We start from the raw sequence: 55,722 nt of genomic DNA on the forward strand, positions 1-55,722 counted from the left end.
GTAATCTTTGACATGACCGCCTCCCATTAAGGATTGTTGCGATCCCACCTTGGCACAGCGATGCCGTCGGGGGGCGGTTACAGCATCAAAGCCGCGACGGGTGACCGGTTTGGAAAGCCCAGCCGTGGCCTTGCCGCAGGAGATCGGGTTTAGGTCGCTCGTCGCGGCCCGACAATCACTGCCCGCCGGAAGGATGTCCCGAAGGGACTGACCTAAACGATCAGGAGCCTCGGGCAACTGCTGATCAGACACTTGTCATGCTTAGTGAAGCCCTTGCAGTTCCGCGGATACGAGGGTGTACAGAAGATCCCGCAGCCAGGTATTGGGCGCGTCGCTTCGGTTGTGCGGATGCCAGGCGACCTCTGTCGGGAAGGTCCCCAGGTCCAGCGGGACCGGCATGTCAAGAAGCCCATAGGGTTCGGCAACCATGGCGGCGATGCGCGCCGGGACCGTGGCAATGCCTCCGATGCGGGCGACTGTCGGCGCGGCCATCAGGAAGTGCGAGACGATGATCGAGGTGTTGCGGCGCAGGCCCGTGTCGGCCGTCAGCTTGTGCAGCCCGGTGCGCCAGTTGCCGGGCGGCGCCACAACCACATGCGGCAGCCGCTCGTAGAGGCTGCGGTCCAGTGTGGCGTCGCCTCCCAAGGCCCCGGGCGCGACGATGCAGCGGAACCCATCGCTGAACAGCTCCGAGACAACGAGGTCTTCCGGGGGCGGGTGGAACCGTCCGAGGGCGAGATCGAAGCTCTGCCCGGCAAGGGACCGCGGGTCCAGGTCCGGGCCGATCGGCGCGATCTCGAGCTTCGCCCCGGGGGCGTCACGCGCGAAGGCCGCGGCCAGAGGCGGGGCCAGCACCACCTCTGCGTAGGGCCCCAGCAAGAGCCGGAAGCGTCGCGTGCTTCGGGCCGGATCGAAAGGCTCCGCGGCACGGAAGGCCTGCTCGAGGCGGGCCAGCCCCGCCGCGACGTCCGGCGCGATCTGCAGGGCCTTCTCGGTCGGCTCGACGCCGTACCTCGCGCGCAGGAAAAGCTCATCCCCCAGGGCATGGCGCAACCGCGCCAGGGCCGCGCTGACGGTGCTTTGGGATTGGCCGAGGCGTCGCGCCGCAGCGGTGACATTGCGTTCCTCCATCACGGCGTGGAAGACCCGCAGAAGGGATATATCGGCGCTCATTTGTCCAGCTTATCGATTTCTGGGATAGGGCACATCAATTTCTCGATTGGCTGTGCCTGCCCCATATCAGTCCGGAGACGTTCCGGAGGCGAGCCTCGCGGGACGTCGCGAACATCCAAGGAGCCCCTGAAAATGGCACGTATTCTGATCCTCTCCACCGCGGCCGACGTCCTGGGCGATACCGGCAACCCCACCGGCGTCTGGTACGAAGAGCTGGCGAGCCCTTACTACGCCTTCCTCGACGCGGGCCACGACGTCACGCTCGTGACGTTGGGCGGAAAGCCCATCCCCATCGACCCGAATTCCGACGCGAGGGGTGAGGATGCCCCGGCCTCGGTCACGAGGTTCCGCGCAGATGGGGAGGCAACGGCGCTTCTGGAGAAGCCCGGCCGCCTCGAGGACGAGGACGTCACCGCCTACGATGCGCTCTACATCCCCGGGGGCCATGGCGCGATGTTCGACCTTGCCGAAAGCGCGTACGCGGCCGAGGTCATCGGCAAGGCCTGGGACAGCGGCAAGATCGTCGCCTCGGTCTGCCACGGCCCGGCTGCCTTTGCGAAGGTCGTGGACGCGAATGGCGTGTCCATCGTGAAGGGGCGCAAGGTCTCTGCCTTCACCAACAGCGAGGAAGAAGCCGTGGGGCTGACGAAGGCGGTGCCCTTCCTCCTTGAAACGAAGCTGCGCGAGCTCGGCGCAATCTTCGAGGGCGTCGACGATTGGCAGCCTCATGCCGTGGCCGATGGCCGCCTGGTGACAGGGCAGAACCCCGCCTCCTCCGAGGATGCGGCGAAGAAGGTCCTCGCCCTGCTGTAACGTCTCGGAGCGCCGCCCGGCCTCGGGCGGCGCTGGCCTGCGGGCCGGGGCAATGGTGCAACGAGATGCTGTCCGCAGCGCGCCCCCCAAGGCTCCATGAGCGGATCTCGCCGCCGTTCAAAATGCCGCTCCGCTCGCGAAGGTCTGCTTTCGGGACAAACGTCCAGGTGTCGAAGATTCACTTCTGGTCAGAGCATCGCCGGGCAAACCTCCGACCATCACCTCTTCGATCTGGTCATGGTCGAGCCTCCTACCCCAACCATCTTGGTGACTGACCGAGGTTATGACGCTGACAGCATTCGGAAGAGCATAGAGAGGCGCGGTGCGCTTCCGGTGATCCCGATGCGGAAAGCTTGCATGATGCGCGTGGGGTGAACCGCTCCCTCTACAAGCAACGCAATCTGGACGAACGCTGCTTCAAAAAGCCCCGCAGCGTCGCGACCCGCTACGAGAAGGCCCCGCGGGACTTCTCGGACTTCACCTAATCTGCCAGTGGGTGCGGGCGTCTATCGACCTTCCCCAGCATCATTCGCAGGGCCTCAGAATTCAAGCCGAGGCGCGCAGCTTCAGTTCGGCATGCAGCAGGGTGCAAGAAGGGGCGCTGACAGGCTCCTCGTCTAGCCGACCGAGGAGTTCCGTCATAGCGCGACGGGCCATCTCGCCATAGTTCTGAGCCACGGTGGTCAAGGGCGGGCAAGCGTAGCGCGCCTGCGGGTGGTCGTCGTGTCCGGCGATGCGCAGATCGTCCTCGGGCCCGCGACCGACCTTCAGCCCCGCCTCCCAGGCGGCGAGCTGCGCGCCAAGCGCGACCCGGTCGTTGGCGCAGAGCAGCGTGTCGCTCGGCAGGCCCGAACGGATCAGCGCCGTCGCCGCCTCGTGGCCGAAGCGCTCGAAATCCCAAGTCTTCTGGTCCGGGATCGGCAGAAGCACCGGATCCTGCCCGGCGCGGTGCATCGCGGAAGCATAGGCCTCGCGGCGGTCCAGGGCGTTGCGGTTGACCTCGGGCATGCCGAGATAGCAGGGCGGCTCGCCCGAGCGGCAGAGGTAGTCGACCATCAGACCCATGCTCTGCGCGTTGTCGGTGCCGACAAATATGCAATCATGGTCCGGCGGGCTGTCGACGTAGACCAATGGCAGCTCGCGTTCGAGTTCGGAGAGCCTGTCGTTCGAGGCCTCGGCGCCGGTCGGCACCACGATCAGCCCGGCCACGTTCATCGACTGCAACCGGTCGACCGCCGCGCTTTCCAGCTCGTGGCTTCCATTGCTCGAGAGCATGAAGGCGAAGAACCCGGCCTCGAGCGCCAGCTGTTCGACCGAGCGCGTCAGTTCCATGTAGAACGGGTCGGTCGAGTTCGGGATGAGGATCCCGAGGATATTGCTGCGCCGCCGCTTGAGGTTGACCGCGAAGAGATTGGGCCGAAAGCCGCTCTCGGCCAGCGCCGCCTCGATCTTGGCCCGCGTGCTGCCGCGCACGGAGCTGGGATCATTGAAGAACTTCGAGACGGTCGGGCGCGAAAGCCCGACATAGGCCGAGAAATCCTCCATCGTCCGGATCTGTCGCGGGTGTCGCTGTGTCACCATGCGGGGCGGGGCCTCCTCTGTGGTCGGGAATGCTTCGCTCAGCCGCCGCAGGCCGAGATGTAATCCTGCATGACAGCCTCGACCGAAGCAAGCGCAAGGGCCCGCGCCCGCGGCGCCAGCCGGCTGCCGCGCACAGCATCATAGCGTGCGCCAAGATACTGGCCGATCAGCGTTTCCGGGATCGCTTCGTCGCCCAGCACATCGAAGAGGGCGTCAAGCGCGGCGCGTGCCTCGGGCTGGGGCCAGTAGTAGCGAATCCGGTCCGAATAGCTGAAGTGACGCTGCAGCGCGCGCTCGGCGTCACTGCCCTCGTAGTAGCGGTCCCAGTTGGCGGGCGCGGAGAGCATCACCGCCTCCATGCTCTCGCGCAGCCTCTGCGGGCGGGCGCCCGGGTGCAGTTCAGCGGCGATGGCATCGAGGCCATAGAGCGCCTCGCGCAGGGCGAAGGTGAGGCCCGGGCCGACCTTGAGGATGGCGAACCCGTCCCGCACCAGCGCCGCGAGGTTGCGCTGACGCTGGTAGTCGGTGGAATGCGCCTCGAAGACCAGACCGGGCAAGTCGTCCAGCACGCCCGAAAGAGGCTGCGCCTTGGCACTATCGTAGTCGATGACGTTGTGGTTCCCGAACTCGACGCCGGGCTGGACCACGGCGGCGATGACCCGACCGAAGGCCTCGGCCTGACCGGCGGCCGCAAAGGCCTCGCGATGCACTTCGACGGTCGTGCGCGCGGCAAGGGGATCGGTGAGTTCCAGTTCTCCCAGCTCTTCCATCGCGCCGCCGGGGATCGGCACCTCGGTGCCGATGATGTAGACCGGAGCGGGAATGTCGCCGCCGGGTCTTGCCGCCTCCGCGGCTCCGGCCAGTCGCGCTGCCCGTGCAGCGGTGGTGGCATCGTCCAGCGCCACCGGCTCACCGGCGCAGCCCATCGAACAGTCGAGATGCAGCTTCGTGAAGCCGGCGGCAGAATAGGCGCGGATCATCTCCTCGGCCTTGTCCATGGCCTCGGCCGCGGGCAGCGACTTCCACGGATTCGGCCCGAGGTGGTCGCCGCCAAGGATCAAACGGTCGAGCGGAAACGACTGGCTCGCGGCGATCTGCTCTACGAAAACTCGGAAATCGGCGGGGGTCATGCCGGTATAGCCGCCGTCCTGGTTCACCTGATTGCAGGTCGCTTCGATCAGCAGCGGAAGCGCGGTCGGCCTCGTCGCGGACATCGCCGCCTCCAGCACCATGGCGTTGGCCGAACAGACGGAAGGGATGCCCGAAGGCCCCGCGCGGTCGCGCCAGGCGGCAATGTCGTGCAGCGGGTTGGTCATGTCTTCATCCTTCAACGTGAGAGGCCAGCATGGCGTCGAGCTCTGCCCGGTTTGAGGTCCCTTCCATCGGCCCGAGCCGGGTCACGGCGCGGGCGCCGGCGGCATTGGCGTAAGCCAGCGCAGTGGCCGGCGGCGCACCGGCCAGCCAGAAGCTGACAAAGGCGCCGCCGAAGCTGTCGCCGGCGCCGGTGGGATCGATCTCTTCAACCGGGATCGAATCCACATCGGTGCGCCCTTCGGCGCTGAAATGGCTTGCGCCACCCGAGCCGCGTTTGATGACGATCTCACCGATGCCACGGGCCAGCAGCTCGGCCACCGCCCCGGCCTCGTCCTGGGCCTTCGTGAAGAGAAAGATCTCCTCGCCCGAGGGCAGGAAAAGGTCGGTCTGCCCGAGCACCCGCTCGAGCGCCTCGCGCAGCCCGGGCGCACCGAGCATCTCGGGGCGCAGGTTGGGATCGAAGCTCAGCGTGCCGCCGCGCGCCTTGATCCGCTCGATCGCCTCGCCCGCACGACGGGCCAGACCGGGCGCCGAGAGCGCCGTACCCATGAGATGCATGTGGTCGCAGGTTTCGATCAGCGCGTCGCCGCCCGGCGTGGTGTTGATCCGTCCGCAGGCGGCGTGCGTGATGTTGTAGACAAAGGCGCGCGAGCCGTCCTCGCGGTAGCGCACGAAGGCCGAGCCGGTGCTCTCGCCGGGCGCGATCTCGATACCCGAGACGTCGACCCCGTCCGCGACAAGCCGGTCAAGGTTGACCCGCCCGAAGTCGTCATCCCCGACGCGCGAGAGGATCGCGCAGGGGGTGCCCAGCTTGCCGACCTGGTCGATGAAGATCGCAGGGGCGCCTGAGGGAAAGGGGCCGATCAGCGGCTGCGCCTCGCGGAAGCCGTCGCCGCGCGTGGTCGCGACGATCTCGACAAGGACCTCGCCCACGGTCAGTACCTTGCTCATCGCTTCAGCCCTGCCGCTGCTTGGAGCGCACGTCGAGGTAGACGGCGATCAGGATCACCAGCCCCTTGACGATCAGCTGATAGAAATAGGGCACCGAAAGCATGTTCATGCCGTTGTTCAGCACCCCGATGATCAGCGCGCCAATCAGCGTGCCGACCATGGTGCCCACGCCTCCGGACAGCGAGGTCCCGCCCAGAACGGCCGCCGCGATGGCGTCCAGCTCATAGCTCATCCCGGCGTTGGTCTGGGCCGAGTATAGCCGCGAGGACAGCAGGATCCCCGATATCGCCGCCATCAGGCCCGAGATCATGAAGATGCGGATCTTCATCGCGTCGACATTGATCCCCGAATACAGCGCCGCTTCGCGGTTGCCGCCGGTCAGATAGGTCTTGCGTCCAAAGGTGGTGTGCGCCAGCGCCACGTGGTTGACCACGAACAGCACCAGCACCACCCAGATGATGATCGGCACGCCCAGAAAACTGTTCGCACCGATGGCGATCCACGTGGGATCCATGTTCATCGCGGGCGCCCCGCCGGTCGGCAGGCTCACGAGGCCACGGAAGATGCTCATGGTGGCCACGGTCACGATGAAGGACGGCAGCAGGAGCTTGGCGGTCATCACGCCGTTGAAAAGCCCCATGGCCGCACCTGCCGCCAGCGTCAGCACTAGCGCCGGGCCAAAGCCCCAGCCCAACCCGATGATCTGCGCGCCAACCATGCCCGCCACGGCGATGATCGAACCGACCGACAGGTCGATCTCACCCAGAAGGATGACCCATGTCATTCCGAACGCGGTGATGGCGATCACCGCGACCTGCTGGAAGATATTGGTTAAGTTGGCCACCGACAGGAACCTGTCGTTGGTGAGCGAGAAGAAGACGCACAGCGCCACCAGTGACAGCACGATGCCGGCGTATTGGCGCAACACCGCGCGCAGGTAGGCCTGTCGGTCAGAGGTCATGTTCGCGGTTTCGGTCATTGGACGTGTCCCGTTGCAAAGGTCATTACCCTCTCGGGTGTCAGTGTGTCGCGCGGCGCGGTCTGGGTGACCCGGCCTTCGGACATGATCAGCACGCGGTCGGACAGCCCGAGCACTTCGGGCAGTTCCGAGGACACCATGAGGATGGCAGTCCCCTCGGATGCGAGCTGGCGGATGATGCGGTAGATTTCGAACTTGGCGCCCACGTCGACGCCGCGCGTGGGCTCATCGAGGATCAGGATGCGCGGCCGGGTGGCCAGCCACTTGGCCAGAACGACCTTTTGCTGGTTGCCGCCCGACAGGGTGCCGGTGACCGTCTCGATGGAGTTGGTGCGGATGCCCAGCCGGTCGACCTCGGAGAGCGCTTCGCGCCGCTCGGCCCGGCTCCGCACGAAGCCGCGCGAAGAAAAGCGCGGCAGCGCGGCCATGGACACGTTGGGCCGGAGCGCGTGCGACAGCACCAGCCCCTGTTCCTTGCGGTTCTCGGTGACAAAGCCGATGCCATGCTCGATGGCCTCGGCGGCCGAGCGGATGGTGACAGGCGCGCCGTCGATCTCGACGGTGCCGCGCGCCACGCCGGTGCCGAACAGGGCATTCATGACCTCGGACCGTCCCGAGCCGATGAGCCCGAAGAACCCGAGGATCTCGCCGTGGCGCACCTCGAAGGAAACGCCCTCGAAAGCGCCGGTCTGGGCCAGCCCCGTCACGCGCAGCGCAGGCGCTGCCTGTGGATCGGGGGCCTCCCCGATGCGCGGCGGGTAGATCTCGGTCATTTCACGGCCCACCATCATGGCGATCAGCGCGTCGATGGTGGTGTCCTCGCGCGCCACGGTGTCGACGTATTTTCCGTCGCGCACCACCGTGATGTCGTCGGACAGGCGCATGATCTCTTCCATGCGGTGCGAGATGTAGATGACTGCCTTGCCCTGTGCCTTGAGCCGCCCGATGATACCGAAAAGGATCTCGGCCTCGCTGTCGGAGAGCGACGAGGTCGGCTCGTCGAAGATCACCACCTTGGCGTCGTGGCTGAGGCCCTTGGCGATCTCGACCAGCTGGCGTTGCGCGATCGACAGGTCGCCCACCTGCGCGGTCACGTCGATCGGAAGCCCGAGATCGCGGACCAGAGCACGCGCTTGCGCGGTGACCTTTCGGTCCGAAATGAACCCCATGCGCGTCGGTTCGCGGGTGGCGAGGATATTCGCCGCCACCGAGAGGTTGTTGCAGAGGCTGAGTTCCTGGAAGACGATAGCCAGCCCGCGTGCGCCCGCCTCCTGCGGGGTGGCAGGATAATAGGGCGCGCCATCCAGCGTGATCTCTCCCGCCGTCGGCGGCTGAACACCGGCCAGGATCTTCATCAGCGTGGACTTCCCGGCGCCGTTTTCGCCGAGGATGGTATGCACCCGACCCGCACGCACCGTCAGATCCATGTTGCTGAGCGCCACGACCGGTCCGAAGGTCTTGCGAACCCCAGTCATGTGCAGGACGATATCGGCTTCGGCCATCCCGTCCTCCTTTCCAGGAAATGTGGGTAAAGGGGCCGCCCGGCCAGGCAGGGCAGCCCCGATCTACCAAAGCGTTGGCCCGATCCGCCGGTCCGGACGTGACGCCCGGATCGGCGAGGCCGACGCTTACTGCCCCGTGTAGACGCCGGGTACGATCGGCTGTTCGGCCGGAACTTCACCGCCATCGATGACTTCAAGCGCGGTGTCGACGGCCATCTTGCCCATCTGGTCGGGGAACTGCTGGATCACGCCGACCATGACGGGATCGCTGTCGACCGCGTTGCGCGCCTCTTCCATGCCGTCGAAGCCGATCACCTTGACCTGCTCCTGCAGGCCTGCCGATTTCACCGCCACAGCGGCGGCGAGCGCGGCGTCATCGCCGAAGCCGAAGATCCCGTCGATGTCGGGGGTGGCCTGCAACATGTTCTGCGCGGCAGCCAGGGCCTCGGCGCGGGTAATGCCGGTCTGCTGGGCCACGATCTCGATGTCAGGAAAATCCTCGAGCCCCTTCCGGAAGCCGTCGATCCGCGCCACAACCGACTGCACCGTCGGATAGTCGATGATCGCGACCTTGCCGGAGCCGCCGAGCTCCTCGCCCATCAGCTCGGCCGCCTTAACGCCACCGGCGTAGTTGTCGGTGCCGATGTAAGAGGTCACATCGACGCCCTGGGCGGGCACGTCCACGGTGATGACCTTGATGCCCGCGGCCTTGGCTTTCATGATCGCCGGCAGCGCGCCTTGGCTGTCGACCGGCGAGATCACCAGTACGTCGACGCCCTTGACGATGAAATCCTCGACATCGGCGAGCTGCTTGGAGAGGTCCTGGTTGGCGATCGAAATCTCGAGCGGCACGTCCTTGGCCTCGGCCTCGGCTTCCATCGCCTTGGCGATCTCGATGTAGAACGGGTGCTGCTGGGTCAGCAGCGATGCGCCGATGCCATCGGCCCAGGCTCCGCCCGCGGCGAGCATGAGCGTGGCGGATGCGAGAATGGTCGTGGTGAATTTCTTCATGAGGTTGTCCTCCCTTTGATGTCGCTTCGGTGCCCCGCTCCGGCGATTGGCTAGCGGTCTCCTCCCAAGCATGTACTTAAGTAATATATAACTTTTCTCGTGTAAACATTTGAACGAATGAGGTGGCCATCTCGAGGTAGGCCAAGGATCTCAAGGTAAGCAGATGTTTTTGATTGCTTCCTTGGGCCTGCCAGGCCCACGTGATCAGGCAGTCGCGCGAAGTTCTCGCCCAGATGAGGCACGGGACTTCACTGAAGACCCCGGCGGATATCGAGGCGCGAATCTGTGAAGTCGCCTCTGGGCTTGTTGATCCGCGCTGGAGAGCTTGCCTGCGGCCGCCGCTTTTTCCGACTTGCAGATTGATGGTACAGAACGATCCTTACCTGTATCAGGGACACATCGTGGCCCGTGATGGCACGGGGCCTAGAACAGATGGCCAGGCTTGAGATGACCGAGCGCAACACTTGTATCAGCCCGGACAGATCTATCCTTCTCGTTCGATGAGGCACGCCTCTCCGAGCCACTTGATGGAGCCACGTTGCCTCGGAACGCGCCGCGGCGACACGGCCTCCGGGCGAGACCATTTCGGCGGATGGAAGCGATGGCCTGGCGTCCGTAACGCTCGACCTAGCTGGCCGCTTTTGACGTCGGCTTCTTCCGCGCCGCGCGCGGAAGGATGAGCCAAGGGCCGATCCGCGCTGCAAACATGGCGAAACTGGCGGTCCAGAGTGCGGCAGACAGGTCGATCCCGTCGAACGGGCCCAGCCGGAGTGACGGACCGGCCACACGCGCAGCACAGGCCGCGATGACGAACACAAAGGCGGCGGTCAGAATCCGGCCGGCCTCCAACGGTCGGCCGGTATGCCCCATGGTGGCCCGCATCATGACCGCGACGCTCATCCCGCCGATTGCACCGATCCCCAGGAAATGTGCCGGGACCTCCGGGCCCGCGAGATCGAACGAAGCCAATGCAATCGCGGCGAAACCGAGTGATATCATCAGGTAGGCAAGGTGCAGCATGAGCAGAAGCGGCGAAGCCCATGTGGAGATCCCTCGCCAGCGGACGAGCCGGGCGAGGTGCAGTATGGCTGCCACCGTGCCGAGCGCCGTGGAGACCGCGCCTTCCGGGACAGTCACCCAAGCGATCAGACCGGCCCCGCCCGCGAGGAGGCAGAGCGCGTCGAAGCGATTGAACGCCACGGGCAGACGTGGGGCACGGCGCTGAACAAGCCAGTTGCGCGTGAAGCTTGGCACGATCCGCCCCCCGATGAGCAATATCAGGAAGACCAGCAGCGCGATCCCGAGGCGCCGGCCGAAATCCGCGCTTCCGTTCACCATCGCCTCGACGTGGAACAGAAGGTTTGCAAGCCAAAGCAGCGAAACCGGCACCAGAACCATGAGATTGCGCCAGTTCTTCCCGGCGACGATTTCCCGCGCAATCATGCCCGCGACGGCCAGCAGGAACAGTTGGTCGATGAATGCCACGGCGGCCGGGCTCAGCCCGCTACCTCCTGCAACCGCCAAACGACCGGCCACCCAGACCGCCAACAAGATCATAAGGGGCATGCCGCGTGTCGGGATTCGCCCGGTCCAGTTCGGCACCGCGGTGAACAGGAACCCGGCGACCACGGCGGCACCGTAGCCGAAGACCATTTCGTGGATATGCCAGTCGACCGGACTGAAATGACCGACGGGCGCGATGGCTCCGCGCCAAATCAGCCACCAGGCGGGGATCACAACAAGCGCAAACAGCGCGGCCGAAAGAAAGAACGGCCGGAAGCCATAGGACAGCAGCGCCGGACCGCCGTAGCCTTCACGAAGGGACATGGGAATCCTCCAATCCGAAAAAGGGGCGGGCGGTGCCTCTGGCACCGCCCGGACCGGTCGAATGTCAAAGGGACGGAAAGATCATTCGACCTGTTCAAGGAGTTCGGCCATGCGGTCCCTGGCCTTGCCTCTCTGCTTCACGTCGGAGGCCTCATCGAAGTTCACCGGCTCGCCCACCTGGATCAGGGCCACCATGCCCATGGCGTAGTGCGGCGTGCATTTGACACCGTAGAGCCCCTCCGCATCGACAGTGAACTCGAACTCCTTGTTCATGCCGGACTTGAACGCCTCCACGCCCTCGGGAAGCATGCCGTCGATGTTTTCGGCGTTGTGCCCCTTGTCAGTGGGCACGAACTTGACCACGTCGCCCGGCTCCGCCTTCACGAAGGCGGGCTCGAAGACCATGGCGCCGGCTTCTCCCTTGTTGAGCATCTGGACCTCGATCGTTTCCGCGCTGGCCATCGTCGCTGTCATCGCAAGAGCGGCGGCCATCATTGCTTTTCCAAACATCAGGACATCCTTTCGTATTTGTCCGCTTGTTTCGTCTGCCCGCTTCTTGGAGTAAGAGGCCAAGGGGGACTTTGCTCTTCATCAAACTCGCGGATCAAAACGTGCCGAAGCTCGACGAAAGCCTTCTGAGTGGCCTGCCCCCGTTCTCGTGTCTCACCCGGCCTCAGATCCGGAAGATCCTGGATCAGGCCAGGTCGCGCAGATACGAGGAAGGTGCCGAGATCTTCCGCGAGGGCCACGAGGCGGACCGGTTCTTCCTGCTGCTGGACGGCTATCTGCGCGTGGTGCGCACCACCCCGGGCGGCGACCAGATCATCGTCCTGCATATTTCTCCGGGTCAGCTTTTCGGCATCGCGCCAGCCTTGCAGCGCGAGACCTACCCGGCGACATCGATTGCGGCAGCGGAATCCATCGCACTATCGTGGCCAGTGCGGCTATGGTCCGACTTCACGGCCACCTACGAGGGCTTCGCAACCGAAAGCTACAAGACCCTCGGCAGCCGGCTGGGCCAGATCCAGCAGACGCTGACCGAGATGGCGACGCAGGCCGTGGAAAAGCGGGTCGCCGCCGCAGTGCTTCGCATGGTCAACCAAAGCGGTCGCAAGACGGACAAGGGGATCGAGATCGCCTTTCCTGTGACGCGGCAGAACATCTCGGACATGACCGGGACCACGCTGCATACCGTCAGCCGGCTGCTTTCGGCTTGGGAAAAGGCGGGAATCGTGGAATCGACGCGAAAGCACATCGTCGTCACCGCTCCGCATCAGCTGGTGGTGATCAGCAACGGGACCGACTGAAGCCGTGCTGCCGCACTAGCCGATCGCCTCTTTCTCGCCGCCACTCAACCGGTTCCAGATCTCGCCGCAAAACGCCTCTTCGTCCAGGCCGTACTCCCGGCAGGTGTCGATGATCGTGTGAAACGGCGCGATCGGGCAACCGGGACAGAGCAGACCGCGCTCCAGGAAGGGGCGCGCGGCCTCGGGCCATGCGGCGAAGAGATCCGCCAGCGGCAGATCCGGATCGCAGGGGTTCTGTCGGCGGCGGCGCATGGGCGGTTCCTTTCCCGGGTACCCTGCAAGGCGCTTTCGCCACGCTCTTTGCGCTTGCGCAAAAAGCGGCGCGAAACGCCCCGGTAGACAGCGGGTATCGGAAATAACTCGCCGGAACCGCGCAATGTCAGAATTTCTTACCAAGTCGCGGGCCAGGAACGTGTTCTACGGGGGATCCATCTTCTTCGTCGTCGTGTTCGTGGTCCTGACCGCACAGAGCCATCGCTATATCGTCGAGACTTCCACGGCAGGCCTGCCGCTCACCGACGAGGTGAGGCTGGGCAAGCACGTCTGGGAGCGACACTCCTGCATCAACTGCCACACGCTGCACGGGGAGGGCGCCTATTTCGCCCCCGAGCTTGGCAACGTGATGACCCGTTGGGGCGCTCAGGACGACCCCGAGCTGGCCTATGAAATCCTCGACGGCTGGATGAAGGCGCAGCCCTCCGGCATCGAGGGCCGACGCCAGATGCCGCATTTCGAGATCACCGAAGAGGAAATGCGCGCGCTCGCCGAATTCCTTCGCTGGGCCGATCAGACCGACACCCAGAACTGGCCGCCGAACGACGCCGGCTGATCGAGGGAGAGGAGACAAATCATGAAATACCAATCGCAAAAGGTCGCCTACGCCTATTTCCTGGCGGCGATGGCACTCTTCGGAATCCAGGTTCTGGGCGGGCTGCTGCTCGGCTGGATCTACGTCTCGCCGAACACGCTGTCCGAGGTGCTGCCCTTCAACATCGTGCGCATGATCCACACGAACGCGCTGATCGTCTGGCTGCTGCTGGGCTTCTTCGGCGCCGCCTATTACCTCGTACCGGAGGAGAGCGAGCGCGAGATCTTCTCGGTCAAGCTGGCGTATCTTCAGCTTGCCATCCTCGTGATCGGGACGCTGGGGGCCGTGGGCTCCTACCTCGTGGGCATCCACGGCGGGCGCGAGTTCCTTGAACAGCCGCTCTGGGTCAAATTCGGGATTCTCGTCGCGGCGGTGATCTTTCTCGTCAACGTCTCGCTGACCTTCCTTGCTGGCCGCAAGACGGCGATCACCAACATCCTCCTGATGGGGCTCTGGCTGCTCTGCCTGCTGTGGATCTTCGCCTTCATCAATCCCGACAACCTGTCGCTCGACAAGATGTACTGGTGGTTCGTGGTGCACCTGTGGGTCGAGGCCACCTGGGAACTCGTCATGGCGGCGATCCTCGGCTTCCTGATGCTCAAGCTCACAGGCGTCGACCGCGAGGTGATCGAGAAATGGCTCTACATCATCGTGGCCACCGCGCTCTTCTCGGGCATCCTCGGCACCGGGCACCACTTCTTCTGGATCGGCACGCCGGGATACTGGCAGTGGGTCGGATCGATCTTCTCGGTCTTCGAGGTGGTGCCATTCTTCGCCATGATGTCCTTTGCCTTCGTCATGGTCTGGAAGGGCCGCAAGAACCATCCGAACAAGGCCGCGCTTCTGTGGTCACTCGGATCGTCGACCGTCGCCTTCTTCGGCGCGGGCGTCTGGGGCTTCCTGCACACGCTGCACGGTGTGAACTTCTACACCCACGGCACGCAGATCACCGCCGCGCACGGACACCTCGCCTTCTACGGCGCCTATGTCGCCCTGAACCTCGCGATGTTCGCCTACGCGATGCCGATCCTGCGCAACCGCGCGCCCTACAACCAGGTGCTGAACATGGCCTCGTTCTGGCTGATGACCGGTGGCATGGCCTTCATGACCTTCACGCTGACCTTTGCCGGCACGATCCAGACGCACATGCAGCGCATCGTGGGCGACTACTACATGGACGTCCAGGACCAACTGGGCCTGTTCTACCTGATGCGCTTCGGCTCCGGCGTGGCCGTGGTCCTTGGCGCGCTGCTCTTCATCTACTCCATGCTCGTGGTGCGCCCCGAGATCGTGAAACCCGGTCCCGCGACCGTCCCGGGAGAGTGAACCATGAAAGACCTTAACACCCCCGACCTGCCCTTCTACCACGCACAGTCCGATGAATGTGCGGTGTTCGAAACGGCCCATGCCAACGGTCTGCCCCTTCTTCTGAAGGGGCCCACCGGCTGCGGAAAGACGCGGCTCGTGGAGCACATGGCCGCGCGACTGGAGCGGCCTCTCCATACCGTGGCCTGCCACGACGACCTGAGCGCCGCCGACCTGATCGGCCGCTACCTGCTGAAAGGCGGAGAAACGGTCTGGGTCGACGGTCCGCTCACGCGGGCGGTGCGCGAGGGCGGGATCTGCTACCTCGACGAGGTGGTGGAGGCGCGCAAGGACGTGACCGTGGTGCTGCACCCGCTGACCGACGACCGACGCCGGCTGGTGATTGACCGGACGGGCGAAGAGCTTCGCGCACCCGCCGACTTCATGCTCGTCGCAAGCTACAACCCCGGCTACCAGAACATTCTGAAGAAGCTGAAGCCCTCTACCAGACAGCGCTTTGTCTCAATCGGATTCGACTTCCCCGCTCCCGAGGTGGAAATGCCGGTGGTGGCGCGCGAAAGCGGCCTGGATGAAGCACGTGCGGGTGCGCTTGTGCGTCTGGCGGGCAAGATCAGGCAGCTTTCGGGCATGGACCTCGAGGAAGGCGTCTCGACTCGCCTTTTGATCTACGCCGCGACGATGATCGCGAACGGCATGGCGGTCGACCGCGCGCTGGAGGCCGCGATCATCGAACCGCTCAGCGACGAGCCCGACACGAAGCAGGCGCTGCGCGACCTCGCCGCCGTGATCTACGGGTGAAGACCATGCTCCACGTTCTCGACCTGATGGAGCCCGAGGAAACCGTCGGCAACCTCTGGCACGACATGGCGTCCCGCTGGGGTGCAGCGGAAGGCGATGCCGCGCGTGCGGTGACCTTCGAGGAGATCCGCCGCTCCGTCGCCACGCTGTTCCGGGCGCTCGGCGGTGCGGCGGGGGTGGAGATCGTCCCTGCGCCACTTGTCACCTCGGACCACCGGACGGACCGCTTGCGCCGGATCGGCACCCCGCGCGACCGGGCACACATCGCGGATTTCGATGGCGACCGCCTTCGCCTGCCGCCGGTGATCGACCTCTTTCCCACGCGTGACCTCAACCGGGCCTGCTACCTTTGGCTGGGGGCACTTGCCTGCTTCGTGGAGATCCCCGCACCCCGTTCCGACCCACTCGCCGCCGACCGAACCGAGATCGCGGCGCTGGCCGCGGCCTCGGACCGGGCGTATTCGGCCTGCCCCGGACTGCGCCGCGCCCATGACAGCCTGTGCCGGCATCTTGTCCGGCACAGGCATCGCAGCGGCCTGCCGCGTTGCGAGGCGGGCGTGGAGCGCCTGATCCTCGACCAGCTTACAGGCGCCTCGGATGCGGAGGAATGCCTCGACTGCCCTGCCCCACGCGGCTATCGCTCCTACGCGCCGGTGCCGCTCTGGCTGCGCCTGCGCCATGCCACGAAGGCCGCGAAGGGCGCGGCGGAGGAACCGCAGGCCCCCGGCGCCGCCATGGCCGTACCGACCCGCAAGGACGCCCGTCGCGAGGCGCGGGACCAGGCCGACCGCAACGACAGCTTCATCATCCACCGCTTCGAATCCATCATGTCCTGGGCGGAAAGCCTCAACATCAACCGCATGGTGGACGACGACGACCAGGACAACGCCGCCAAGGCGGCCGAGGACCAGGACCACCTGACCCTGAGCCAGAACCTCAAGCGGGCGGCCACGCGGCTGCGGCTGTCGCTCGATCTCTCACCGCAGGACGCCGAGCACGAACGGCTGGCGGGCAAGTTCACCTACCCCGAGTGGAACCGGCGTACGGGTGACTACATGCCCGGCCATACCCGCGTGCTCGAGGTCGAGGCGAAACCGCGCCAGCAGTACGCCCCCGACCCCAAGCTGGTCGCCCGGGTCAAGCGGCAGTTCGCGCCGCTGCATCCCCGCCGGGTCATCCTGCCCCGGCAAATCGACGGCGATGACCTCGACCTCGATGCCGTCGTCACATCGCGCACGGACATATCCTGCGGGCGGGAAGGTTCGGACCGCGTCTGGCAGGCCAGCCGCCCGATGGCGCGCGACCTTTCCGTGGCGATCCTCATGGATTGCTCCCGCTCGACCGAAGCGGCAATCGGCGACACTTCGGTGATCGAGGTCGCCCGGGAAGCGCTGTCCTCGCTGGCAGAGGGCATCGACACCGCCGGCGATCGTCTGGGGATCTGGGGCTTTTCGTCTCTGCGCCGGGACCGCGTGTTCCTGCACCGCGCCAAGACGTTTCAAGAACCGATGAGCCACGCCGTCACGGCCCGGATCGGCGGACTGAGCCCGGGCCATTACACCCGTCTCGGCGCGGCGATCCGGCACGCCTCGGCCCAACTGGCCGAAGAAGGTGCGAGCCGCCGCCTGCTGCTGGTCCTGACGGACGGCAAACCCAACGATCTCGACCACTATGAGGGCCAGCACGGCATCGAGGACAGCCGCATGGCCGTTCGCGAGGCCCGCGCGCTGGGACAGGCCGTGCACGGCGTGATCGTGGACGCCGACGGGCAGGACTGGTTCGCGCGCATCTTCGGGCGAGCCGGTTTCACCCTTCTGCCCGACCCGGCGCGCCTGCCTCGCGCCCTGCCCGAAATCTACCAGACCCTGACCATGGAGAGCTGACATGAAACGCATCACCAGCCTTGCCCTCGCACTCACCCTGCCGGGCGCAGCCCTCGCCGAGACCTTCGACCGCCCCATACCCCAACCCCAGACCGAAGCGGCGGAATTCTGGTTCCTGATCGGCTCGATCGCGCTAATCGTCTCGCTCGGGGCGGTGCAATGGCTGGTCAGCCGGCGATGAGACCCGCGCGCAAACCCTCACCCCGCCTTCTTGCCGGGCTCTACCCTTTCGGCGCGGGCGCCATGGGCCTGAACCTGTTCTTCGCCTCGCTGATCGGGACGTGGCTGGGCTGGCCGGCGCTCTCGCCTTGGCAGGCTGCCGCCGGGGGGCTGGTCGTCGGCGCACCTGCTACCTATGCCTTCGCCGGCCACATCGTGCGGCTGATGGAACAGGCGGAGGACAGATGACTGGTTGGAGTGAATACGCACTGGCGCTGGCGCTCTTCGTGGCAAGCCACTTCCTGCCACGGCTGGGCGGTCTGCGTGAGCGGTTGATCGGCGCTTTGGGGCGAAGGGTCTACTTCAGCCTCTACGGACTGTTGTCCATCGTGTTGCTTATCTGGGTCGTTTCTGCCGCGATCCGCGCGCCCTATGTCGCGCTCTGGCCACAGCTTCCCTGGACCCGCTGGGTGCCGAACATCGCAATGCCGATCGCCATGGTCCTCGCGACCTGCGGCATCGGCCTGCGCCAGCCCTTTACGCTGGGCGCCCGGCGTGGCGCCGCCTTCGATCCTGCGAAACCCGGCTTTGCAGCCGTTTCTCGCCATCCGCTCTTCCTTGCCCTCGCCCTCTGGGCCGGGGCGCATCTGATACCGAACGGCGCGCTCGCCACGGTGATCCTCTTTGGCAGCTTCCTCGGCATGGCGCTTGTGGCGATTCCGGCCTTCGACGCGCGGGCGCGACGGTCGCTCGAACCGAATGAAGCCGAGGCCTTCTTTGCCCGGACCGCGATCCTGTCCCCCGCGCCTTTGCTGCGCGGTGACTGGCTGCGGGCGAACGGACGCAGGATGGCCTTTCGCGCGGCCGTAGGACTTTTCCTGTGGCTCGCTCTGCTGCACCTTCACACCTTGGTCATCGGCGTCTCACCCTTCCCGGTCTGATATTGATCCGGCGCAAAGAGCGAGGCGCCGGAAAGCTGCATACCGTGCACATGAAACAGATCGACCGCCTCAGATCCCTCGGCCTCTTCGAGGCCCGGGTGCCCCGCTACACCTCCTATCCCACCGCGCCCGTCTTCTCGCCCGAGGTCGGCGCCGCGCAGCAGACCAAAGCCCTCGCCGCGCTGGACCCGGCAGAGCCCGTGTCGGTCTACATCCACATCCCGTTCTGCGAGCGGCTATGCTGGTTCTGTGCCTGTCGGACCCAGGGCACCAAGACGCTCAGCCCGGTGGAAAGCTACCTGGGCACGCTTGAGCAGGAGCTTGCCCTGATGGCCGAGACATTGCCCGAAGGGCTGCGCATGGGCCGGATGCACTGGGGCGGCGGTACGCCGACGATCCTGCCACCGGCCATGATCCACCGGCTGGCGCAAGCGGTGAAGGCGGTGATCCCGCCCACCGAAGACTGGGAGTTCTCGGTCGAGATCGACCCGACCATGGTGGACCGCGAGAAGATCGCAGCCCTGGCGGCCGAAAGCATGAACCGCGCAAGCATCGGCATCCAGGATTTCGATCCGCTGGTTCAAAAGGCCATCGGACGGTTGCAACCCTTCGACATCACACGCGCCTGTGTCGACGATCTGCGCGCGGCAGGCATACGTTCGCTGAATGCGGATCTTGTCTACGGACTGCCGCATCAGGATGCCACACGGCTGGATGACACCGTCTCGAAGGTGCTCGATCTCGGCCCCGACCGCATCGCACTTTTCGGCTACGCCCATGTGCCGTGGATGTCGAAGCGCCAGACACTCATCGACGAAGAGGCGCTGCCGAAGGAAATGGAGCGTTACATGCTGTCCGAACTGGCGTCGCGCCGCTTTCGCGAGGCGGGGCTGGAAAGCATCGGCATCGACCACTTCGCCAAACCGGGTGACGGACTGGCGATCGCGGCGCGGACAGGGCGCCTGCGCCGCAATTTCCAGGGCTACGTGGATGACAGCTGCGCCACGCTCATCGGTCTCGGGGCCTCGTCGATTTCGCGGCTGCCAACCGGCTACATCCAGAACGCCGCCGCCACGCCCGCCTATGTCGAGCGGATCGAGGCCGGCCAGCTGGCGGGCGCACGCGGCCACGTGATGACCGAGGACGATCTGCTGCGCGCCCGCGCGATCGAGATGATCATGTGCGAGTTCCGGCTGGACCTCGAAGACCTGCGGGCCGACCACGGAGACGCAGCAGACCGCCTGCGCCCCGAGATCGCCCTGCTGCGTGACCGCTTCGGCGACATGGTCGAGGTCACCGGCGAAACGCTGACGATCCGGCCCGAGGGACGGGCACTGACGCGCATCGTTGCCAAGCATTTCGATGCACACGTGCCGGAAGGGGCGCGCTACAGTCAGGCATCGTGAGGCGCCGGCAAGCAAACATGCTGACATGGCTGAACGCCCGGCGGTCCGCCGCCGGGCGTCCTTGCTGACAGCTCAGAACAGGGGCCACACGCGTGGCGCCTCACGTACCAGACGGAACCCCAGGTGGTCCGGCGGCAGACCGACGGCGCAGCCGCCGACGCTTGCATCGCGCACGAAGTCGATGATCGCCGCGCGGTGACGCCCGCCCGCGATACGGACGCCGCAGTAGCTGTCCGTCACGGTCACGCTGCCATCGCGGGAAATCTGGCCGTTTTCCATGCAGCCATCAGTCCATTCCCAGATGTTTCCGCCCATGTCGGCAATCCCCAGAGAGTTCTCGCCGAACGCGCCGGCGGGCCGAACCGAAAGGCTGGCGGAGCCGCGCAGCAAGGCACCGTTCTGGTAGCTTTCCAGCATCCGGCGCCCGGGATCGCGCGCCTCGGGGGTCGCGGCCACGTCACCGTAGCGTTCTGCAGCGGCAAGCTGCCACTCCGTCTCTGACGGCAGGCGCCACCGGTCTCCGGTTTTCTCGGAGTACCAATCGGCAAAGTCCGTCGCATCCCTCCAGTTCACCTGGGTCTGCGGCAAGGCCCCGCCCCTTGCGGACACCTCCGCGCAGGCTCCCTCGACAACGCAGACCGCGTACTGGTCCCGGCTCACCTGGTGCTTCATGATCTCGAACCCGTCCACATTGACTGTCTCGAGGCGCGGGGTCCGGGCCTTGCCCTCGAACGAGAAATTGCCGAGCGGCCGCCATTCGACCTCACCGGCAGGGACGGCCACTGTCTGCGGCTCGGCAAAGGGCGGCGGCGTCTCTTTGCGTGACAACGTGCCGACGACCGCCAGAACACCGATGGCCGAGACAGTGGCGAAAAGGGCAAGCGCTCGCATGACATCCTCCATTCAAAGCAAAAAGAGGCGGCCGGTGCATGCCGGCCGCCTCCAGAAGTGTGCCTCGGAACGGCGCAGGCCCTATGGCAGGGCTGACTTGCCCTCGTAGGCGGCATTGTACTCGGTCGGCGCCTGCACCTGCTCCATCAGGTCGTTGTTCCACTCGCCTTCGACCACCACGTGAGCCGTCGCGCCAAGGTTCACGGCTTCGATCAGATTGTGGTTCACGTAGGCGTAGACACCCGGCTGCCGGAACTCGTAGAGCGCCGCTCCGGCGGACCCGCCGCGGATGAACCAGGTTTCCAGGTCACGCTCGGGCGGGTTGGCGAACTTGCCCGTCTCCCACACGAGGTCGCCGTGCCCGCCGATCAGGTGCGGGCGGCTGTCGCGGTTGGCCTGGCTGTGGACGAACAGGACCTTCTCGCCCTGATTGGCATGCAGCGCTCTGTCCCCGGTAAGCGACCCGACCTTGCCATTGAAGACCACATGGCTCGGGATCAGCCCATTCATCACCTCGAGCGTGTCGGGATAGCTTTCACCCACGTCCGAGAAGCGCTTGTAGTCCCCGTTTTCATCCTTCGGGACATAGAAGTCGTTCTCGCCGATGTAGTACACGCGGTCATAGCTGACCGGGTTGCCCTTTTCGTCCTTCAGCCCGTCGCGGGGCAGGACCATGATCGCGCCCGACATGCCGCTGACGACGTGCCAGGGGATCATCGGGCCGCCCGGGGCGCAGTGGTAAACGAAGGTACCAGCCCGCGTCGCCTTGAAGCGGAGCGTGGTCTTCTCGCCCGGGTTGACCAGCGTGAGCGACCCGCCACCCAACGCGCCCGTCGCGGCGTGGAAGTCGATGTTGTGCTGCATCAGGTTTTCTGGCGAGTTGTAGAGCGTCAACTCGACGTAGTCGCCTTGGTGCACCACCATCATCGGGCCGGGGATCGAACCGTTGAAGGTCATCGCCTGAAGGTAGGCGCCGCTATCGACTTCGACCTCCTTCTCGACGATCTGCATCTCGAACTCGACGATCCGCGGTTCTGCCGGGGCGCTCTGTTCATGCTCATGCACCATCGGTGGACGGACCAGCCTGCGTTTGACACGCTGAAGGTTAGACAGATCGACAGATTCCGCTATCGAGGTGTCCATGATCTCCTCGGCTTTGGCATTGATGGCGAGGAAAGGCGCCGCGGCTGCGCCAGCGGCCCCGATCAATGCAGCTCTTCTCGTAAGCACGTCCTGTCTCCTTCGGGATCACGTTGCTGTTGAGAAGAGGATAGCCAAACCGGATCTCGGGACTTTGCGCAGGAGCAAATAGATCCACGATTGAAGCTAGGTGATCGGCATTCATGTCGGGCCCTGTTGGTGAGTCCTGGGGGCAAGCACGCGGCGTGATCGGAAAGCAGCGGCCCTCGCTAGCGCCGGTACCGGTCTCAATGCGGCTAGTCGGGATTCCTCGTGCCCAGCAGCTTGGCGCTGTCCGCTTCGCGGGGATGGTGGCGGGTCGATCTTTCCTTTGCCCCACCAGGTGACGCGGATCAGCACCATCGAGATACTCCTTCAGTATCTGGACGTGTTTTTCGGGGCTTCCGAGAATGGCGCTGCCGAATGTGAAGCCTGCTTAACCGTTTGCCCCCGAGATTCCTGCTGCATCCTGGCGACATTCCGAAACGGCGGGCAGCCGCCAGCCGAGCATCGCATGCTCATTAAGCAAGCCACTGACTGAACGCACACGAAACGCGCAAAACCGAGCTGCCACCCCGACGCTGCGTCCGCACGAAGCGTTCTGGGTTGAGCACACCGTTCTACTGAGTGAACGGTGATCGTTATAAAGAACAGGGAGTTTTACAGATGAACAATCATCACTTGAACCGCCGCGCCGTGCTGGGAGGCTTTGCCGCGGCCGGTGCCGCCACGGCCTTCCCCGGCCTGTCCCTCGCCCAGACCGGACCTCTCGAGGTCGGATCCGTGGAGGTCATCAGCGTCCGGGACCCGCAACACTCCGGCCAGCTCGCACTTGCGCTGGAGAACGGCTTTTTTGCCGACGAGGGACTCGAGGTCACCCCGAACTACACGGTGAACGGCCCCGACCTGCCCAGCTTGGCGGCAAGCGGCCGGGTCAAGGTGCTGTTCTCGGCCATGGAACAGGTTGCTTCGCTGCGCCTGCGCGGTCTGGACTTCCGCTGGATCATGAAGCTCTCGGACATCTCGAATACGCAAGGCGTGGTCATCGGGAACAACTCGGGCATCGAAACTCCCGTCGATCTCGCCGGCAAGCGGGTGGGCATGTACGCGGGCGCCTCGGTGGAACTGGCGATCGAGAACATGTGCAAGGACCACGGCGTCGACTTCTCGTCGCTCCGGTTCATCAACATGGAACCGCCCGAACAGGCAATTGCGCTGATGCAGGGCGACATCGATGTCATGGCCTGCTGGGAGCCCTATGTCGCAAATGCCGCACGCAGCGGTGGACGGCTCTACTTCACCGGCAGCCAGTCCTACGTCGAGGATGCCCAAACCCCCAAAGACGTGAACTGGCTTTACCTGGCGACCGGGCTGACGACCTCGGGGGATTTCCTCGAAGAAGCCCCCAACACGCTCAAGGCAATGATGCGTGCGATGATACGCGCCAACGAGATCATCATCAACGATCCCGCAGCGGCCGTTGACCCCATCGCGCGCGGTCTTGGCATTCCGACCGACGGTCTCGAAGGTATCCTGAAGGCGAACGACTATCGTCCCGACCTCGATCAGAGACTTGCGACAGGCTACCCGGATTACATCAAGTGGGCCGTCGAGCGCGGTTTCCTCGATGAATTCGTGCCGCTCGATGACATCGTCGATACGTCGCTCCTGTCAGAGGTAGCGCCTGGCTCAGTGAAGATCTGAGGCGGTCATGACGGCACAGATATCCATCCAGGGCCTGACCAAGACCTTCCCGGGGCGGAACGAAAGCGCGGATTTCACCGCGCTTTCGGACATTTCCCTCGAAATCCCGGCGAACGAGTTCGTCTGCCTCCTAGGGCCAAGCGGCTGCGGTAAGTCCACACTTCTCGGGTTGGTCGCCGGCCACGAAAAGTCGAGCGCGGGCGGCATCACGGTGGCGGGGACGCCCGTCACGGGCCCTGCGGCCGAGCGTGGAATGGTCTTCCAGCAATACGCGCTTTTCCCTTGGTACACGGTGGAGCAGAACGTGCGGCTGGGCCTTCGGATCAAGCGGCTCTCCTCATCCGAACAGGCCGAGCAGACCGAACGCATGCTGCGCGCCGTGAGCCTGTGGGATCATCGCGACAAGTTTCCGCGCGAGCTTTCGGGCGGCATGAAGCAGCGGGCAGCCATCGCACGGACGCTGGCAATCGATCCCGACGTCCTTCTCATGGACGAGCCCTTCGGCGCCCTGGACGAGCAGACCCGCAACCGCCTTCAGGACGAACTGCTCGCCATCTGGCAGGGAAGCCGCCGCACCGTCGTCTTCGTGACGCATAGCGTGCAGGAAGCGGTCACGCTGGCCGATCGCGTAGTTGTCATGGGCCGGGACAAGGGCCGCATCGTCGCCGACCTGCGCATATCCCTAAAGCGCCCCCGAGACCGGATGAGCGTGGAGTTCGTCGAAGCAGAGCGAGAGGTCAGCGCCTGCCTCGCTCGCGCTGAAGCGTCCGACCCGGCCGACAGGGCCGCATGACCCGAAGGGCAGAAATGGCATCGAATTCCGATATTTCCGACATCGAGCGGCCACTCGTGCCGCGCGGCCCCCGCCTCCGCGGGCTGCGTGTTCCACCAAAGGCTGTAACCCTGATCACGGTGATCGCCGCTTGGCAAGCTCTGGCCATACTCAACGACTTTTGGCAGTTCTACAACGCAACGCTGGTTCCCTCACCGGGTGGCATCGTCAGGGCCACCATCGAGCTGTGGCGCGAGGGCACGCTCTGGACCCACCTGTCGGCCTCGTGTCTGCGCGTGTTGCGAGGCATGGGCCTAGCCATTCCCATGGCGGTGGCGATGGCCTATCTCGTGGCGACGTGGAAGTGGGCCGAGATCGTATTCGATCCCGTGATCGAGTTCATCCGTCCCGTCCCGAGCCTCGCGCTTCTGCCGATCTTCATCGTCTGGTTCGGCATCGGCGAGCTGACCAAGACGATCTTCATCACCTACAGCGCATTCTTCATCATCTTCGTCGCAACGCTCGAGGCGATCCGTGATGTAGACCCCGTGCTGAAGCGCGCGGCGGGCAGCATGGGCATGTCACCGAGACAGATGGCCTATCACGTCACCTTCAAGTCCGTGCTGCCGCAGATCATGGTGTCGATCCGGCTGGCGCTGGCGACCTCCTGGTTCGTGATCGTCGGAGCCGAATTCCTCGCGGCGAACGAGGGGCTCGGCTACCTCATCAACTTCTCACGGGTCTGGTTCAAGATCGACACGATGATGGCCGCCGCAGCGCTCATCGGCGTACTCGGGCTGGCCAGCAACTATCTCCTTCTCGCGCTCGAACGCCGCCTTTTTGCATGGCGCGAACGCTGAACTCACCTCAGGAAGATCCAAGATGACTTTCGACTACACCCCTTACATTCCCCCCGAGCATGTCGGTCCTGGCCCACGCCGCAACTACGTCGGCTACGGTCGCAACAGCCTCAAGGTCAGCTGGCCGGACGGCAAGAAGGTCGCGGTCGCCCTCGTGGTCAACTACGAGACCGGCGCCGAAAGGTCCTGGGCAAACGGAGACCGCCGAAACGATCGGATCTTCGAATTTCCGTATGACCTCGCCCCCCAATACCGTGACCTCGCGACAGAGGCCGTGTCCGAATACGGCGGGCGCGCCGGTGTGTGGCGCATTCAGCGAATGCTGGACAGTCTCGGGGTGAAATGCACGTTTTCCGCTTGTGCGCTGGCGCTTTACCGCAACCCCGAGGTCGGCGCCTACATCCAGGAAGCAGGGCACGAGGGGTCGTCTCACGGGTTCCGCTGGGAAGAGGTCTGGACCATGTCTAGGACCGAGGAACTTGCCCGCATCCGCGCCGCCGTCGAGATCATCCGCGAGACCTGCGGCGAACGCCCCATCGGCTGGCAGACCCGCCACAGCGGGTCGCTGAACACGCGTGAACTGCTCGTCCAAGAAGGTGGCTTCCTCTACGACTGCGATTCCACAGCGGACGACCTGCCCTTCTACGTCGACGTCAACGGCACCGATCATCTGGTTCTGCCCTATTCCAGCACCTACAACGACCACCGCTTCATCATCAGCCAAGGCTACTCCAAGCCGCAGGACTTCTTCGACTATTGCAAGGACGGTATCGACTACCTCCGGATGGAGGGCGAGACGCGGCCCAAGATGATGACGATCGGCATCCATGCACACTGGATGGGTCAGGCTGCCCGGACGGCGGCGCTGCACCGGTTCCTTGAATATTGCCTCGAAAGCGGGGATGTCTGGATCGCGCGCCGGCGTGACATAGCCGAGTGGTTCGATGCGCATCACGCCTCCTTCGTTGCGGCGACCCGTGAAGAAGCGACCGCATGAACGAACGGAACGAAGGAAGGCAGGTCGCCTTGGTGACCGGCCATGATGGCTTTATCGGAAGCGCCCTGTTGCGGACGCTTCCGGATCTGGGATGGCGGGCCGTGGGGCTTGTCGATGCCTGGGGCGCCTCCGTAGATCTGCGAGATGCAGCGGCGGTTGCCGACACGGTGGCGCGGGTGAGCCCCGACATCGTCTTTCACATGGGGGGTGTTTCGGGCCCCATGCAGTTCTCGGAGGACGCGACAACCGTCCTGCGCGTCAACATCGAGGGGACACAGATCCTGCTTGAGGCAGCCGCCGCGGCCGGGAGCGTGCGCCGTGTCATCCTGGCCGGTTCGGTCGCGGGTTATGCGACAGGAGGCCCCTCGGGGCCGGAACCCGACAGCATCTACGGGCTGACCAAGCGGGTGGCCGAATTGCAGGCGCACCTCTGGGCACGCCGCACAGGTCACGAGGCGACAGTCCTGCGGATCGGCTCGGTCTACGGTGTGGGCCGCCGGTCGGTGAACCCCATGCACCAGATGGTCGAACAGGCGGTGAGGACGCGACGGATCAAGGTCGTGCCCCACCTCATGGAGCCCTGCATCGACATCGACAGCTGTGCCAAGCTTGTCGCCCGCCTGGCCAACGTCACCAAACTGCGGCCCCGCTACGATGTCGTGGCGGACCGGCCCAGGGCCGAAGAGGTCGCGTCGATCATCTCGGAGTTGACCGGTGCGCGCGTCGAGTTGTGCCACGAGCCACCCGTCGCGACACCGGAATTCCCGGAAGGCTTCGACCCGGCGCCATTGCTCCGCGACACGGAAATGCCTGCGGTCCTCTCGCTGCGTGAGGGCCTGAAGGCACTGACCGACGCGGCCGTCCCGGTCGCCTAGAAGGATTCATACCATGCAGATCGAAAACAAGCGCGCCGTCATCACCGGCGCGGCAGGCGGGATCGGCCAGGCCATCGCCGCACTTTACGCGAGCGCGGGCGCACGAGTGTTCCTGGTCGACAGAGATGCGGCGCGGTTGGAATCGGTCATCGCCGAACTCGGCGCAGGACACACCGACCAGGTGCATGGCATCGCGCTGGACGTGACCCGGGAAGAGGCCGTGGCCAGGATGGTGGATGAGGCCGAGGGCGCGCTTGGCGGCATCGACGTGCTTGTGACCTGTTCCGGCGCGATCACCGAGCGGGAGTTAGAGGACATGTCGCTAGCCGAGTGGCGTGAGATCATGGGCGCCAATCTCGACGCGGTGTTTCTTGCCTGCCGCGCGGTGTTTCCGATCATGAAGCGGCAGGGCTCGGGCCGCATCATCACCGTCTCGAGCCAGATCGGGCAGCGCGGCGCACCGCGCTTCACGCACTATGCCGCTTCGAAGGCCGGGGTCATCGGATTTACCAAGGCGCTGGCGCGGGAAGCCGCCCCGCACGGCATTCTGGTCAACTCGGTGGCTCCGGGCCCGGTCCTGACCTCGTTCAACAGGGATCTGCGCGCCGAAACGCTCGACGGAACGGAGGCCGCCCTGCCGCTCGGGCGGGCGGCTCAGCCCGAGGAAATCGCCGGTGCAGCGCTCCTGCTGGCGTCTTCACCGCACGGCGATGTCTTCGTCGGTCAGACCCTAGGCCCAAACAGCGGCGACGTCATGCTGTAGCATCCTGCGAGGATCTTGCCCTCGGGAAGTCCGGGGGCAAGATGCTTCCGAAGAGATCGTGGATGCGGGTCACGCAGTCGACCAAGACCCCCGCGATATGCTCCTCCCGGGGAGCGACGGTTTCGACCCGCCCGACACAGTCGAAGATGTAACGCACGCGTCCGTCCTGGCCGAACACCGGGAGGGCCATGGCCATGATGCCGTCCGTGAACTCGCCCATGCTGCGTGCGTAGCCGCGTTCGCGTGTGGCGCGGATCGCCATGCGGGCATCGTTTGCGCCCGAGGCTGTCTTGCCGGTGTAGGCCTTCAGCGTCGCGATACTGAACCACGAGTCGATCTCGAACTCGCGCTGCCAGCCGAGGTAGGCACGCATGTGCGCGGTCGCGTCCGGGGGTAGCCGGTACCCGGAAGGATATGAGATCTCGATATCGTCGGAAGCACTGACCTGGTCGAGGACGAGGAAGGAATGATCGGCAAGAGGCTCGGAGAGCACGCACGACACCCCGGTCAGGGCCGTAAACTCTTCCATGAAGGGCCGGAGGGACGTGTGGCCGAGCTGTTGTCGCATCATGGAAGACAGGTCGCGGCTGATACCGTGATGCAGTTCGTAGGTATGCGTGGCCGGATCGAACCGAAGCCAGTCGAAGTGGGTGAGGGTCTTGAGAAGGCCATGACAATGGCTCTTGCTGATGTCCACGCGCTGCGCCAGTTCGGCCAGCGTCAGCGGCGTCTTGGCGCTATTCAAGCAACGCAGAAGCCGAATGCCCTTGTGCAGGGCAGGCACGAGCGACTTTTCCGGACCCGGCGCCGGCTCCGGAATGTGTCCGGTGAGCCGGTGTTGCCCCGTGGCTTCCTTCTCGAGACTTTCGAACCGCTCTCCGCTCGTCGTGCGGGATGTCATCTATCGAACCTGCCCCATGATTTTGCCTAGCCATTCACCATAGAGAATGTTGATCCACATGGAAAGCGCATGTGACAAAGCAAGCAGGTTAGAGGAACTGCCGACCTCATGGAGACCTTGTGGTAGGGGCATCCGGTCATCCAGCAATGGGCCCTGTCAAGTCACCCCGATACGGAGGCCCCCGGTCGGGCATCAGGAAGCAGCGTGGAGCGAGTGGAACTTCGACAAGATCGCCCGCGCGGCTCGGCCGAACGCGCACTTGCATCCGTCGCCATCGCGGATCCGCATCTCGGGCACCGCCCTTCGTGCCGCCACATCAAATAAGAGGCAACGATGGCGGCAATGGAGGCGGTCGGGGCAACTGACGCATGCGACGAGGCTGAAGATGACGAGGCATCTCCGCCCCTGCGCGCTGCATGTCCGCCAAGGGATACCACTCGGCCGTTGCCTTGGCGTCTCCGTGTCGGTGCTTCGGATGTCGCTCCTGTAGCGATCACCTTCGGAAAGCCGTCACGTAGTCGCGTCGCTTCCACTCGGATGGTGCCGGCAGGACATCTGTTCAGAGCGGCTCGTTCATTCCGCTGCCCACTCCGTGAGTTTGCGCAGCGCGAAGTCGTAGCCACGGATGCCGAAGCCCTCGATCTTCGCCGCGGCTGCGCGGGAGACGTGACTCGGGTGACGGAAGTCGTCTCGCTTGAAGAGCGGCGAGATGTGCACCTCGATGATCGGGCGATCGTAGATCAGCAGGCTGTCGAGGATCGCGACCGACGTCGAGGTGAAGCCCGCCGGGTTGAGTAGCAGGCCTACGGTGGTGCCGCGGCCCTGCTTGATCCACTTCATGATCTCCGCCTCGCTGTCGCTCTGGCGGAAGTCGATCTCCACGCCAACCTCCTCGGCAGTGCGGCAGCACAGCGCCTCCACGTCCTCGAGCGTATCGTGCCCGTAGACCTCGGGCTGACGCGTGCCCAGCATGTCGAGGTTGGGGCCATTGATGATCAGGATGGTGTCGGTCATGGAGGTCTCCGGGCGGCCCGGGGGCTCAGCCATTGTAGCCATAGAGGCGTGGCAGCCAGAGGACGATCTCGGGCACGAAGGTGATCATCGCAAGGCCGGCAATCATGATCGCGAGGAACGGCAGCAGGTGGCGGATCGTCTCGCGGATGGGCGATTTCGTGATCGAAGTCACCACAAAGAGCAGCAGCCCGTAGGGCGGCGTGGCGAGCCCGATCATCGTGTTCACCACAACGATCACCCCGAAGTGCACCGGGTCGATGCCCAGCGACACCGCGGTTGGCAGGAAGATCGGCACGATGACCAGCAGGATCGCGTTCGCCTCGAGTAGACAGCCCAGGCCGAGCAGGATCGCGTTCACGATGAGCAGGAAGGTGACGCGGTTGAGCTCGGTGTCGCCCAGCGCGTCACGAATGACACTTGGCACCTGCTCGATGGTCACGACATAGTTGAAGGCCAGCGCGCCCGCGATGAGGAAGCCGACGGCAGCGGTGGACTTGGCGCTCTGGCGCACGGTCTCGTAAGCCATCCGCAGCGAGACCGAGCGGTAGAGGAGCGTCGAGACGAGGAAGGCATAGAGCGCGGCCAGCGCCGCCGCTTCGGTCGGCGTGGTCACGCCACCGTAGATGCCCACAAGCAGGATCACCGGCATCAGCAGCGCGGGCACGGCCCGCAGCGTCACGCGGGGCAGATCGCGCACCGGCACCGGGTCTTCTACCGGGTAGTCGTGGATCCGAGCTTGCCAGGCGTTCATGGCCATGATCATCACGCCGAGCACCAGACCCGGCCCGACGCCCCCGAGGAAGAGGAAGCCGATGGAGGTGTCCGAGACGAGCGCGTAGAGTACCATTGGAATCGAGGGCGGGATGATCGGCCCGATGATGGCCGAGGCCGCCGTGATCGCGCCCGCGTAGGAACCGGGGTATCGCCCGTCCTTGGTCATCAGGTTGATGATGATCCGTCCCATCCCCACGGCGTCGGCGATGGCCGACCCGGACATGCCCGAGAAGATCAGCGACGAAACCACGTTGACGTGCCCCATACCGCCCCGGAAGCGCCCGACGAGCGCCCGGCAGAAGTCGAGCAGACGGTCCGAGAGCGAGCCCACGTTCATCAGGTCGGCGGCAAAGATGAAGAGCGGTATCGCCAGCAGGACGTAGGACCCGTAGAGCCCCGTCAGCATCTGCTCGAACGCGATGGACATGTCCTGCCCTTGCATCAGCAGGTAGAAGACAGAGGAAGCCAGCATGGCGTGCCCGATGGGCAGGCCGATGACGGCGGTGAAGACGGTGACGGCGACGGTGACGCCGAATTCCCAGCTCATTCGGAGAAATCCTTCCGGCCGATGTCATCAGCCGTGCCCAGTCCGGAATCGCGATTGCGGGCCGCGTTCCAGAAGATCCAGAGGTAGCGCAGGATCGATACGGCCGAGAAGACGAGAGCGGCCGAGTAGACCCAGCTGAAGGGGATATCCAGGTAGGAGGTCTCCTGGATCTTCATGAAGGTGACGTAGTCCCAGAGCGCAGGCAGCGACCAGAGGTAGATGCCCACCAGCAGGAGAGAGAAGACGACCCTGAACCAGCGCCGGACTTCGGGCCGGACGCTGCCATAGACGATGTCGAAACGGATCTCGTCGGTTTCCTCGGCCGAGACCGACTGCCCCCAGAGCAGAATCCAGAGCCAGGCGATGACGCAGACCTCGACGGTCCAGCCCACCGGGCTGTCGATCACGTATCGCATGAAGACCTGAATGATGAAGCAGACGAACATGGCCGCCAGCAAGATGGCCGGCACGGCATCGGCGATGGCCCGCAGTCGCCGGACGAAAGGGGAAGCGGTGGTCATGGCAGTATCCCGGAGCCGGGCCCGCGCACGCGCGCAGGCCCGGGCGTTTCAAGTCAGGTTCACTCTGTCAGGGCGTTGATCCGGTCGACCATGCCCTCGGGCCAGCTTTCCGCGAACTCGGACTCGAGGTACTTCTGCTGGGCGAACTCGCGGAACGCGTCGCGGTCGGGCTCATAGACCTCAAGGCCCTCGTCCTTGAAGAACTGGACCAGTTCGGCCTCGCGGTCGAGGTGCCGCTGCGTCGATTCTGCGATGGCCTCGTCCACGGCCGTCTGCAGCGTCTCCTGCTGCTCGGGCGTGAAGCTGTCCCAGAGCTCGGCGCCGATGGCGAGCACGTCGAAGCCGACCAGGTGGCCTGTCAGAACGATCTGGCTCGTCACCTCGTAGAACTTCATGTTGTAGTCGTTGGGCAGCGGGTTGTCCTGCCCGTCGATGGCCCCGGTCTGAAGCGCGGTGTAGACCTCGGCGTAGGCCAGCGGGGTCGGGTTGGCGCCGATCGCCTCGCCAAGGAACTGCCAGGCGTCACCGCCGGGCATGCGCATGGTGATGCCGTCGAGATCCTCGGGCGTCATCACCTCGGCCTCGGGGGCGAGGTTGACGTGCCGGGTACCGAAGTAGACGGGCGCGAGAACGTGGACGCCGGCTTCCTCGGCAAGCGAGATCAGCTCGCCGCCCACGTCGCTGTCGAAGGTCGCCTGCAGGTGGTCGGCATCATCGAAGAGATAGGCCGAAGTCACGATGGACCATTCGGGGATCTGCTCTGCGATGGTCTGCGGCGCGATCAGCCCCATCTCGAGGTTGCCGCGCTGGATCGCGGTCATTTCCGAGCCCTGCGCCACGAGCGTGGCCCCGTTGAATACCTGCATGTCGAAGGTATCCGTAACGGACTCGGCGATCTTGGCGAAGGCTTCGGCGCGGATGTCGTTGTCGGACACGACCGAGGACAGGCGCAGAGTCGGCATGTCCTGGGCAAGTGCGGCGCCCGGCACGGCCAGCGCGGTGGTGGTGGCGAGAGCGGCCGCGATGGCGGTCCGGCGGGTCAGGTGTGTCATTGGTCTCCTCCCTTTGACGTGGTCACCGGCTGTTGCGCCAGTGGATCTTCTGCCATCCGTGATGGCGAACCTCGGTCTGCCCTCTTCTCAGGTTGCGGGCATTCCCTTGGGTCTCTGGAACCGCTTCTGGGCTGCGATCCGGAAGGGCGCATTCGGTGCCCCGTAGCCGGAATACCCGCCGCGGCGTTCCACGATTTCCATGAACATCTGCCCAGCGAAGGGCTGCGAATAGAGCTGGAAGAACTCGCCGCTCGCATCGGCGTCGTAGAGGATGTTCTCCTCGCGCATCCGTTCCAGCATGCCGGCGTCCAGATCGAACCGCGCGGCGAGATCGTCGAAGTAGTTGGTAGAAAGCGGCAGGGCGGTGAAGCCCAGTTCGCGCAGCGCGCGGGCTGTTGCGAAGATGTCGTCGGTCGCCAGGGCCACGTGCTGCACCGTGCCGCCGAAGCCCTCTGCCAAAAAGGCGCCCGCCAGCGTGCGGTGCGTCTCAGCCCCGTTGAGCGTGATGCGGAAATCCCCGCAGGGCGACGAGATTGCCCGGCTGCGCACTAGCCCGTCAGGATCCACCACATCCACCATCGGCGCCTTCTCCATGTCGAAGAGCGTGGTGTAAAACAGCGACCACGACAACATCTCGTCGTAGGTCATGGTCTGCGCGATGTGGTCGATCCGGGTAAGACCGGCCTCGCGGCCGGGGGTATCCTCGGCGTGGAACTCCACGTCCCAAACCTCGGACAGCGCACCCTGATCAATGAAGTGCATGACGCTGCCCGCCAGCCCCCGGATCGCCGGGATCGGCAGTTCGCCGGGGCCCAGAGGCTGCGAAAAGGGTTTTGCGCCGAGCGCCGTCGCCCGCGTCACGGTGTCGGCAGCCGACTCCACAGCCAACCCGATGTCGCAGACGGTGGTGCCGCGCGCGTTCCAGGCACTGCCTGCATGCCCTTCGGTCTCAGCGTTCAGGACGATGCGGATGTCACCCTGCTGCCATAGCGTGACCGCCTTCGACACGTGGCGCCCGGCACGGCGGAAGCCGAGGCTTTGCAGAAGTGTTTCGAGCGTCTTGCGCTCCTCGCCCTGCGCCGCGAACTCGACGAAGGATGTGTCGTGCACGCGGATCGGTGCGGGCAGCTGGGGGATCTCCACGCCGACAGGCGCCTCGGCGCGACGCACGTCGTCCATCAGCGCGATCAGCGACCGGTGGCCGTCCTGCGCGATGGTGGTCGGGCTGCCGCCGCGGAACTGGTCATTGAAGATCTCGAGGCTGATCGGCCCTGAGTAACCCGTCGCCATGACCGCCCGCATGAAGTCGGTCACCGCGAGGTCGCCCTCGCCCGGCATGTTGCGAAAGTGGCGCGACCAGTAGAGCAGGTCCATGTCGATCGCGGGCGCGTCGGCGAGCTGGACAAAGAAGATGCGGTCGCCGGGGATGCCGCGGATCGTGTCCGGGTCGATACCGCGTCCGAGCGTGTGAAAGCTGTCCAGCACGAGCCCCACTGCCTCATGGTCGGCGCGGCGCACGATTTCCCAGGCGTCGCGGTGGTCGTTCACGTAGCGCCCCCAGGCGAGCGCCTCGTATCCGACACGCAGCCCGCGTGCCGCGGCGCGTTCGCCCAGCTCCGCAAAGTCGTCGGCGCCACGGTCAATTCCGCCCAGCGCCTCGGGGTGCACGGACGAGCAAACCAGCATCAGGTCGCAGCCAAGGTCCTGCATCACGTCGAACTTGCGTTCGGCCCGGTCGAAGGCCTTGGCTCGGGGACCGGCGGGCAGACCCTCGAAATCGCGGAAGGGCTGGAACAGCATGATTTCGAGCCCGGCCTCGCGGATGCGTTGCCCCACGACGCGGGGCGTGCGCAGGTCGGCGATGAAGTCCTGCTCGAAGATCTCGATCCCGTCGAAGCCCGCCGCCGCGATGGCCTCGATCTTCTCCTCGAGGTTCCCCGAGATCGATACCGTGGCGATGCCCGTCTTCATGCGTCGTTCGCCTCCCCAAGCTTGCGGAAGGTTTCGCGCATCCGGTCCGCGTCCGCCGGATGGCCGGTGAACAGCTCGAAGGCCCGCACCGCCTGGAAGACGGCCATACCTTCGCCGCTGAGCGTGCGGCAGCCGCGTGCCTTGGCGACGCGCAGAAGCTCAGTCTCGAGCGGGAAGTAGACGATGTCGGCCACCCAGTGCCGCGCTTCGATCAACGCCTCGTCCAGCGGCAGACCGGGCAACTTCGCCATACCCATTGGAGTGGCGTTCACGATGCCGTCCGCACGCGCCACGGCCGCGGCAAGATCCGTGACCGATCGGGCCTGCGAACCGACCGCGCGGGCCAGGGCCTCGGCCGCATCCGTCCGGGTGTCCGCGATCAGGAGCTGCTCCACCTTCAGGTCCGAGATCGCATGCGCGAGCGCTGCGCCTGCCCCCCCGGCCCCGAGCAATACGACCGTGCCCAGCGGTGCGTCCGGCAACCCGGTCAGCAGATTCTGCGAGAAGCCCCAGAAATCGGTGTTGTGGCCGTAGCGGCGCCCGTCACGAAAGACGACCGTGTTCACGGCACCGATCCGCCGCGCGGCGTCGGAAAGCTCGTGAAGCTCTTCCATCACCGCCTGCTTGTAAGGAAAGGTCACATTCAGCCCGGCAAAGCCCGCGGCCTCGGCCCGGGCAAGGATCTCGGAAAGGTCGCCTTCGGTCCCGGCATCGGTGTCGAGAAGCTCGTAGCGGCACGAGAGCCCCTGCGCGGCGGCCTCGGCCTCGTGCATGGCAGGGGTCCGCGACAGCGCGATGCCACGCCCCACCAGCCCCATCCGCAGGGTGCCGGCCATGGCGTCCGATCCGTTTTCCGCTGGCGCGAGTGTCATGCCGACGGGCCTCCCCTCCCGTAGTCTTTCGCCCAAAATGTTCGGGTCGGTACAATTCGTCAAGAGAAATGTACTGACTGGAACATTTGAACTCTGCTACCACTCGGGTAGAGGAGCGGCATGGACATGACGACGGACACAGAACGGCGCAGCTGGAGACAGAATCCCGATGCCGTGAAGCAGGACATCCTGACCGTCGCCCTTTCCGAGTTCGCCGCGAACGGGCTCTCGGGCACGCGCATCGACACCATCGCGTCGCGTACGCGCACGTCGAAGCGGATGATCTACTACTATTTCGGAGACAAGCTGGGGCTCTACACCCGGGCGCTCGAAGCCGCCTATCACAAGGTCCGCGAAGGCGAGGCGGCGCTAAACCTGGGTCACCTTCCGCCGAAAGAAGCCTTGGCGCGCGTGGTGTCGTTCACCTTCGACCACCACCGCAAGAACCCGGACTTCATCCGGATGGTGATGATCGAGAACATTCACAACGCCGAACACCTTGCCGCGTCACAGGTCATCCACGACATGAACGTGACCGCAATCGACAAGCTGGCGCAGATCTGCCGGCGGGGGCAGGAAGAGGGCGTGTTCCGCGAGGGGCTCGATCCCGTGGCGCTGCACTGGCAGATCAGTGCGGTCAGCTTTTTCAACGTGTCGAACCGGCCCACCTTCTCGGCGATCTTCGGCGACGCGCTGTTCGATGAAGAGGGGCAGCAGCGTGTCCGCCAGCAGATGGTTGATGCGATACTCGCGATGGTCACGCGACCGGAGGCTGCCCGCTAAGCCGCGTTCCCGTTGCCGGGATCGCGACCAGCCCCGCCCGGAGCCCTGGTCACGACCAGGGCCCCTTCGGCCCGCTGTTCCGGGTCTTCGGGATACGGCTGGGGGACAACGGCCGCGATTGCGCAGCCTTTCGCGGGCTGGCCTGTCGGGACTGCCCTGCCAAGTCGCGAAGCGCGGCGATCCGGTTCTCGGTCGCCGGGTGGGTCGCGAAAAGGCTGTCGCGCTTGTGGGCGTGCAGCGGATTGATGATGAACATGTGCGCCGTCGCCGGGTTGCGCTCGGCCGCGTCGTTGTCGATCCGCGCGGCCCCCGTGGCGATCTTCTCGAGCGCCGAGGCGAGCCAGAGCGGCTGGCCGCAGATCTCGGCCCCGGCCTTGTCGGCGGCGTATTCGCGTGTCCGGCTGATCGCCATCTGAACGAGACCCGCAGCCACGGGGGCGAGGAACATCATCAGGAGCGTGCCGACCAGCCCGAGCCGTTCCCGCGAGCCGCCGAAGAAGAGCGCGAAGTTGGCCAGCATGGAAATGGCACCGGCAAAGGTGGCCGTGACCGTCATGATCGCCGTGTCGTGGTTGCGGATGTGGGCGAGCTCGTGCGCGATCACGCCGGCAAGCTCCTCGCGCGACAGGCTCCGCATGAGGCCCGAGGTCACCGCCACCGCGGCATTGGCCGGATTCCGCCCCGTGGCGAAGGCATTGGGCTGCTGCGTCTCGATCAGATAGACCTTGGGTTCGGGCAGGCCCGCATTTCGCGCCAGCTCGGATACCATGGCGTGAAGACCCATGCGGTCGCCGGGCGTCACCGGCTGGGCGTTGTGCATGCGCAGGACCATCCGGTCCGAGTTCCACCAGGTGAAGGCGTTCATGCCGGCGGCGACCACGAGAGCGATCGCCGCACCGCCCGCGCCGCCGATCAGGTAGCCCACGCCCATGAAGAGCGCGGTCATCGCCGCCATCAGGACCGCTGTCTTCAGATATCCCATCTTTCCCCCGGCAATCGAACGTCGCGTTGACGACGCAGATATGGGGCGGGTTGGCGGGCTTGCAAGCGCGAGCCAGCCCGCCCGGCGCCCATCCCGCCCTCTCGTCAGAGCGCGGCCATGAAGCGGCGAAGTTCGGGGCAAGCAGATCGAGCAGCTCCCAAGGGACGCGCCGCCGATACAGCCAAGCGAGCGGCTGCATCTGGCATACCTCGCATTTGAGAAGTGCTCAGATCGCCTCAGGCATGATCATTTCGCGCTTCCCTCGAGTTCCCTGACGAGATCATCGGTCGTGAGCTGCCGGCAGTAGCCCTTGATCGCGGTGATCGAGGCGGCCTGGCGCTCGGGCGTAAAGGTGAGGCAGGCGTCGGTGACCTGAGTGACGAGGTAGCCCAGGTCGCAGGCGTCGCGGATCGCGCCCTCGACGCACTGGTCGGTGACAAGCCCGGCGATCACCACCTGCCGCACGCCGAGGCAGCGCAGCACGTAGTCGATGTTGGTCGACACGAAGACCGAGGACGAGTTCTTCGGCAGCCAGATCTCGTCCTCGCCCGGGGCCAGCGCATCCAGCGGGCGACCGTCCCACGATCCCTTCGGGACGTTGAAGCCGGTGATCTTGTAGTCGAGGCTGCGGTCTCGGCCGTCCTTGGTCAGACTCTCGATGGTCGTGTACATCACCTCGACCCCTGCCGCGCGTGCCGCGTCGCGCAGGCGTTGCATGTTCGGCAGCGTCTCGGCCTCGAACTTGTCGAAGAAGGCGCCGTAGCGGGCCTCGAACTCTTCGGCGGGCAGGTCCTTGAACTCGCCGCCGTCACGGCGGGCCGAGAAATTCTGGACATCGATGTAGATCAGCGCCGAAGCGGCGGGATCGAGCGGGACTTCACGGGTCAGCATTGGGTCTCCAGTACGCTGCGGACCGCCTTGCAGAGCAGCGCGGCCATTTCGGCCTGCCCTTCCGGGGTCCGGACAAGATCGTTGCGGATTTCGACGAGACTGTGGGGCAGCCCCGATCCCTCGCCGTGGACGGGGACGAACCAGTCGGACTCGTCGTCGATCTGGTAGGGTTCGTTCAGTGCAAGCTTCATATCCGGACGCTCGGCGGCGACCGCATCCAGAAGCGCCTGCGAGGTTGCCGTATCGTTCCGGCAGAGAAAGCCGATGTGCCAGGGGCGCAGCCCCGGGCGGGTGCGCATCTCGGGCGTGAAGCTGTGGATCGACAGCAGCAGGAGACGTCGAGCAGAGCGGGCCTCTGTGACCGCCTCGTGGAACGGCGTGAATATCTCGTCGATACGCTGTTTCCGGTCCGCTGCGGTCAGGCCGGTATTGCCCGGCACGGGGACGCCGTCGGAGATCTGCGGAATGGCGTCGGGCGCGCTGGTGGGCCGGTTGCAGTCGATCACGAGGCGACTGTAGCGCTGCAGGATCGCGGCGCAGCCCAGTTCGCGCGCCATGGCGCGGGTCACGGCAGCGGCGCCGATGTCCCACCCGACGTGCAGGTCGATGGCGCCCTCTTCGAGCCCGAGACCGTCGAGCGCCCGCGGCACCGCCTGCCCCGCATGTTCACAGACCAGCAGCACCGCAATGTTATCGCGCGCGGCGATATGTTCGACCGGCTCGGGATCGAGATCGGGCGCAAGAAGGGGCGGCATGGGACTCAGCAAGTCCGCCTCCCGGTGGCCCCGCAAAGTGGAGGGGAAGTATCGTGGCAGCTCATCGTGGCCCCATCAGTTGATCTATCTCTTTCGCAGCCAGGCCCCATACGGCGTAGGGGGACCCTGGCTGCACGGCGCATTCGACCGTCGGTCGGCTCAACCCAACACGGATTTCGGGAAATAGAAGCTCACGACCCAGTTCGGCATGTCGACGATCTCTGAAATCCGCAGGTCACCTGCGACGCTACAGAGCATGTAGGCGTCAACCGCCGCCATCTGCGTGTTGGCGCAGAGCCAGTCGATCATCCCGCTCACGGCATCGCGCGAGGCCTGCATCAGATCGGGCCCGACACCGGTCGTCACGCGGTAGCCCTTGCGGTCGATATGGTCGGTGACCGGACCGGAGGTTTCCAGCCGTGGGAAAGGCAGGTTTTCGCCCTTCAGCAGATCGAGCTTCACCTGCACGGTCATCGGGCTCTCGATCGCGGTGCCGCAGATCTCGCCGTCGCCCTGTGCGGCGTGCGTGTCGCCCAACGACAGCAATCCGCCCGCGACTTCGACCGGCAGGTAGAGCGTCGTGCCCTTGCAGTTGTCGCGGATGTCGAGGTTGCCCCCGACGCGACGGGGCGGGACGACGCTGTGCGATCCCGGCTCGGCAAGCGCGAGCCCCACGGTGCCCACGAAGGGCTTCAGCGCTACCGCGCCCTCGGGCACGAAGGCTGCCGGCTTGGCAAGCCCGGTGTCGTACCTCCAGACGTGCAGCGCCGGGTCCGGAAAGGCATCGGCGAGCAGGCCGAAACCGGGGATGTTGGCGGTCCAGCCCCAGCCCGACGGCGCGAAATCGAGGAAGGTAACGGCGACCGTGTCGCCCAGCTCGGCGCCCTCGATATGCACCGGACCGGTGACAGGGTTCACCCGGCCGAAATCCAGCGCCTTGAGATCGTCGAGCGTGGCCTTCGCATGAAGCTGGCCACCCGAGGAATCGATGGTCTCGATCTCGACGGCTTCACCCGGAACGACCGAGAGGGCGGGCGGAATGGAGTTGTCCCATCCGACGTGATGCGCGTGGCTGTGGATCGTGTGATTGCAGGTCATGGCGTCTCCTGTCGCTTCGGGCGAATGATGTCCTCGATCTCGCGGTTGCCCATCAGGCCGCTGGGCAGGAAGGCCATGACGCCCACGATCACCACCCCGAGCATCAGGCCCGAAAGCCCCAGCATCTGCGGCAGCTGAATACCCAGGATCTCGGGCCCGGTTTCCAGCCAGCGGATGGTCTCGAGCCCGATGGAGATCAGCAGCGTGCCGAAGACCGCGCCCGACACGCTGCGCAAGCCCCCAAGGATCAGCATGGCCACCGTCAGGAAAACGAAGTTGAAATAGAAGGGCCGCGCCGAGATCGTCCCGAGGAAAAAGGCGTAGGCGATGCCCGCGACGGCAAAGAACATCGTGCCCAGCACCCAGGCCACCAGCCGGGTGCGGTAGACGTTGACGCCCATGGCACGCGCACCGATTTCATCGTCGGCGCAGGCGCGCAGTTGCAGGCCGAACCGGCTTTCACGGAACCAGCGCGCACCGAAGATGGCAAGGATGACCAGCGCGGTGATCTGCGGCAGATCCAGAACCTTGGGGATGCCGAAGAGCGCCTGGTTGCCTTTGAAGATGTCGGTGCGGTGCAGGAAGATCGAATGCACGATGACCAGGATCGCGATGCTGACGATGGTCACCCCCACACCGGTCAGCCGCGCGATGAAGAGCCCGGTCAGAAGGCCCAGAAATCCCGTGATCCCCAGCGCGATCAGCGCCGACGTCCAGGGCGACAGGGCAAAGGCGTTCAGCCCCCAGGGCGCGTCGGGCAGCGAGATCGCCTTCATCGCCACAGGCGTCACGCAGATCGCGGCGGCATAGGCGGCAATCCCCATGAAGGCGGCGTGCGAAAAGCTCGTCAGGTTGGCATTGCCCATGAAGACCTGCAGCCCGACCACCACCAGAAGATTGACGAAGGTGGCGTAGAGGATGCGCGCCTGCCAGGCCTCGCCCCAGAGGTAGTATGCGCCGACGATCAGCAGGATGAGCAGGCTCAGGAGCGCACTGCCCAGCAGCCCGCGGCGTTGGCTCGGGTTCATACCTTGTCCCCCTTTTCGCGCGCCGGCGACAGGATGCCGTCGGGCCGCCAGACGAGGATCAGCGCCACCAGGGCGAAGACGACCGCCTGTGCCAGCCCGCCGTAGCTCTGCGGCAGTAGCACCAGCACCGCCACCTCGACTGCGCCCAGCAGGAAGCCCCCGAGCACGGCGCCCGGCAGGCTGCCGAAGCCGCCGATGACGCAGGCGACGAAGGCTGTCAGCACCGGATCGAAGCCCATATGGGGCAGCACGCTGCCGCGGCGTGCCATGATGAAGATGCAGGCCAGCCCCGCGAGCAGGCCGGACACCGCAAAGGCGGTCGCGATGACCCGGTTGGCCCGCAGCCCGCAGAGGCGCACCATCTCGAAGTCGAGCGCCGCCGCGCGCATGGCCAGCCCCAGCGTGGTCCGCCGAAGGAAGAACAGCAGGAAGCCGATGGCGACGGCGGTCGCCAGCGTCTCGTAGATCTGCAGCGACGACACCTGAACCGCGCCGAGCGTGATCGTCCGGTCAAGGAAGATGAACTGGGTGGCCGGGATCGGTCTGGGCGAGCCCAGCAGCAGAAAGAGGTTCTGCAGGATGATGCTGACGCCAAAGGCGGTTAGCAGACCCGTGGTCAGGTCGGCCTTTCGCACCGTGCGGAAGGCAACTCGCTCGAGCAGAACCGACACCAGCACGCAGGCCAGAAGCACCGCCCCCATGAGCAGGAAGGGATTGCGCGTCAGCAGCGTGCCGACGATGACCATCGAATAGCCGCCGAAGGCGATGACCTCGCCATGCGCGAAGTTGACCAGCCCCATGATGGAAAAGACGATGGCGAGGCCAAGCGCGATCAGCGCGTATTCCGCACCAAAGCTCAGGGCGTTGAGGATCTGCTGGATCGCGTAGTCCATCAGCCGTGTACTCCGGTAATCTGGTCCATCAGCGCGGATCCGTCGCCGTATCTTTCCGCAGGCCCTTCCGAGGAGATGAGCCCGTTGTTCAGGACGTAGACGTAGTCTGAGAGCTCGATCGCCGCCGTGGCGTTCTGCTCGACCAGCAGGATGGTGATGCCCTGACGCTTCAGGTCGCCGATGATGTCGAAGATGCGCGCGGTGATCTGCGGTGCGAGCCCCAGCGAGGGTTCGTCCAGCAACAGGATGCGCGGACGGGACATGAGAGCGCGGGCGATGGCGAGCATCTGCTGCTCCCCGCCCGACAGCGTGCCGGCCGGCTGATCGCGACGCTCGCCCAGAATGGGAAACTGCTCGAACCAGCCGCGGATGTCGCTGCCGATTGCGGATTTGTCGCGCCGGCCCGCGGCCCCCATCACAAGGTTCTCGCGCACCGTGAGGTTCGAGAAGATGCGCCGACCCTCGGGCGAGATCGCGATGCCGCGCTTGGCCCGCGCCTCGACCGGCAGGCGCGAAATATCGGTCCCGGCAAGCCGGATGAGGCCGGTCGACCGGGCCGTGCCGGTGATCGCCGACAGGGTGGAGGTCTTGCCGGCGCCGTTGGGGCCGAGAAGCGTCACGCAGGCTCCCTCGGCCACGGTCAGAGCGATGCCGTGGACTGCCTCGATGGGGCCATGGGTGACCTTCAGGTCCTGTATCTCGAGCATGCGGATGGGTCCTTCAGGGCCCTGCCCCGGACCGACGGCCCGGGACAGGGGTTCTGCGGTTATTGCCAGTCGGGCACGTTTTCGGGGATTTCCTGGCTCAGCACGACGCGCTCGCCGTTCTCGAAGCCGATCACCGGGATCTCGCGAAGGGCGTAGCTGCCGGTATCCTGGAAGGTGATCTCCTCGACCGACATCACCGGGATACTCTCGGCGTTGCGAATGGCTTCGCGCACGGCGGCGGGATCTGTCGACCCGGCGGTCTGGACTCCGTACTCGATGATCCGGATCGTATCGGCGCCAAGCGAGGGGAAGAGGCCGTTCACTTCCATGCCCATCTCGGCGCACTGGTCCTGGAACTCGGCGATGCGGCTGCCCGGAACTGCCGGGGCAAGCGTGCCGAAGAATACCTTGTCGAGCAGCGAGGGATCTTCCTCGGCCAGCGCATCCAGCGAGGGATCGTCGAACCCGTCGGAGCCCACGACCCAGGCACCGAGCCCGGCGGACCGCATCTGGCGGATGAGGATGCCGATGTCGGGCATGGCCCAGGAAATGAAGACCGCGTCGGGCGCCGGATCGAGCCCGCGCAGCTCTGCAATTTGCGGCGACCAGTCGGTGGTCCCCGAGGTGTAGTTGAGGCGGGTCTGCAGCGTGCCGCCGTTCTCGACGATCACCTCGGCGAACCATTCGGGAAGCGCCGCGGACCACGAGCCGCCCTCGTCCGAGGTCAGGATCGCGACGTTCTGGACGCCCTGCTCAAGCGCGTAGTTCGCCGCAGCCGTGGCGGTATAGGGGTCTGGCGCCACGTTGGTGATGAAGTTGTCGACGACGCCCGAGTGCATCTCGACCTGCGTGCTCTGGGCCTGGATGACCGAAACGCCCTGCGACCCCGCGATCTGTGCGACCGGGATCATAGTGTCGGAGAAGGGAATGGTCGCCAGCGCGACGATATCCTCGCCCAGGTAGCGTTCGGTCAGCGAGATGGCGGTCTGGGTGTCGGCGCCGGTGTCCTGCACCAGCAGCTCGAACATGCGCCCGTCGACGCCGCCGTCCTGGTTGATCATCTCGGCCATGCAGCGCGCGCCCTCGACTTCATTGTAGGCCGCAAAATCCCCGGTCAGAGGGACCGGGAAGCCGACCTTGATGGTCTCCTGCGCGGAGGCCATGCCGGCGGAAAGGGCCAGCGCACCGGCGCCGGCCATCAGGATGTTACGCGTCAGTTTCAAGTTTTTCATTTTTGGTTCTCCCGTTGGAATGAGTGCCTTGCCCGAGATAGGCCTTGATGACCTCTTCATTGCTCGAGATCTCGGCAGGTTCGCCCGTTGCAAGCAGGCGGCCCATGTTCATGACCGTCAGCTTCTCGCAGGCGGACATGATGAACTTCAGGTCGTGCTCGATCAGCACGATCGAGCAGGGATGGCGCGCGCGCAGCCAGGTCAGGTTCTCGAAAAGCTGGTCGGTCTCGGCGTGGTTCATCCCCGCGGCCGGTTCGTCCAGCATGAGCACCTTCGGACGCAGTGCGAGGGCGCGCACGATCTCGAGCCGGCGCATCTGGCCATAGGGAAGACTGTCGGGCGTGTGCTCCATCACGCCGCGCAAACCGAAGCGGTCGATCGCATCGGACAGCAGCGCGGGATCGGCGACCTTGCTCCCCCGCATGCGGATCTCGGCCACCTCGATGTTCCGCCGGACGCTGAGATTGCGGAAAAGCCGCAGGTTCTGAAAGGTCCGGGCGATCCCCATCCGGGCCCGCTGTTCTGCCGGCAGCCCGTGAACGGGGGTGCCGTCCAGCTCGATCTCGCCACCGCTGATCGACAGCAGCCCCGAGATCAGGTTGAGCATGGTGGTCTTGCCGGCGCCGTTCGGCCCGATCAGCCCGTGGATCTCGTTGTCGCCGACGGTGAAGCTGACGGACTGCACCGCCTGCACCCCACCGAAGTTCTTGGAGACGTTGCGAACCTCCAGCATCAGTAGACGTCGCCGTAGCGGGCGCACTTGGCGGCGTTGTCGAGCCCTTCGAGCTGCGCCATCTCGCCGGTCTTGTGCGCAAGGTAGAGCGCGACGAACTCCTCGCCGAACCAGTCGCGCACGGCGTCAGAGCCGCCGAAAGCCTCCAGCGCCTCGGGCAGCGAGGTGGGAAGGCGGCGGAACCCCTTGGCGGCCAGCTCGTCAGGGGCGAGCAGCGAGAGGTCCTCCTGCGCCGGGGCGGGCGGCTCCACCTTGTCGCGGACGCCCTGCGTGCCGGCAAAGACCAGTGCAGCCAGCGCCAGATGCGGGCTCGCGGCCGCATCGGCGGCGCGCAGCTCGAAGTTGAACTGGCGCGCGATGCCCTCGGGGTCCTTGGACGTGACCGGGCAGATCCGGACCGAGGCCTCGCGATCGCGGAACCCGAGGTTGTTGAAAGCCGCGCTCCAGCGATGCGGCGTCAGCCGAAGGTAACTGACCTCGGAGGGGGCGAGGATGGCGAGGATCTGGTCGAGGTACTTGAGGATGCCCCCGATGAAATGGCGGGTGAGCCCGCTCATGCCATGAGGATCTGCGGCGTCGTGGGTCAGCGGCGCCTCGGTATCGTCGAGAAAGCTGAAATGGATGTGCAGCCCGTTGCCCACGCTCTCGGGATCGAGGATCGGGGCAAAGCTCGGGGTCAGGCCGAAGCGCCCCAGGACATCGTGCGTCAGCAGCCGCAGGATCGCGGCGTTGTCGGCCGAGCGGAGGCCGCGGGCGGGCTTGTTGGTCACCTCGTACTGGCCGGGCCCATATTCCTTCATGAAGGTGTCGGGCATGCACCCTGCCCCTTCGAGCGCATCGAGATAGGCCTCGGCCCAGTCCTGACCGTCGCGAAAACCCTTGAAACCATAGGCATCGCCCGGACGCGGAGCCTGACCGCGCAGCTGGAACTCGTGCTCGAAGGCCGACAGGACCGTGGCGCCGGTCAGCGCGTGGAATTCCTGCAGCGCACGGCGGGCCAGCGATCGGGTGCAGAAGGGCCATGGCTCGCCCTCGAGCGACTGGATGTCGCCCAGCGCGAAGTCGAGCCGCCGCCCTTCTTCCAGCACGAAGCGCGTGTCCTCGTCGGGCACGAGCACGAGATCCCCGAACGAGCCGAATGGGCTTTCCGAGATGCTGTCGAAGCAGGTGATCTGCACGTTCGTCGGCGTCCAGCCGACACCGCGGCGTGACCGCTTGTCCCACTCGCTTTCGGGGAAGGACTTTCCGCGGATCAGGCCCGCGACATCCGAAGTCCCCACGAAGACCAGCCTGTTGCGCGTGTCCGTCATCATTCCATTCCCGCCGCGGGTTCGTCCCGCAGCTTGTCCCAGTCCGAGATTCTCTGCTTGGTGGCGTCCCAGTCCCGTTCGGCCATCGCGACCAGCATCGCCTCGATGAGCACAAAGGCTGGTACGTAGCTGTCCCAGACCGTGCCCGAATTGATCGGCACCGAGACCAGCTCGGTTGCGCCTTTTGCCGCCGGGCTGATCCACTTGTCGGTGATGACCACGGTCTGGGCCTTGCGCCCCCGCGCCTGCGCGGCGAAACGGGCCAGGTTCGCCTGGTAGCGGCGGAAGTCGATGATCAGAAGGATGTCACGCGACCGCATCCGAAGAAGGTATTCGGGCCAGAGTTCGGGGTCGGAGGGCACGTGCGAGACGTCGGCACGGATCTGGCGCAGATGGCGCACGAAGAAATCCGCGATCGTGTCGCTCATGCGCCCGCCGATCATGAAGATGCGCCGCTTTGGGTCGGTCATCAGATCGCAGAGCCTGTCAAACTGGCTTTCGGTGACCCGTTCGGCCACTTCCTTGTTGAGCGCGTCGATGCGGCGGAAATAGGCGGCAGGCAGCGTCGTGCTGTCGATCTGCAGATCGTTGCGCAGGTCGATGGGCGAATGCTGGCCTTCCTTCAGCTCCTGCACGAGCCGTTGCTGGAATTCCTGAAAACCGGCGCAGCCGAGCTTGGCCACGAAGCGCGAGATCGACGGCGCCGAAATGTGCGCCCGCTTGGACAGCTCCTGGATCGTTTCCAGCCCCGCAAAGGGGTAGTCGGCCAGCAGCACCGATGTCAGCTGACGCTCGGCCGGCGTGAACTGGTCCGACATCTCTTCCAGCTTTTGGCGGATTTGCATCGAGCCCCCATGCGTTCGGAACGTCGTGTAAGCATTGGGGCTTTGAAATTTTCATGTCAAACGCAAACGTTCGACCTATATTGATGAAAGTCTTGCGGCTCAATTTTTCGGCACCCGCTCATACCAGGGCCCTCATGCCGGGCAGAAGGAAACGCACCGAGATGCGATCCTGGCTGAATCCGGCGAGATTGCGGCCTCCCCGTCACCACTTGGCTTGGTATCGTCCCCCGGCTCAGTGCCCCGTGCCGCGGCAAACCACGCCGACCGTGGCCACAATGACCCGCAGGTCCGTCCAGAGCGAAAGCTCCCTGTTGTACTGGGTATCGAAGCGGGCGCGCTCCGCGAATTCGCTCTCGTTGCGCGAAGAGACCTGCCAGAGCCCGTGATGCCGGGCTTCAGCGCATAGTAGTCGCGCCCCGGGTAGAGGACACGCTGTTCGTTCAGCATCGGACGCGGCCCGACGAGGCTCATTTCACCGCAGACCACGTTCCAGAGCTGCGGCAGCTCGTCGAGCGAGGTCTTGCGGAGCAGTTGGCCTACAGGGGTGACGCGGGGATCATTTCTTAGCTTCTGCGTGGCGTCCCACTCGGCACGGGCGCGCGGGCTCTCAGCCAGATGCGCTTCAAGCATGGCCTCGGCCCCGGGTACCATAGAGCGCAGCTTCCACATGCGATAGAGACGACCGTGCCGCCCGACCCGCATCTGGCTGTAGAAAGCCCCGCCACCGTCGTGCGCCACTGCAACAGCCAGGGGCAAGACAACCATGATAATCGGCAGGGCGGCAATCAGGATCAAAGCGATCTCGAGCGCGCGCTTCCCGTAACGGCGATAGAGGCCGCGGGGCCTCCCTTCGACCGGATGGACCCGAATTTCCTCGAAGTTCGGAAGCGCGCTTTCACCGCCCTTGGCCGGCTCGAAATTCTCGTCCAGTTCGACAAAAGGCATTTAGAGATCCCATACTTGAAAACATCGGACCCTACCGCACATGGGAATCGGGCGCGCGTCAGGGGGCATCGAAGCGACACATAAACGCCGATTTTATGCCACTTTCATGGACTACCATTAAAAATTCTCAACGCAAAGTGGAGTGCGCAAAAAATCTGCCGCCCAGCCCCGCGATAGCAATACCTCTCGTAATTCGAAACAAACCACGGAGCATTTGGTCAATTGCCGAAGTAATAGCAACAAACCCCAGTCGAGCCGGAAGCCTCGACGCGCCGAACATCAAAGAAGTCGCATACTGGCTAGATACCCGACCCACCGATTAGAGACCAAAATGTGTTTTCAAACAGGCAAACAAGCTTAGCCGCGTCTTCCGCGGTCATTTTGAGGCCAGGGCCGTCCGTCTGAACCCGCCCAGCGCAACCTTCACGTCGAACAACCCTGCCACGATGCGATGATTGGCGCGCAGCTTCTGCAGCAGCACGCCCGCCGCAACAGCCGCGAGAAAGGTCAAGACATACCGCAAATGCACGCTGCCGATTCCATCCAGGATGTGCCGCCCGAAAAGGATCTCGACCGGGAAATGACAGACATAGAAGACGATTGAGTTCCGCCCGACCCATTCGATCGGCCGTGTCGGCGCAACAGGCGCGTAGTGCCGTGAGATATGTGTCACGAAGAGGATTAGCCCGATAGGCGCCCAGGCGAACAGTAGCTCGTACTTGATCGGGTGATCGAAGGCCGAAATGAACGATCCCACGAGGCAGAGCGCCAGCGCAACCAGCGCCACGGGCCGCGTTACGTATCGCCCGAAAGACGAGGTGGTGTAGAGATGCCCCAGCGCAAAGAAGGTCAGCAGGTAGCAGAACCGATCGATCCGCAGGAAGGATGGGGCGAATTGGCTCAGCACGATCGGCACCACAACCATCAGTAGCGTCGGCACCCGGAAACGGTCTGCCAGGGTCATAATGATGTAGTAGGCAAAGAGGAACCACAGGTACCAAAGCAGCGAGGGCGCGCTGATCGGCGTCTTGAGCACCGTGATCAGATCGAACCGCCCTTCGGCCACGTAGATGACCATGCTCCAGATCAGGAAGGGCCAGAATATGCCCGAGAACTTGCCGACGAAGTTGTCTCGCAGGTTCTTCTTCAGGGAGCGCTGCAGAAGCACGCCCGACAGGAACATCAGGAAAGGCATCCTGTAAGGATCGAACAAGAGGTTGAAGGTCCTGAACGGCTCGGGCCGGTCCCCCACCCCTAGTTCGAGGGCCGCCTCGGTATGCACGAGAAGGACGAGGATGATGCAGATGCCCCGGGCGAAATCCATCCAATGGAACCGGGTGCCTGATCCGGATTGTGACAACAGGGGTCCTCTCGGAGTTTGGGGATGACAGTTCGCGTCCGAAAACGCCGGTCAGTAGGCCTCGAGCCAATTCTTACGATCGGCCCAGATGTCGCGCCATTTCTGGGCCGATCCTCTTTTCCTGCGGATGAGCAAAGCCGCTAGATTTAGAATTAAGGCGCGCCCGCCGCCCCAAAGAATCAACGTGGCGCGTCCAAAGGGAACCTGCCAAGCCGGCCAATGATCCTCCATGAGCGTCAAACGCGCCTTCGCGAGGTAAATCTGCTTTCGTGCAGGAGAATGAGAAGTGGAAGCTCCTGCCAAGTGCATGATCTCGGCATCGGGCGTGATCATCGGACGGTAGCCCAGCGCCTGCGCCCGCAGGCAGAGATCGGCCTCTTCCCCGTACATGAAGTACCGCAGATCGAAGCCGCCCAGCTCGTCCCAGAGCGCACGACGGATCATGAAGAAAGAGCCTTGGACCACGTCGACTTCGCGAACCGTGTCGCGCTGCCAATTCCCCATCCCTTCGGAATTGAAAAAATCACTATTGGAGAATATGAATTGTAGACCGGTCGCCTTGCAGACCGAGGACCATGGCGTGATGCGCATCCAGCACGAGGCCATGTTCAGCGATCCGTCGGGAAACACGGTGCGCCCACCGGTGATCCCGGCCTCGGGGTGGGCCTTGGAAAACCGCATGAGGTTGTCCACAGCGCCTTCGTGGCATTCCGTGTCGGGATTGAGCAGCAGCAGCCACTCGGTGGTCGCGGTGGCCGCCACGATGTTATTGGCCTTTGCAAAACCGACATTCTCGTCCGAGGCGATCAGCTCGACCTGCGGAAAGGCCGCGGCGATGGCCTCGGCAGATCCGTCGGACGACGCGTTCTCGTAGACCACGGTATGAAACCGGGTCTCCTTCGTCGTGGCATAGAGCGTTTCGAGCGCCTTGAGGGTCAGATCACGCGTGTTGTAGCTGACCACGATGACCGTAAGGTCGGGTGACGCTGTCTCAGTGGAGGTCAAGAAGTTCTCCTGCTATATTGGGGCTCCCTGTCAGCGGCTTCAGCCGGCCGCCGGGCCGCCTCACCGCGCGTCACCGGCGCAAAACGTGTGTAGCGCAGGCGGGATCGGCCCTGATGGGACGCGGCCTCCGCCCCGTCCGCATCGGACGGCGCCGCGGGCATGGCACCGATCATCCAGAAACCAGCCCCGAAAATCAGCATGAAGAGCAGCTGGATCTCGCCCCAGATAGCGACAGTCGAGGCACTCATGCACAAGCCGATCAGCGACATCGTCCAGGCCAGCCGCAGGCGATCGGTTTCCTCGTCGCCCTGCCCCGTGTTCCGGTTGACCGCGAAGAACGCATAAATGATCGATGCCGCGAAGAGGAAGAGCGCGGGCAATCCGTGGACCATGGCCATGAGCAGCCAGTGATTGTCGACGCTGGAAGAAATCATCCAGTGAGGACGAGGCCAGTAGTTTTCGCCATTTCCAAAAATCGGCGTCCGCATAACCTGCTGGGTTCCGTATTCCCAGATGAGGGTCCGGTAATAGGCTGTCTGGGAGTTGAACGCGAGACGCCCGCTGATGGCCACGAATGCGCTCCTCGTCGAAGCAAGTTCCAGGACCGAATAAAGGAGGGCGCCAGATATCAGCAGGATTTTCCAAGCCGGCCCGAAAATCCCGGCAATGCGATGCCCCACGAAGATCAGAAACTGCAGCAGGATCGACAGGACGGCGCCACTGGAAACGGACAGGAAACACGCGACCCCAATGAGCCCCGCTCCGATGGTCCGTGCTGCCGCCGAAAGATGTCCTCGCAGGCCGATGAAGAATGGCACGAGGATCAGAGCACTCATCAGGCCATAGTGAATGGGGTGAACGAACACGAACTGTGCACGATACAGCCCCAGTCTGGGCTCGTTGTCGTTGGGCGCAAAGCTGTCGAAAGGGGTGAAATCGGTGATGATCCGCAAGATTATCGGATTGTCACTCAGCGCTTCATAGAGCGCGAAGGGCACGCTGACCATCGACGCGAGAGCCAGGAACCGGATCAGTGCCAGGAAATCATCGCGATTCAGCACAAGCAGCCGGCCGGCAAAATAGCCACCGAGCGACAGCAACGCCTGCTGACCGGTCCAGGCGACGAACCGCTCGGGATTGTTGAGAAAGATCGTCAGGGCCTGCCAGAACATGCAAAGTAGGAACAGAAGATCGGGTAACCTCCAGGAGACCACCCCTGCAAAAAATCGCTGCACGAGCAGCGGGACAAGACAGATCATGACAGCCAAGGAAGGTGTCATTCTGAACCCCAGAAACTCGAAAGAGAGGGGCATCAGAAGTGCGACAATGATGATGCGGACAAGCGTTCTGCGCGATCGGTGCGACATACCCGCCTCGGTTGCCACTCTCAACGGCACGCGGACACCCTCGCTCGCAGATCCACTCACCGGGGTGCCTCACTAGCGATTGCGCACATCGCACTCGCGCTAAGCGCTGACCGCCCCAGCCGATGACGCGGGCCCAGCAGCGCGTTGAAAAATGCCCCTGCCGGAGCACATGCACCCGCCCGGATACCGCGGCCGTCCGACGTCGGGCATTTGCGGGTGATGGAGAGTGCCAGTGACTTCAGCTCGCACAATCCAGACCAAGTTCGGCGCCACAGGAAACGGGCGCCTTGCCGCAGGCGGGCGCTTGGGAACAGGCAGGTGGCAACGCCCTTGCCGCGCGAAGTTCGAGGGAAGGGGCCGCTTGACGGGGTCGATTCTGCGCCTTTGGGTGCAGCCACCGCTACCGAAGAACGGACTTTGCTCCCCACGAAGGGCCGCGGGCGCGACAAAAACTCCATCAGTCCGCCCCCTGCCCCTGCAGCATCTGCGATCCGATATCGTGACCGCCAAGCGGCCCGTCCGAGAGATACTGAAAGTTCTCAAGATCAAGCGGGTCGCCAGCCAGGGCGTTGTAGAACACGCGGCCGTAAAAGCCCGGCTCCATCCGATGCTCGGCCTGAATCCTGTAGTTGTCGCGTACCGTCCAATCCGGCCCCGAAGGCTTCGGGAAATCGTAGGCCACGTTACGCTCGATCAGCACATTCATGCTCCGCTCCGCGACACCGATCCTGGGCGAGGCCCAGACGTCATCAAAGGCTTCAGCCTCCGATCCCTTGTTCCGAATCAAAGTATTGTTGCGAATAACGAGGCCGTCGGATTCGCCGATACTGATTCCATGGAGGTGAGCATTGATGATCACGTTCCCCTCGATGAGGAAATCCCGAAAAAACAGCTCGTGACCCGCCTTCCCACGGTCGACCCATTCATTTCGGAAGAAGATCGTCTGCGTCCAATACCCGTGGCCCGAGTTGAAGATATTGTTGCGGATTGTGACACGCTCGGACGGCGAAGTGGTACGGGTCGACCAGAGCTGGATCATGTCCGAATGATCGCCCGATGCGAGCGAGCGTCCGAAGCTGTGGAACGTGTTACCTTCGACCAGTACGTCCCGGACCTGGGCAAAGTTGATCCCGTCCTTGCGCATGCTGTGAAAGTTGTTGCCCACGACACGAATATCGCTGGATTCCTTGATCGAAAGTCCGACGAAGAACCCACGAATCTCGCTGTTCTCGACCGTCAGGCCCTGAACATCCTCCGCAACCAGTGCCTTGCCACCCGCAAAGCCCGAATCCGGCGCGCCACGGCCCCTGACGATGTCACCGTCAAAGACGACCCCCTCGAAGGCGATGTTGCGGCTGTCGTAGATCCGGAACGGCGCCACCCAGATTTCGTCCTGCTCCCCGTCGAAACGGTAGTCGAGCACGACGTTCTCGAAGGTGATGTCCGCCCCTTCCTTGATCGTCAGCCCGGTCAGGTGCGGAGGCTTCGAAGGGTCGGCGGCCACGAGATGCACAGGCCCGGTCCCGCCGAGGATCACCAGCGGCGCATAGTCACCGGGCTGCAGGCGGATCAACCGCTCCGTGGTGCCCGAAGGCTCCGACTGGAGAAACGCGGAAATCTCTCGCGAAGACGAAACGGACTCACCCGCGATGCCCTGGTTCGCACTTGCAGACCCCGCCGTGATGACGGCCGGGAGGGCAAGGTATGCGGTGAGCATCGCCACGAGGAAAAACTTGCGGATGGCCGCCTCCAAACTTGACCGGGACCGGGGATCCTGCAATGCGTTCGGGAAAATTGTCGCGTCTTCTTCGGACTGTAATCCGTGAGGTATTATAGCGAGGTTACCCAGCCGATGCCAGATCAAGATTCCGCGCAGCCCAAGAAATGGCGCCGCCGCGGGCTCAACCGGCTCTCCGGCCTTCGCAATGTCCTGGTGTCGCTCCGGCGCGCCTACCTGACCCGTGTCTGGAAGATGGACATCCACCCGACGGCCCAGATGTCGCTGTCGGCGAAATCCGACCGGACCTTCCCGATCGGCGTCCACGTGGCCGAATATTTCTATGTCGTCTTCGAGGCGCGCATCTTCCCCCACGACCGTACGCGCGGCTTCTACAAGCACACGCGGGTGGGCCGGAATTGCTTTATCGGCGGTCGCTCGATGATCCTTCCGGGGGTCGAGATCGGCGACAACAGCATCGTGGCCGCCGGATCGATCGTGACCAAGAATGTGCCGCCCAACAGCATCGCCGCGGGCAACCCCGCGCGGATCGTGCGCAGCGACATCGAGGTCGGCCCCTACGGCCGCTACCTGACCGCCGACGAGACCGAAAGCCAGCTTTCCGCGGCTGGCATGACCTGAGATGCGCCGTGCGGGGGGGCTCGCGCTCGCGGCGCTGGTCGCGACTGGCTTGGCCCTCTGGACCGCCGCGCAGATGACCTCGTCGCCCGCCCCGCAGGATGGCATCCTCACCACGGCACTGCCAGCCGACAGCCCCCTGTCGCTGGCCGTGCTCGGCACCAGCCTGTCCCATGGCGAAAGCTGGCCGGAGCTTCTGGCTGAAAGGCTCTCGACCTGCCTCGACCACCAAGTGACGGTCGACGTGATCGCACGGCCCGGCGCGGCCTCCGACTGGGGCCTGACGCAGGCCGGCACCCTCGCCGACCTGTCGCCGGACATCGCCCTCGTGGAATTCGCCATCAACGACGCGGACATTCTGGATGGTCTCTCCCTGCGCGCGGCTTACCGTAACGACGCGGAAATCATTTCTCGCATCCGCGACCAGAGCCCGGACACCCGCATCTTCCTCATGACGACGAGCCCCGCCCACGGTCTGCGCGGGCTCGCAAGGCCCCGTCTTGGCGCCCATTACCGGCAGTACCGCGACCTCGCGGAAGAGCTCGACCTCGGGCTTGCCGACCTCTATCCGCGCTGGCTCGCCCTGCCCCGGGCCGAGCGCGGCATGGCCGGGGGCGGGCTGCACCCGGACCCCGAAACCGCTGCGGCGCTCATCGTGCCGCCGCTCGCCGACCTACTGGCACAGACAGCCGGGCATCCCGGCTGCGCCCCCGTCTGAGCTACTTCTCGGCGACCCGCTTGTAGGCTCCGATCAAGGAATCGATCTGGTAGCTCCAGTTCAGCGTGCTCTCGATGCGCTCGCGACCATAGCGCCCCATCTCGGCCCGCCGCTCGGGATCGTCCAGAAGCTCGACGAGCTTCTCGGCCAAGTCATGGGTATCGTTGGGCTTGGCGTAAAGCGAGGCCTCCTCCGCCGAATACCGGCCCTCGGTCACCTCGAACTGCACCTGCGGCTTCGAATAGGCCATGTATTCCATGACCTTGTTCATCGTCGACTTGTCGTTCATCGGATTCACACGGTCGGGGTTCACGCAGACGTCGGCCGAGGACAGCATGGAAAACAGCTCGTCGTCCGGGGCGCGGCCGGTAAAGGTCACGTGCTCCTCGAGCCCCAGGTCCTTCGCCATGGCCTGCAGCGACTCCAGCGCGGGGCCACCCCCGACGCAGACGAACTGCACGTCGCGCTTCATGTCGAAGACGATCTCGCGCGCGGCCTCCAGCAGCAGGTCGATGCCCTCCTGGTCGCCCATGACGCCGACGTAGCCCACCATGTGCGGACGCCCCTTGCGCCAGGCCGGATCGGGATCGAGCATCTTGAGCTTCTCGAGGTTCGGCCCCGAGCGCACAACGAAGACATCCTCCGGGGCCTTGCCGCCGCGGGTCATGGCGATCTCGCGGTAGGACTGGTTGGTCGAGATCACCACCTGCGCCGCCTTGAAGGTCTTGCGCTCGAGGAAGACCATCAGGCGCCAGAAGAAATCGCGCCGCCCGAATTTGGCCTCGTAAAGCTCGGGGTTGATGTCGTGGTGGTCGAAGATGAACCGCACACCCTTGAACCACTTGTAGGGCAGCGCCACCAAGAACAGCAGATCCGGCGGGTTGCAGGCCTGGATCGTGTCGAACCCGTGCTTGCGCCAGACCTTCCAGGCCAGCCGGAACTCGTGCCAGAGCGCCGCGCCGTATTCGACCAGGTAGCCGGACGCGCCCTTGGCATCGAGCGGCAGCGGATGCCGGTAGATGTGGACGCCCTGCAGGCACTCGTAGTGGGATTCGTGCCCCTTCCCTGTCGGACAGATCACCGCCACCTCGGCCCCGGCGGCGCGCAGAGTGAGGCATTCATGCCAGACACGGCGGTCGAAGGGCAGCGGCAGGTTCTCGACCAGGATCAGGATCTTGCGCC

General features: G+C 64.8%; 55 protein-coding genes (1 of these 55 only partly in view). 19 read left to right on the forward strand and 36 right to left on the reverse strand.

Translation table 11 applies throughout. The annotated features are described in order from the left end of the window. Positions 1-261: 261 nt before the first annotated feature. On the reverse strand, positions 262-1,173 hold the full coding sequence (locus tag C8N44_RS17225) for a LysR substrate-binding domain-containing protein (protein ID WP_107978024.1): 912 nt from the start codon (positions 1,171-1,173) through the stop codon (positions 262-264). 132 nt (positions 1,174-1,305) lie between these two features. Here C8N44_RS17225 and C8N44_RS17230 point away from each other — a divergent pair, with 132 nt between their 5' ends. Next, positions 1,306-1,986: a type 1 glutamine amidotransferase domain-containing protein gene (locus tag C8N44_RS17230; RefSeq protein WP_107978025.1), complete on the forward strand. Its 681-nt coding sequence runs from the start codon at positions 1,306-1,308 to the stop codon at positions 1,984-1,986. Positions 1,987-2,532: 546 nt separating this feature from the next. Here C8N44_RS17230 and C8N44_RS17235 read toward each other — a convergent pair. From C8N44_RS17235 to C8N44_RS17270, 8 genes are all read right to left on the reverse strand, one after another. Then, the gene (locus C8N44_RS17235; protein ID WP_210204178.1) at positions 2,533-3,567 is read right to left on the reverse strand and encodes a LacI family DNA-binding transcriptional regulator; all 1,035 of its coding nucleotides are present in this window, start codon (positions 3,565-3,567) and stop codon (positions 2,533-2,535) included. 38 nt (positions 3,568-3,605) lie between these two features. Next, positions 3,606-4,883, reverse strand: coding sequence for a D-tagatose-bisphosphate aldolase, class II, non-catalytic subunit (locus C8N44_RS17240; protein ID WP_107978027.1), 1,278 nt, complete (start codon positions 4,881-4,883; stop codon positions 3,606-3,608). Between the two features lie 4 nt (positions 4,884-4,887). Next, positions 4,888-5,832 (reverse strand): tagatose kinase, encoded by a 945-nt coding sequence (locus C8N44_RS17245; RefSeq protein WP_107978028.1) that lies wholly within the window; start codon positions 5,830-5,832, stop codon positions 4,888-4,890. 4 nt (positions 5,833-5,836) lie between these two features. Continuing rightward, entirely contained in the window at positions 5,837-6,811 is a 975-nt protein-coding gene (locus tag C8N44_RS17250; protein WP_107978029.1) for an ABC transporter permease, read from the reverse strand. Continuing rightward, positions 6,808-8,313 carry a sugar ABC transporter ATP-binding protein gene (locus tag C8N44_RS17255; protein ID WP_107978030.1) on the reverse strand — a complete coding sequence of 502 codons (1,506 nt, stop codon included), beginning with the start codon at positions 8,311-8,313 and terminating at the stop codon, positions 6,808-6,810. Before C8N44_RS17255 ends, C8N44_RS17250 begins: the two co-directional genes overlap by 4 nt. 126 nt (positions 8,314-8,439) lie before the next feature. After that, positions 8,440-9,324, reverse strand: coding sequence for a substrate-binding domain-containing protein (locus C8N44_RS17260; protein ID WP_107978031.1), 885 nt, complete (start codon positions 9,322-9,324; stop codon positions 8,440-8,442). A gap of 627 nt (positions 9,325-9,951) precedes the next feature. After that, positions 9,952-11,151: an NnrS family protein gene (locus tag C8N44_RS17265; RefSeq protein WP_107978032.1), complete on the reverse strand. Its 1,200-nt coding sequence runs from the start codon at positions 11,149-11,151 to the stop codon at positions 9,952-9,954. An 81-nt stretch (positions 11,152-11,232) separates the two neighbouring features. Then, entirely contained in the window at positions 11,233-11,661 is a 429-nt protein-coding gene (locus C8N44_RS17270; protein ID WP_107978033.1) for a pseudoazurin, read from the reverse strand. Between the two features lie 101 nt (positions 11,662-11,762). On the opposite strand from C8N44_RS17270, the gene C8N44_RS17275 reads away from it, so the two are divergent. Then, positions 11,763-12,458 (forward strand): Crp/Fnr family transcriptional regulator, encoded by a 696-nt coding sequence (locus C8N44_RS17275; RefSeq protein ID WP_107978091.1) that lies wholly within the window; start codon positions 11,763-11,765, stop codon positions 12,456-12,458. A gap of 15 nt (positions 12,459-12,473) precedes the next feature. Here the strand turns inward: C8N44_RS17275 and C8N44_RS17280 are convergent, their stop codons facing one another. After that, positions 12,474-12,710: a DUF1858 domain-containing protein gene (locus tag C8N44_RS17280; RefSeq protein WP_107978034.1), complete on the reverse strand. Its 237-nt coding sequence runs from the start codon at positions 12,708-12,710 to the stop codon at positions 12,474-12,476. Positions 12,711-12,834: 124 nt separating this feature from the next. On the opposite strand from C8N44_RS17280, the gene C8N44_RS17285 reads away from it, so the two are divergent. The 8 genes from C8N44_RS17285 to hemN are packed head-to-tail and all read left to right on the forward strand — an operon-like array spanning position 12,835 to position 19,839. Next, entirely contained in the window at positions 12,835-13,287 is a 453-nt protein-coding gene (locus tag C8N44_RS17285; RefSeq protein WP_107978035.1) for a c-type cytochrome, read from the forward strand. A 21-nt stretch (positions 13,288-13,308) separates the two neighbouring features. After that, the gene (locus C8N44_RS17290; RefSeq protein WP_107978036.1) at positions 13,309-14,652 is read left to right on the forward strand and encodes a cbb3-type cytochrome c oxidase subunit I; all 1,344 of its coding nucleotides are present in this window, start codon (positions 13,309-13,311) and stop codon (positions 14,650-14,652) included. 3 nt (positions 14,653-14,655) lie between these two features. After that, positions 14,656-15,450, forward strand: a complete 795-nt coding sequence (locus C8N44_RS17295; protein ID WP_107978037.1) for a CbbQ/NirQ/NorQ/GpvN family protein — start codon at positions 14,656-14,658, stop codon at positions 15,448-15,450. Between the two features lie 5 nt (positions 15,451-15,455). After that, on the forward strand, positions 15,456-17,333 hold the full coding sequence (locus tag C8N44_RS17300) for a nitric oxide reductase activation protein NorD (protein WP_107978092.1): 1,878 nt from the start codon (positions 15,456-15,458) through the stop codon (positions 17,331-17,333). A gap of 1 nt (position 17,334) precedes the next feature. Then, positions 17,335-17,514 (forward strand): hypothetical protein, encoded by a 180-nt coding sequence (locus C8N44_RS17305; RefSeq protein WP_107978038.1) that lies wholly within the window; start codon positions 17,335-17,337, stop codon positions 17,512-17,514. Continuing rightward, positions 17,493-17,741 (forward strand): NnrT protein, encoded by a 249-nt coding sequence (locus tag C8N44_RS17310; RefSeq protein WP_308421214.1) that lies wholly within the window; start codon positions 17,493-17,495, stop codon positions 17,739-17,741. The genes C8N44_RS17305 and C8N44_RS17310 overlap by 22 nt, the downstream gene beginning before the upstream one ends. Then, positions 17,738-18,433 (forward strand): NnrU family protein, encoded by a 696-nt coding sequence (locus tag C8N44_RS17315; protein WP_107978040.1) that lies wholly within the window; start codon positions 17,738-17,740, stop codon positions 18,431-18,433. The genes C8N44_RS17310 and C8N44_RS17315 overlap by 4 nt, the downstream gene beginning before the upstream one ends. 50 nt (positions 18,434-18,483) lie before the next feature. Continuing rightward, entirely contained in the window at positions 18,484-19,839 is a 1,356-nt protein-coding gene (gene hemN / locus C8N44_RS17320; protein WP_107978041.1) for an oxygen-independent coproporphyrinogen III oxidase, read from the forward strand. A gap of 72 nt (positions 19,840-19,911) precedes the next feature. Here the strand turns inward: hemN and C8N44_RS17325 are convergent, their stop codons facing one another. Then, the gene (locus C8N44_RS17325) at positions 19,912-20,730 is read right to left on the reverse strand and encodes an SUMF1/EgtB/PvdO family nonheme iron enzyme (RefSeq protein WP_244641020.1); all 819 of its coding nucleotides are present in this window, start codon (positions 20,728-20,730) and stop codon (positions 19,912-19,914) included. An 81-nt stretch (positions 20,731-20,811) separates the two neighbouring features. Then, positions 20,812-21,960, reverse strand: coding sequence for a copper-containing nitrite reductase (gene nirK, locus C8N44_RS17330; RefSeq protein ID WP_107978043.1), 1,149 nt, complete (start codon positions 21,958-21,960; stop codon positions 20,812-20,814). Positions 21,961-22,575: 615 nt separating this feature from the next. On the opposite strand from nirK, the gene C8N44_RS17335 reads away from it, so the two are divergent. The 6 genes from C8N44_RS17335 to C8N44_RS17360 are packed head-to-tail and all read left to right on the forward strand — an operon-like array spanning position 22,576 to position 27,880. After that, complete coding sequence (locus C8N44_RS17335) at positions 22,576-23,613, forward strand: ABC transporter substrate-binding protein (protein WP_107978044.1); 1,038 nt, start codon at positions 22,576-22,578, stop codon at positions 23,611-23,613. Positions 23,614-23,620: 7 nt separating this feature from the next. Next, a complete protein-coding gene (locus C8N44_RS17340) occupies positions 23,621-24,406 on the forward strand; it encodes an ABC transporter ATP-binding protein (protein WP_107978045.1) in 786 nt (261 codons plus the stop codon). Between the two features lie 14 nt (positions 24,407-24,420). Next, positions 24,421-25,245 carry an ABC transporter permease gene (locus tag C8N44_RS17345; protein WP_158274079.1) on the forward strand — a complete coding sequence of 275 codons (825 nt, stop codon included), beginning with the start codon at positions 24,421-24,423 and terminating at the stop codon, positions 25,243-25,245. A 22-nt stretch (positions 25,246-25,267) separates the two neighbouring features. Continuing rightward, positions 25,268-26,242, forward strand: a complete 975-nt coding sequence (locus tag C8N44_RS17350; RefSeq protein WP_107978047.1) for a polysaccharide deacetylase family protein — start codon at positions 25,268-25,270, stop codon at positions 26,240-26,242. Further along, a complete protein-coding gene (locus C8N44_RS17355; protein WP_107978048.1) occupies positions 26,239-27,117 on the forward strand; it encodes an NAD-dependent epimerase/dehydratase family protein in 879 nt (292 codons plus the stop codon). Before C8N44_RS17350 ends, C8N44_RS17355 begins: the two co-directional genes overlap by 4 nt. Positions 27,118-27,130: 13 nt before the next feature. Further along, positions 27,131-27,880: an SDR family NAD(P)-dependent oxidoreductase gene (locus C8N44_RS17360; protein ID WP_107978049.1), complete on the forward strand. Its 750-nt coding sequence runs from the start codon at positions 27,131-27,133 to the stop codon at positions 27,878-27,880. On the opposite strand, the gene C8N44_RS17365 is transcribed toward C8N44_RS17360, so the two are convergent. The 7 genes from C8N44_RS17365 to C8N44_RS17395 all read right to left on the reverse strand — a co-directional run bounded on the left by C8N44_RS17365 (position 27,870) and on the right by C8N44_RS17395 (position 35,532). Beyond that, positions 27,870-28,781 carry an IclR family transcriptional regulator gene (locus C8N44_RS17365; RefSeq protein WP_107978050.1) on the reverse strand — a complete coding sequence of 304 codons (912 nt, stop codon included), beginning with the start codon at positions 28,779-28,781 and terminating at the stop codon, positions 27,870-27,872. The genes C8N44_RS17360 and C8N44_RS17365 overlap by 11 nt on opposite strands. A gap of 573 nt (positions 28,782-29,354) precedes the next feature. Further along, entirely contained in the window at positions 29,355-29,795 is a 441-nt protein-coding gene (locus C8N44_RS17370) for a type II 3-dehydroquinate dehydratase (RefSeq protein ID WP_107978051.1), read from the reverse strand. 25 nt (positions 29,796-29,820) lie between these two features. Beyond that, positions 29,821-31,116: a TRAP transporter large permease gene (locus tag C8N44_RS17375; RefSeq protein ID WP_107978052.1), complete on the reverse strand. Its 1,296-nt coding sequence runs from the start codon at positions 31,114-31,116 to the stop codon at positions 29,821-29,823. Beyond that, positions 31,113-31,637, reverse strand: a complete 525-nt coding sequence (locus tag C8N44_RS17380; RefSeq protein WP_107978053.1) for a TRAP transporter small permease — start codon at positions 31,635-31,637, stop codon at positions 31,113-31,115. Before C8N44_RS17380 ends, C8N44_RS17375 begins: the two co-directional genes overlap by 4 nt. A gap of 59 nt (positions 31,638-31,696) precedes the next feature. Beyond that, positions 31,697-32,689 (reverse strand): TRAP transporter substrate-binding protein DctP, encoded by a 993-nt coding sequence (gene dctP, locus C8N44_RS17385; RefSeq protein WP_107978054.1) that lies wholly within the window; start codon positions 32,687-32,689, stop codon positions 31,697-31,699. 87 nt (positions 32,690-32,776) lie between these two features. Continuing rightward, entirely contained in the window at positions 32,777-34,660 is a 1,884-nt protein-coding gene (locus C8N44_RS17390) for a bifunctional sugar phosphate isomerase/epimerase/4-hydroxyphenylpyruvate dioxygenase family protein (protein WP_107978055.1), read from the reverse strand. Beyond that, entirely contained in the window at positions 34,657-35,532 is an 876-nt protein-coding gene (locus C8N44_RS17395) for a shikimate dehydrogenase (RefSeq protein ID WP_210204179.1), read from the reverse strand. The genes C8N44_RS17390 and C8N44_RS17395 overlap by 4 nt, the downstream gene beginning before the upstream one ends. 126 nt (positions 35,533-35,658) lie before the next feature. Here C8N44_RS17395 and C8N44_RS17400 point away from each other — a divergent pair, with 126 nt between their 5' ends. Continuing rightward, entirely contained in the window at positions 35,659-36,315 is a 657-nt protein-coding gene (locus C8N44_RS17400; RefSeq protein ID WP_107978094.1) for a TetR/AcrR family transcriptional regulator, read from the forward strand. 49 nt (positions 36,316-36,364) lie between these two features. Here C8N44_RS17400 and htpX read toward each other — a convergent pair whose 3' ends face one another. The 16 genes from htpX to C8N44_RS17480 form a co-directional block, all read right to left on the reverse strand. Continuing rightward, positions 36,365-37,297 (reverse strand): zinc metalloprotease HtpX, encoded by a 933-nt coding sequence (htpX, locus tag C8N44_RS17405; protein ID WP_107978056.1) that lies wholly within the window; start codon positions 37,295-37,297, stop codon positions 36,365-36,367. Between the two features lie 246 nt (positions 37,298-37,543). Beyond that, positions 37,544-38,188 carry a cysteine hydrolase family protein gene (locus tag C8N44_RS17410; RefSeq protein ID WP_107978057.1) on the reverse strand — a complete coding sequence of 215 codons (645 nt, stop codon included), beginning with the start codon at positions 38,186-38,188 and terminating at the stop codon, positions 37,544-37,546. Then, positions 38,182-38,955 carry an N-formylglutamate amidohydrolase gene (locus C8N44_RS17415; protein WP_244641021.1) on the reverse strand — a complete coding sequence of 258 codons (774 nt, stop codon included), beginning with the start codon at positions 38,953-38,955 and terminating at the stop codon, positions 38,182-38,184. The genes C8N44_RS17410 and C8N44_RS17415 overlap by 7 nt, the downstream gene beginning before the upstream one ends. 147 nt (positions 38,956-39,102) lie before the next feature. Further along, positions 39,103-40,041: an acetamidase/formamidase family protein gene (locus C8N44_RS17420; RefSeq protein WP_107978059.1), complete on the reverse strand. Its 939-nt coding sequence runs from the start codon at positions 40,039-40,041 to the stop codon at positions 39,103-39,105. Then, positions 40,038-41,069 carry a branched-chain amino acid ABC transporter permease gene (locus C8N44_RS17425; RefSeq protein WP_107978060.1) on the reverse strand — a complete coding sequence of 344 codons (1,032 nt, stop codon included), beginning with the start codon at positions 41,067-41,069 and terminating at the stop codon, positions 40,038-40,040. Before C8N44_RS17425 ends, C8N44_RS17420 begins: the two co-directional genes overlap by 4 nt. Further along, positions 41,066-41,962 (reverse strand): branched-chain amino acid ABC transporter permease, encoded by an 897-nt coding sequence (locus C8N44_RS17430; protein ID WP_107978061.1) that lies wholly within the window; start codon positions 41,960-41,962, stop codon positions 41,066-41,068. The genes C8N44_RS17425 and C8N44_RS17430 overlap by 4 nt, the downstream gene beginning before the upstream one ends. Further along, positions 41,962-42,669, reverse strand: a complete 708-nt coding sequence (locus tag C8N44_RS17435) for an ABC transporter ATP-binding protein (RefSeq protein ID WP_107978062.1) — start codon at positions 42,667-42,669, stop codon at positions 41,962-41,964. The genes C8N44_RS17430 and C8N44_RS17435 overlap by 1 nt, the downstream gene beginning before the upstream one ends. A gap of 59 nt (positions 42,670-42,728) precedes the next feature. After that, on the reverse strand, positions 42,729-43,901 hold the full coding sequence (locus tag C8N44_RS17440; protein ID WP_107978063.1) for an ABC transporter substrate-binding protein: 1,173 nt from the start codon (positions 43,899-43,901) through the stop codon (positions 42,729-42,731). Then, positions 43,876-44,634: an ABC transporter ATP-binding protein gene (locus C8N44_RS17445; RefSeq protein ID WP_107978064.1), complete on the reverse strand. Its 759-nt coding sequence runs from the start codon at positions 44,632-44,634 to the stop codon at positions 43,876-43,878. The genes C8N44_RS17440 and C8N44_RS17445 overlap by 26 nt, the downstream gene beginning before the upstream one ends. Further along, positions 44,634-45,944 carry a type I glutamate--ammonia ligase gene (locus C8N44_RS17450; RefSeq protein ID WP_308421215.1) on the reverse strand — a complete coding sequence of 437 codons (1,311 nt, stop codon included), beginning with the start codon at positions 45,942-45,944 and terminating at the stop codon, positions 44,634-44,636. Before C8N44_RS17450 ends, C8N44_RS17445 begins: the two co-directional genes overlap by 1 nt. Next, a complete protein-coding gene (locus C8N44_RS17455) occupies positions 45,944-46,789 on the reverse strand; it encodes a MurR/RpiR family transcriptional regulator (RefSeq protein ID WP_107978066.1) in 846 nt (281 codons plus the stop codon). The genes C8N44_RS17450 and C8N44_RS17455 overlap by 1 nt, the downstream gene beginning before the upstream one ends. A gap of 132 nt (positions 46,790-46,921) precedes the next feature. Then, complete coding sequence (locus tag C8N44_RS24195; RefSeq protein WP_146178859.1) at positions 46,922-47,734, reverse strand: sugar transferase; 813 nt, start codon at positions 47,732-47,734, stop codon at positions 46,922-46,924. Positions 47,735-48,110: 376 nt separating this feature from the next. Next, positions 48,111-49,058 carry an acyltransferase family protein gene (locus C8N44_RS17465; RefSeq protein WP_107978067.1) on the reverse strand — a complete coding sequence of 316 codons (948 nt, stop codon included), beginning with the start codon at positions 49,056-49,058 and terminating at the stop codon, positions 48,111-48,113. Between the two features lie 87 nt (positions 49,059-49,145). After that, positions 49,146-50,099 carry a glycosyltransferase family 2 protein gene (locus C8N44_RS17470; protein ID WP_107978068.1) on the reverse strand — a complete coding sequence of 318 codons (954 nt, stop codon included), beginning with the start codon at positions 50,097-50,099 and terminating at the stop codon, positions 49,146-49,148. Continuing rightward, positions 50,096-51,367 (reverse strand): O-antigen ligase family protein, encoded by a 1,272-nt coding sequence (locus C8N44_RS17475; protein WP_158274080.1) that lies wholly within the window; start codon positions 51,365-51,367, stop codon positions 50,096-50,098. Before C8N44_RS17475 ends, C8N44_RS17470 begins: the two co-directional genes overlap by 4 nt. A 556-nt stretch (positions 51,368-51,923) precedes the next feature. Further along, the gene (locus tag C8N44_RS17480; protein ID WP_146178861.1) at positions 51,924-53,330 is read right to left on the reverse strand and encodes a right-handed parallel beta-helix repeat-containing protein; all 1,407 of its coding nucleotides are present in this window, start codon (positions 53,328-53,330) and stop codon (positions 51,924-51,926) included. Here C8N44_RS17480 and C8N44_RS17485 point away from each other — a divergent pair. Next, a complete protein-coding gene (locus tag C8N44_RS17485; RefSeq protein WP_107978071.1) occupies positions 53,319-53,825 on the forward strand; it encodes an acyltransferase in 507 nt (168 codons plus the stop codon). The genes C8N44_RS17480 and C8N44_RS17485 overlap by 12 nt on opposite strands. Before the next feature lies 1 nt (position 53,826). Next, the gene (locus C8N44_RS17490) at positions 53,827-54,540 is read left to right on the forward strand and encodes an SGNH/GDSL hydrolase family protein (protein WP_107978072.1); all 714 of its coding nucleotides are present in this window, start codon (positions 53,827-53,829) and stop codon (positions 54,538-54,540) included. 1 nt (position 54,541) lies between these two features. On the opposite strand, the gene C8N44_RS17495 is transcribed toward C8N44_RS17490, so the two are convergent. Then, positions 54,542-55,722, reverse strand: the 3' portion of a protein-coding gene (locus tag C8N44_RS17495; protein ID WP_244641022.1) for a glycosyltransferase family 4 protein. The gene runs 64 nt beyond the window's last position; the window shows 1,181 of its 1,245 coding nt (coding positions 65-1,245); its start codon lies beyond the right edge, outside the window; the stop codon is at positions 54,542-54,544.

Source organism: Allosediminivita pacifica (assembly GCF_003054175.1).
In the GTDB taxonomy this organism is placed as follows: Bacteria; Pseudomonadota; Alphaproteobacteria; order Rhodobacterales; family Rhodobacteraceae; genus Allosediminivita; species Allosediminivita pacifica.

Excerpts from the sequence above, each read along its gene's own strand:
- C8N44_RS17225 (WP_107978024.1), bottom strand. The coding sequence starts at position 1,173 with ATGAGCGCCGATATATCCCTTCTGCGGGTCTTCCACGCCGTGATGGAG.
- C8N44_RS17230 (WP_107978025.1), top strand. The coding sequence starts at position 1,306 with ATGGCACGTATTCTGATCCTCTCCACCGCGGCCGACGTCCTGGGCGAT.
- C8N44_RS17235 (WP_210204178.1), bottom strand. The coding sequence starts at position 3,567 with ATGGTGACACAGCGACACCCGCGACAGATCCGGACGATGGAGGATTTC.
- C8N44_RS17240 (WP_107978027.1), bottom strand. The coding sequence starts at position 4,883 with ATGACCAACCCGCTGCACGACATTGCCGCCTGGCGCGACCGCGCGGGG.
- C8N44_RS17245 (WP_107978028.1), bottom strand. The coding sequence starts at position 5,832 with ATGAGCAAGGTACTGACCGTGGGCGAGGTCCTTGTCGAGATCGTCGCG.
- C8N44_RS17250 (WP_107978029.1), bottom strand. The coding sequence starts at position 6,811 with ATGACCGAAACCGCGAACATGACCTCTGACCGACAGGCCTACCTGCGC.
- C8N44_RS17255 (WP_107978030.1), bottom strand. The coding sequence starts at position 8,313 with ATGGCCGAAGCCGATATCGTCCTGCACATGACTGGGGTTCGCAAGACC.
- C8N44_RS17260 (WP_107978031.1), bottom strand. The coding sequence starts at position 9,324 with ATGAAGAAATTCACCACGACCATTCTCGCATCCGCCACGCTCATGCTC.
- C8N44_RS17265 (WP_107978032.1), bottom strand. The coding sequence starts at position 11,151 with ATGTCCCTTCGTGAAGGCTACGGCGGTCCGGCGCTGCTGTCCTATGGC.
- C8N44_RS17270 (WP_107978033.1), bottom strand. The coding sequence starts at position 11,661 with ATGTTTGGAAAAGCAATGATGGCCGCCGCTCTTGCGATGACAGCGACG.
- C8N44_RS17280 (WP_107978034.1), bottom strand. The coding sequence starts at position 12,710 with ATGCGCCGCCGCCGACAGAACCCCTGCGATCCGGATCTGCCGCTGGCG.
- C8N44_RS17285 (WP_107978035.1), top strand. The coding sequence starts at position 12,835 with ATGTCAGAATTTCTTACCAAGTCGCGGGCCAGGAACGTGTTCTACGGG.
- C8N44_RS17290 (WP_107978036.1), top strand. The coding sequence starts at position 13,309 with ATGAAATACCAATCGCAAAAGGTCGCCTACGCCTATTTCCTGGCGGCG.
- C8N44_RS17295 (WP_107978037.1), top strand. The coding sequence starts at position 14,656 with ATGAAAGACCTTAACACCCCCGACCTGCCCTTCTACCACGCACAGTCC.
- C8N44_RS17300 (WP_107978092.1), top strand. The coding sequence starts at position 15,456 with ATGCTCCACGTTCTCGACCTGATGGAGCCCGAGGAAACCGTCGGCAAC.
- C8N44_RS17305 (WP_107978038.1), top strand. The coding sequence starts at position 17,335 with ATGAAACGCATCACCAGCCTTGCCCTCGCACTCACCCTGCCGGGCGCA.
- C8N44_RS17310 (WP_308421214.1), top strand. The coding sequence starts at position 17,493 with ATGGCTGGTCAGCCGGCGATGAGACCCGCGCGCAAACCCTCACCCCGC.
- C8N44_RS17315 (WP_107978040.1), top strand. The coding sequence starts at position 17,738 with ATGACTGGTTGGAGTGAATACGCACTGGCGCTGGCGCTCTTCGTGGCA.
- hemN (WP_107978041.1), top strand. The coding sequence starts at position 18,484 with ATGAAACAGATCGACCGCCTCAGATCCCTCGGCCTCTTCGAGGCCCGG.
- C8N44_RS17325 (WP_244641020.1), bottom strand. The coding sequence starts at position 20,730 with ATGCGAGCGCTTGCCCTTTTCGCCACTGTCTCGGCCATCGGTGTTCTG.
- C8N44_RS17335 (WP_107978044.1), top strand. The coding sequence starts at position 22,576 with ATGAACAATCATCACTTGAACCGCCGCGCCGTGCTGGGAGGCTTTGCC.
- C8N44_RS17340 (WP_107978045.1), top strand. The coding sequence starts at position 23,621 with ATGACGGCACAGATATCCATCCAGGGCCTGACCAAGACCTTCCCGGGG.
- C8N44_RS17345 (WP_158274079.1), top strand. The coding sequence starts at position 24,421 with ATGGCATCGAATTCCGATATTTCCGACATCGAGCGGCCACTCGTGCCG.
- C8N44_RS17350 (WP_107978047.1), top strand. The coding sequence starts at position 25,268 with ATGACTTTCGACTACACCCCTTACATTCCCCCCGAGCATGTCGGTCCT.
- C8N44_RS17355 (WP_107978048.1), top strand. The coding sequence starts at position 26,239 with ATGAACGAACGGAACGAAGGAAGGCAGGTCGCCTTGGTGACCGGCCAT.
- C8N44_RS17360 (WP_107978049.1), top strand. The coding sequence starts at position 27,131 with ATGCAGATCGAAAACAAGCGCGCCGTCATCACCGGCGCGGCAGGCGGG.
- C8N44_RS17365 (WP_107978050.1), bottom strand. The coding sequence starts at position 28,781 with ATGACATCCCGCACGACGAGCGGAGAGCGGTTCGAAAGTCTCGAGAAG.
- C8N44_RS17370 (WP_107978051.1), bottom strand. The coding sequence starts at position 29,795 with ATGACCGACACCATCCTGATCATCAATGGCCCCAACCTCGACATGCTG.
- C8N44_RS17375 (WP_107978052.1), bottom strand. The coding sequence starts at position 31,116 with ATGAGCTGGGAATTCGGCGTCACCGTCGCCGTCACCGTCTTCACCGCC.
- C8N44_RS17380 (WP_107978053.1), bottom strand. The coding sequence starts at position 31,637 with ATGACCACCGCTTCCCCTTTCGTCCGGCGACTGCGGGCCATCGCCGAT.
- dctP (WP_107978054.1), bottom strand. The coding sequence starts at position 32,689 with ATGACACACCTGACCCGCCGGACCGCCATCGCGGCCGCTCTCGCCACC.
- C8N44_RS17390 (WP_107978055.1), bottom strand. The coding sequence starts at position 34,660 with ATGAAGACGGGCATCGCCACGGTATCGATCTCGGGGAACCTCGAGGAG.
- C8N44_RS17395 (WP_210204179.1), bottom strand. The coding sequence starts at position 35,532 with ATGACACTCGCGCCAGCGGAAAACGGATCGGACGCCATGGCCGGCACC.
- C8N44_RS17400 (WP_107978094.1), top strand. The coding sequence starts at position 35,659 with ATGACGACGGACACAGAACGGCGCAGCTGGAGACAGAATCCCGATGCC.
- htpX (WP_107978056.1), bottom strand. The coding sequence starts at position 37,297 with ATGGGATATCTGAAGACAGCGGTCCTGATGGCGGCGATGACCGCGCTC.
- C8N44_RS17410 (WP_107978057.1), bottom strand. The coding sequence starts at position 38,188 with ATGCTGACCCGTGAAGTCCCGCTCGATCCCGCCGCTTCGGCGCTGATC.
- C8N44_RS17420 (WP_107978059.1), bottom strand. The coding sequence starts at position 40,041 with ATGACCTGCAATCACACGATCCACAGCCACGCGCATCACGTCGGATGG.
- C8N44_RS17425 (WP_107978060.1), bottom strand. The coding sequence starts at position 41,069 with ATGAACCCGAGCCAACGCCGCGGGCTGCTGGGCAGTGCGCTCCTGAGC.
- C8N44_RS17430 (WP_107978061.1), bottom strand. The coding sequence starts at position 41,962 with ATGGACTACGCGATCCAGCAGATCCTCAACGCCCTGAGCTTTGGTGCG.
- C8N44_RS17435 (WP_107978062.1), bottom strand. The coding sequence starts at position 42,669 with ATGCTCGAGATACAGGACCTGAAGGTCACCCATGGCCCCATCGAGGCA.
- C8N44_RS17440 (WP_107978063.1), bottom strand. The coding sequence starts at position 43,901 with ATGAAAAACTTGAAACTGACGCGTAACATCCTGATGGCCGGCGCCGGT.
- C8N44_RS17445 (WP_107978064.1), bottom strand. The coding sequence starts at position 44,634 with ATGCTGGAGGTTCGCAACGTCTCCAAGAACTTCGGTGGGGTGCAGGCG.
- C8N44_RS17450 (WP_308421215.1), bottom strand. The coding sequence starts at position 45,944 with ATGACGGACACGCGCAACAGGCTGGTCTTCGTGGGGACTTCGGATGTC.
- C8N44_RS17455 (WP_107978066.1), bottom strand. The coding sequence starts at position 46,789 with ATGCAAATCCGCCAAAAGCTGGAAGAGATGTCGGACCAGTTCACGCCG.
- C8N44_RS24195 (WP_146178859.1), bottom strand. The coding sequence starts at position 47,734 with ATGCCTTTTGTCGAACTGGACGAGAATTTCGAGCCGGCCAAGGGCGGT.
- C8N44_RS17465 (WP_107978067.1), bottom strand. The coding sequence starts at position 49,058 with ATGGATTTCGCCCGGGGCATCTGCATCATCCTCGTCCTTCTCGTGCAT.
- C8N44_RS17485 (WP_107978071.1), top strand. The coding sequence starts at position 53,319 with ATGCCAGATCAAGATTCCGCGCAGCCCAAGAAATGGCGCCGCCGCGGG.
- C8N44_RS17490 (WP_107978072.1), top strand. The coding sequence starts at position 53,827 with ATGCGCCGTGCGGGGGGGCTCGCGCTCGCGGCGCTGGTCGCGACTGGC.